The 57,671-nt window shown below is 67.4% G+C and carries 46 protein-coding genes and 1 pseudogene (1 of these 47 only partly in view); 10 read left to right on the forward strand and 37 right to left on the reverse strand.

What is annotated here, in order from left to right:
• Nucleotides 1–3 precede the first annotated feature (3 nt).
• Nucleotides 4–873 (forward strand): PD-(D/E)XK nuclease domain-containing protein, encoded by an 870-nt coding sequence (locus tag ACWDXS_RS06270; RefSeq protein ID WP_449962673.1) that lies wholly within the window; start codon nucleotides 4–6, stop codon nucleotides 871–873.
• Between the two features lie 837 nt (nucleotides 874–1,710).
• Here ACWDXS_RS06270 and ACWDXS_RS06275 read toward each other — a convergent pair.
• The 17 genes from ACWDXS_RS06275 to ACWDXS_RS06355 form a co-directional block, all read right to left on the reverse strand.
• Nucleotides 1,711–3,360: a transposase gene (locus tag ACWDXS_RS06275; RefSeq protein ID WP_449962676.1), complete on the reverse strand. Its 1,650-nt coding sequence runs from the start codon at nucleotides 3,358–3,360 to the stop codon at nucleotides 1,711–1,713.
• Nucleotides 3,361–3,792: 432 nt separating this feature from the next.
• Nucleotides 3,793–4,746 carry an ACP S-malonyltransferase gene (fabD, locus tag ACWDXS_RS06280; protein ID WP_449962679.1) on the reverse strand — a complete coding sequence of 318 codons (954 nt, stop codon included), beginning with the start codon at nucleotides 4,744–4,746 and terminating at the stop codon, nucleotides 3,793–3,795.
• A 31-nt stretch (nucleotides 4,747–4,777) separates the two neighbouring features.
• On the reverse strand, nucleotides 4,778–5,995 hold the full coding sequence (locus ACWDXS_RS06285; RefSeq protein WP_449962682.1) for an MFS transporter: 1,218 nt from the start codon (nucleotides 5,993–5,995) through the stop codon (nucleotides 4,778–4,780).
• The gene (locus tag ACWDXS_RS06290) at nucleotides 5,988–7,007 is read right to left on the reverse strand and encodes an LLM class flavin-dependent oxidoreductase (protein ID WP_449962684.1); all 1,020 of its coding nucleotides are present in this window, start codon (nucleotides 7,005–7,007) and stop codon (nucleotides 5,988–5,990) included. The genes ACWDXS_RS06285 and ACWDXS_RS06290 overlap by 8 nt, the downstream gene beginning before the upstream one ends.
• A gap of 14 nt (nucleotides 7,008–7,021) precedes the next feature.
• Nucleotides 7,022–7,231 (reverse strand): acyl-CoA carboxylase epsilon subunit, encoded by a 210-nt coding sequence (locus ACWDXS_RS06295; protein ID WP_449962687.1) that lies wholly within the window; start codon nucleotides 7,229–7,231, stop codon nucleotides 7,022–7,024.
• Nucleotides 7,228–8,799 (reverse strand): acyl-CoA carboxylase subunit beta, encoded by a 1,572-nt coding sequence (locus tag ACWDXS_RS06300; protein WP_449962689.1) that lies wholly within the window; start codon nucleotides 8,797–8,799, stop codon nucleotides 7,228–7,230. The genes ACWDXS_RS06295 and ACWDXS_RS06300 overlap by 4 nt, the downstream gene beginning before the upstream one ends.
• 35 nt (nucleotides 8,800–8,834) lie before the next feature.
• Entirely contained in the window at nucleotides 8,835–10,790 is a 1,956-nt protein-coding gene (locus tag ACWDXS_RS06305; protein WP_449962692.1) for an SDR family oxidoreductase, read from the reverse strand.
• Nucleotides 10,771–11,718 carry an aromatase/cyclase gene (locus ACWDXS_RS06310; RefSeq protein WP_378707783.1) on the reverse strand — a complete coding sequence of 316 codons (948 nt, stop codon included), beginning with the start codon at nucleotides 11,716–11,718 and terminating at the stop codon, nucleotides 10,771–10,773. Before ACWDXS_RS06310 ends, ACWDXS_RS06305 begins: the two co-directional genes overlap by 20 nt.
• A gap of 29 nt (nucleotides 11,719–11,747) precedes the next feature.
• Nucleotides 11,748–12,530 carry a 3-oxoacyl-ACP reductase FabG gene (fabG, locus tag ACWDXS_RS06315; RefSeq protein ID WP_056819521.1) on the reverse strand — a complete coding sequence of 261 codons (783 nt, stop codon included), beginning with the start codon at nucleotides 12,528–12,530 and terminating at the stop codon, nucleotides 11,748–11,750.
• Between the two features lie 33 nt (nucleotides 12,531–12,563).
• Nucleotides 12,564–12,827, reverse strand: coding sequence for an acyl carrier protein (locus tag ACWDXS_RS06320; RefSeq protein WP_056819520.1), 264 nt, complete (start codon nucleotides 12,825–12,827; stop codon nucleotides 12,564–12,566).
• A gap of 14 nt (nucleotides 12,828–12,841) precedes the next feature.
• Nucleotides 12,842–14,065 carry a ketosynthase chain-length factor gene (locus tag ACWDXS_RS06325; RefSeq protein ID WP_449962699.1) on the reverse strand — a complete coding sequence of 408 codons (1,224 nt, stop codon included), beginning with the start codon at nucleotides 14,063–14,065 and terminating at the stop codon, nucleotides 12,842–12,844.
• Nucleotides 14,062–15,339, reverse strand: coding sequence for a beta-ketoacyl-[acyl-carrier-protein] synthase family protein (locus tag ACWDXS_RS06330; protein ID WP_301907170.1), 1,278 nt, complete (start codon nucleotides 15,337–15,339; stop codon nucleotides 14,062–14,064). The genes ACWDXS_RS06325 and ACWDXS_RS06330 overlap by 4 nt, the downstream gene beginning before the upstream one ends.
• Nucleotides 15,336–15,662, reverse strand: a complete 327-nt coding sequence (locus ACWDXS_RS06335; protein WP_067445797.1) for a TcmI family type II polyketide cyclase — start codon at nucleotides 15,660–15,662, stop codon at nucleotides 15,336–15,338. Before ACWDXS_RS06335 ends, ACWDXS_RS06330 begins: the two co-directional genes overlap by 4 nt.
• 23 nt (nucleotides 15,663–15,685) lie before the next feature.
• On the reverse strand, nucleotides 15,686–17,140 hold the full coding sequence (locus tag ACWDXS_RS06340; protein WP_449962704.1) for an FAD-dependent monooxygenase: 1,455 nt from the start codon (nucleotides 17,138–17,140) through the stop codon (nucleotides 15,686–15,688).
• Between the two features lie 20 nt (nucleotides 17,141–17,160).
• On the reverse strand, nucleotides 17,161–18,909 hold the full coding sequence (locus ACWDXS_RS06345) for an acetyl/propionyl/methylcrotonyl-CoA carboxylase subunit alpha (protein ID WP_449962707.1): 1,749 nt from the start codon (nucleotides 18,907–18,909) through the stop codon (nucleotides 17,161–17,163).
• 29 nt (nucleotides 18,910–18,938) lie between these two features.
• Nucleotides 18,939–20,114 (reverse strand): acyl-CoA dehydrogenase family protein, encoded by a 1,176-nt coding sequence (locus tag ACWDXS_RS06350; RefSeq protein ID WP_378994815.1) that lies wholly within the window; start codon nucleotides 20,112–20,114, stop codon nucleotides 18,939–18,941.
• 285 nt (nucleotides 20,115–20,399) lie between these two features.
• Complete coding sequence (locus ACWDXS_RS06355; RefSeq protein WP_449962711.1) at nucleotides 20,400–21,752, reverse strand: helix-turn-helix transcriptional regulator; 1,353 nt, start codon at nucleotides 21,750–21,752, stop codon at nucleotides 20,400–20,402.
• 596 nt (nucleotides 21,753–22,348) lie between these two features.
• On the opposite strand from ACWDXS_RS06355, the gene ACWDXS_RS06360 reads away from it, so the two are divergent.
• Both ACWDXS_RS06360 and ACWDXS_RS06365 read left to right on the forward strand, forming a co-directional pair.
• A complete protein-coding gene (locus ACWDXS_RS06360; RefSeq protein ID WP_449962714.1) occupies nucleotides 22,349–23,227 on the forward strand; it encodes a sulfurtransferase in 879 nt (292 codons plus the stop codon).
• Nucleotides 23,228–23,271: 44 nt separating this feature from the next.
• Entirely contained in the window at nucleotides 23,272–23,943 is a 672-nt protein-coding gene (locus ACWDXS_RS06365; RefSeq protein WP_449962717.1) for a histidine phosphatase family protein, read from the forward strand.
• Between the two features lies 1 nt (nucleotide 23,944).
• Here ACWDXS_RS06365 and car read toward each other — a convergent pair whose 3' ends face one another.
• The 8 genes from car to ACWDXS_RS06405 are packed head-to-tail and all read right to left on the reverse strand — an operon-like array spanning nucleotide 23,945 to nucleotide 36,771.
• Entirely contained in the window at nucleotides 23,945–27,379 is a 3,435-nt protein-coding gene (gene car / locus ACWDXS_RS06370) for a carboxylic acid reductase (RefSeq protein ID WP_449962720.1), read from the reverse strand.
• Nucleotides 27,380–27,383: 4 nt separating this feature from the next.
• The gene (locus ACWDXS_RS06375; RefSeq protein WP_449962723.1) at nucleotides 27,384–28,139 is read right to left on the reverse strand and encodes an SDR family oxidoreductase; all 756 of its coding nucleotides are present in this window, start codon (nucleotides 28,137–28,139) and stop codon (nucleotides 27,384–27,386) included.
• Nucleotides 28,136–28,972 carry a TauD/TfdA family dioxygenase gene (locus ACWDXS_RS06380; protein WP_449962726.1) on the reverse strand — a complete coding sequence of 279 codons (837 nt, stop codon included), beginning with the start codon at nucleotides 28,970–28,972 and terminating at the stop codon, nucleotides 28,136–28,138. Before ACWDXS_RS06380 ends, ACWDXS_RS06375 begins: the two co-directional genes overlap by 4 nt.
• Nucleotides 28,956–30,254, reverse strand: a complete 1,299-nt coding sequence (locus tag ACWDXS_RS06385) for an aspartate aminotransferase family protein (RefSeq protein ID WP_449962729.1) — start codon at nucleotides 30,252–30,254, stop codon at nucleotides 28,956–28,958. The genes ACWDXS_RS06380 and ACWDXS_RS06385 overlap by 17 nt, the downstream gene beginning before the upstream one ends.
• Before the next feature lie 26 nt (nucleotides 30,255–30,280).
• Nucleotides 30,281–34,423 (reverse strand): AMP-binding protein, encoded by a 4,143-nt coding sequence (locus tag ACWDXS_RS06390; RefSeq protein WP_449962732.1) that lies wholly within the window; start codon nucleotides 34,421–34,423, stop codon nucleotides 30,281–30,283.
• Nucleotides 34,420–34,959: a DUF6309 family protein gene (locus ACWDXS_RS06395; RefSeq protein WP_379314364.1), complete on the reverse strand. Its 540-nt coding sequence runs from the start codon at nucleotides 34,957–34,959 to the stop codon at nucleotides 34,420–34,422. Before ACWDXS_RS06395 ends, ACWDXS_RS06390 begins: the two co-directional genes overlap by 4 nt.
• Before the next feature lie 12 nt (nucleotides 34,960–34,971).
• Complete coding sequence (locus ACWDXS_RS06400) at nucleotides 34,972–35,769, reverse strand: phytanoyl-CoA dioxygenase family protein (protein WP_449962736.1); 798 nt, start codon at nucleotides 35,767–35,769, stop codon at nucleotides 34,972–34,974.
• Nucleotides 35,770–35,799: 30 nt separating this feature from the next.
• Entirely contained in the window at nucleotides 35,800–36,771 is a 972-nt protein-coding gene (locus tag ACWDXS_RS06405) for an NAD-dependent epimerase/dehydratase family protein (protein WP_378994793.1), read from the reverse strand.
• A 421-nt stretch (nucleotides 36,772–37,192) separates the two neighbouring features.
• On the opposite strand from ACWDXS_RS06405, the gene ACWDXS_RS06410 reads away from it, so the two are divergent.
• Nucleotides 37,193–38,209, forward strand: a complete 1,017-nt coding sequence (locus ACWDXS_RS06410) for a zinc-dependent alcohol dehydrogenase family protein (RefSeq protein WP_449962740.1) — start codon at nucleotides 37,193–37,195, stop codon at nucleotides 38,207–38,209.
• Nucleotides 38,210–38,421: 212 nt separating this feature from the next.
• Here ACWDXS_RS06410 and ACWDXS_RS06415 read toward each other — a convergent pair whose 3' ends face one another.
• The 3 genes from ACWDXS_RS06415 to ACWDXS_RS06425 form a co-directional block, all read right to left on the reverse strand.
• Nucleotides 38,422–39,177, reverse strand: coding sequence for a MerR family transcriptional regulator (locus ACWDXS_RS06415; protein ID WP_449962743.1), 756 nt, complete (start codon nucleotides 39,175–39,177; stop codon nucleotides 38,422–38,424).
• Nucleotides 39,178–39,293: 116 nt separating this feature from the next.
• The gene (locus ACWDXS_RS06420; RefSeq protein ID WP_449962746.1) at nucleotides 39,294–39,836 is read right to left on the reverse strand and encodes an MOSC domain-containing protein; all 543 of its coding nucleotides are present in this window, start codon (nucleotides 39,834–39,836) and stop codon (nucleotides 39,294–39,296) included.
• Nucleotides 39,837–39,916: 80 nt separating this feature from the next.
• Nucleotides 39,917–41,239: a TerD family protein gene (locus tag ACWDXS_RS06425; protein ID WP_449962749.1), complete on the reverse strand. Its 1,323-nt coding sequence runs from the start codon at nucleotides 41,237–41,239 to the stop codon at nucleotides 39,917–39,919.
• A gap of 184 nt (nucleotides 41,240–41,423) precedes the next feature.
• Here ACWDXS_RS06425 and ACWDXS_RS06430 point away from each other — a divergent pair, with 184 nt between their 5' ends.
• Nucleotides 41,424–42,293: a glucosyl-3-phosphoglycerate synthase gene (locus ACWDXS_RS06430; RefSeq protein WP_449962752.1), complete on the forward strand. Its 870-nt coding sequence runs from the start codon at nucleotides 41,424–41,426 to the stop codon at nucleotides 42,291–42,293.
• Between the two features lie 42 nt (nucleotides 42,294–42,335).
• Here the strand turns inward: ACWDXS_RS06430 and ACWDXS_RS06435 are convergent, their stop codons facing one another.
• From ACWDXS_RS06435 to ACWDXS_RS06455, 5 genes are all read right to left on the reverse strand, one after another.
• Nucleotides 42,336–44,171: an ATP-binding cassette domain-containing protein gene (locus tag ACWDXS_RS06435; RefSeq protein WP_449962755.1), complete on the reverse strand. Its 1,836-nt coding sequence runs from the start codon at nucleotides 44,169–44,171 to the stop codon at nucleotides 42,336–42,338.
• A gap of 12 nt (nucleotides 44,172–44,183) precedes the next feature.
• Complete coding sequence (locus ACWDXS_RS06440) at nucleotides 44,184–45,353, reverse strand: type III polyketide synthase (protein WP_449962758.1); 1,170 nt, start codon at nucleotides 45,351–45,353, stop codon at nucleotides 44,184–44,186.
• 46 nt (nucleotides 45,354–45,399) lie between these two features.
• Entirely contained in the window at nucleotides 45,400–46,866 is a 1,467-nt protein-coding gene (locus ACWDXS_RS06445) for a fatty acid desaturase (RefSeq protein ID WP_449962761.1), read from the reverse strand.
• Between the two features lie 252 nt (nucleotides 46,867–47,118).
• The gene (locus ACWDXS_RS06450) at nucleotides 47,119–47,925 is read right to left on the reverse strand and encodes an LppX_LprAFG lipoprotein (RefSeq protein ID WP_378995946.1); all 807 of its coding nucleotides are present in this window, start codon (nucleotides 47,923–47,925) and stop codon (nucleotides 47,119–47,121) included.
• A gap of 169 nt (nucleotides 47,926–48,094) precedes the next feature.
• Nucleotides 48,095–49,003 (reverse strand): helix-turn-helix transcriptional regulator, encoded by a 909-nt coding sequence (locus tag ACWDXS_RS06455; RefSeq protein WP_449962765.1) that lies wholly within the window; start codon nucleotides 49,001–49,003, stop codon nucleotides 48,095–48,097.
• A gap of 177 nt (nucleotides 49,004–49,180) precedes the next feature.
• Between ACWDXS_RS06455 and ACWDXS_RS06460 the strand changes: the two genes are divergently transcribed.
• Complete coding sequence (locus ACWDXS_RS06460; protein WP_449962768.1) at nucleotides 49,181–49,936, forward strand: dienelactone hydrolase family protein; 756 nt, start codon at nucleotides 49,181–49,183, stop codon at nucleotides 49,934–49,936.
• A 76-nt stretch (nucleotides 49,937–50,012) separates the two neighbouring features.
• Here the strand turns inward: ACWDXS_RS06460 and ACWDXS_RS06465 are convergent, their stop codons facing one another.
• The 3 genes from ACWDXS_RS06465 to ACWDXS_RS06475 all read right to left on the reverse strand — a co-directional run bounded on the left by ACWDXS_RS06465 (nucleotide 50,013) and on the right by ACWDXS_RS06475 (nucleotide 53,221).
• Nucleotides 50,013–51,035: a MerR family transcriptional regulator gene (locus tag ACWDXS_RS06465; RefSeq protein ID WP_449962771.1), complete on the reverse strand. Its 1,023-nt coding sequence runs from the start codon at nucleotides 51,033–51,035 to the stop codon at nucleotides 50,013–50,015.
• Nucleotides 51,029–51,691, reverse strand: a complete 663-nt coding sequence (locus tag ACWDXS_RS06470) for a HEAT repeat domain-containing protein (RefSeq protein ID WP_449962774.1) — start codon at nucleotides 51,689–51,691, stop codon at nucleotides 51,029–51,031. Before ACWDXS_RS06470 ends, ACWDXS_RS06465 begins: the two co-directional genes overlap by 7 nt.
• A gap of 156 nt (nucleotides 51,692–51,847) precedes the next feature.
• Nucleotides 51,848–53,221 carry an FAD-dependent oxidoreductase gene (locus ACWDXS_RS06475; RefSeq protein ID WP_449962777.1) on the reverse strand — a complete coding sequence of 458 codons (1,374 nt, stop codon included), beginning with the start codon at nucleotides 53,219–53,221 and terminating at the stop codon, nucleotides 51,848–51,850.
• A 149-nt stretch (nucleotides 53,222–53,370) separates the two neighbouring features.
• Here ACWDXS_RS06475 and ACWDXS_RS06480 point away from each other — a divergent pair, with 149 nt between their 5' ends.
• Both ACWDXS_RS06480 and ACWDXS_RS06485 read left to right on the forward strand, forming a co-directional pair.
• Nucleotides 53,371–53,934 (forward strand): TetR/AcrR family transcriptional regulator, encoded by a 564-nt coding sequence (locus tag ACWDXS_RS06480; RefSeq protein ID WP_449962780.1) that lies wholly within the window; start codon nucleotides 53,371–53,373, stop codon nucleotides 53,932–53,934.
• A gap of 323 nt (nucleotides 53,935–54,257) precedes the next feature.
• A complete protein-coding gene (locus tag ACWDXS_RS06485; protein WP_449962783.1) occupies nucleotides 54,258–55,640 on the forward strand; it encodes a glutamate decarboxylase in 1,383 nt (460 codons plus the stop codon).
• A gap of 26 nt (nucleotides 55,641–55,666) precedes the next feature.
• Here the strand turns inward: ACWDXS_RS06485 and ACWDXS_RS06490 are convergent, their stop codons facing one another.
• Complete coding sequence (locus ACWDXS_RS06490; RefSeq protein ID WP_449962786.1) at nucleotides 55,667–56,890, reverse strand: cytochrome P450 family protein; 1,224 nt, start codon at nucleotides 56,888–56,890, stop codon at nucleotides 55,667–55,669.
• Nucleotides 56,891–57,063: 173 nt separating this feature from the next.
• On the opposite strand from ACWDXS_RS06490, the pseudogene ACWDXS_RS06495 reads away from it, so the two are divergent.
• Both ACWDXS_RS06495 and ACWDXS_RS06500 read left to right on the forward strand, forming a co-directional pair.
• A pseudogene (locus tag ACWDXS_RS06495) lies at nucleotides 57,064–57,411 on the forward strand (pyridoxamine 5'-phosphate oxidase family protein); the annotation flags it as partial.
• A 71-nt stretch (nucleotides 57,412–57,482) separates the two neighbouring features.
• On the forward strand, nucleotides 57,483–57,671 hold the 5' portion of the coding sequence (locus ACWDXS_RS06500; RefSeq protein ID WP_387445165.1) for a saccharopine dehydrogenase family protein. It continues 924 nt past the right edge of the window; the window shows 189 of its 1,113 coding nt (coding positions 1–189); it begins with the start codon at nucleotides 57,483–57,485; its stop codon lies beyond the right edge, outside the window.

The following is a 57,671-nucleotide window of genomic DNA, read 5'->3' on the forward strand; positions in this document are numbered from 1 at the left end:
GTCATGGCAACGCGGAACCTGGCAACCAGGCTTCAGGCACTGATAAACGAGGCAGCGAATCTCGAGGCATTGGCAGACAAGATTCAGGGTGCCGACGAGACAGTGGGTTTAGCAGCCGCCAATACGCTGACGACAGAATATCGAAATTGGTACAGCGCCGCCCTGAGCCTGGTCCCCGATGATTTGCGAGACCGATTCCGCGCAGAGTACGAAGGCAGCACATGGACTTCTAAAATCAAAGCGTTTCTAGATAAGCCCCGCGATCTGAGTCCATTCTACCAACCTGACCAAACCGTATCGGGCCTTAATTTCAGCTACTGGATGCATCCGACAAAGGATAAATTCATCGCTCCCTTCCGGCAGCAGGTTAATTATCTCAGTGAGACGCTTGCTCGTATCGGGTCTAATCCATCATCCGCGGTCGCCTTGGATTTTCTGGAAAACGCCACCAGGAAGCTTCCAGTCACCTTCACCCTCTTGACCGGCAGCCACCGAGGGCGGGCTGGCATCGGCGTGGATGACGAATACGACGTGCAGCATATCCTGCATGCGATTCTCGTATTACATTTCGAGGAAGTCGAACCCGAGGAACCCACGCCGAGAATGGCTGGCGCATCGTCACGACTCGACTTCTTGCTAAAACAAGAGCGGGTTGCAATAGAAACAAAGATGATCCGACCGGGATTGAGCAAGAATAAGCTTCGCAGCGAACTGGCTGACGATATTGTCTATTTTCGCGCGCACCCGCATGTCAACTCGCTCTTTATCTTCGTCTATGATCCACTACGTAAAATTACAAATCCGACCGGATTCGAAAACGACCTAAATTCCGACTCAGATGATTTCAAGATCCGCGTTGTGATTGCGTTCTAGACGACCAACGCTCCATGTAGCCCGCGGCGATGCGGGCAGGGAACAATATAGGCTGACCTGCGCAGATGTGTTGCTGAACGAATCCCTCGGTAGCGCTGCGCGCACGCGGCTATTTCGTCGTCGCCTGGTCAGCCGCGCAGACAGCCGAATCTGCTGCCAAACGCATCGACAGCCGACAAGGCATCGCCTCAGGCGCCTACGTGCGCAGCCAGGTGCTCCTCGCGCGACCCGAGTCCCTCAAGGCTGCTCTGGCTGCACCGTGCCCGCCGCCGCCCTGGTCGGACCCGACGCGGTTACCGCCCCCGAGATACGAACAGTCGGAATGCTCCACCTCCAAGCGTCTCTGGTCACCGCCACCATTGGTGGTAGCCCCCCACGAGCATCTTGCTCAGGCCGCCGAGTACGCGGCAAAGCTCGACCGCTCGTCCGTCAACGACCCCACCAATTCCAGTTCCCCCCGGTGCTCCTCCTCCTTTAGCTTCGCAGCAGTAGGTGTGCGTTCGCCCAAGCTGATCAGCTCTAAACGGTCCAATTGCGCGTCTCCGAGCCAACTTCTCGCCGCACCACCTACTACCCTCCGGCCCCATTTTGACCAGAGTCGTTCCCGGATCGCCCCGCTCCCATTTTCGATGGACCCGCCGCAAGCGGCGTCGAAAGGGTTGGGAGCGGAGCCTATCCATCCCTGAATGGTTAGCGGGCATCAGATCGAGTAGAAATCCGCGATGACCAGGCGTTTCCCGGTTGCCCATGTTTTGTGTGTCCTGCCGAGGACACGAACCTGCGACTTGTCCCCTCGCATCTGGAATACCCGGTGATAGCAATGAACGAGCCGACCGCTCAACGTCGGTTGTTGCGCCTCGCGGCTGACTGCTTTTTCCGCTGGGCCTTCCGTCGTTCGGCCGACTTATCCTGACTAGCAAGGGGCTTCAGGATGTGGCTGAACCGACGGCGGCCGTCACGCCTCCACCCTTCGAGTATGGAGGGCAGCATGTCCCGGGTGATCAGCCACTGCATCGCGGCGCGCGTGTACTTATCGGGATAATCGGTTGCCAACTCGCGAGTGGTCCGGTCCTCTAACGCCTGCACAGCAATGGTCGTATACGGGGAGACATTGTAACGGCCAAGACCCTGAACCTGGGCGACTCCGGCACAGAATCCCGCCCCTATATGCCACGCTGCGCCAGCCATGACAGCACCAGAGTCCTCGCCCTCGGGGTCCGTCGGACTACAAAGAAGATCGACAAGCTGGCGCTCGTGTTGATCGAGCTCCATCGGGCGTTCCGCCGCTAATGCTGCGGAGTACGCTGCCGCGGCATCTTCTCTGGTGCGCAAGACATATTGACGTACATAGCCGCCCATGTCGTAATGCAGCACAGCATCCGACTGGATGCCGGATGTTTTGCCGTAGACAGCCCTAGTTGCCTGGTACCCACTCAGTACGACAAGTTCAGATCGACGCTCGCCCTTACGCCCCTCACCTCGACTCAGCCGGGCATACGGCGAAGATACGAAGGGACAGATCTGTGCTGCATACAGTCCACATATCTCGTGAACCGGAGCTTCGGATGTAGTGACGTCCTCATCTGTCTCCTCGAACATCACCTGCCAACGCAGCTCGTCATGGAAGGGAAGCGCACAGACAGCGCAGAGATCGAATGTTGCCAAGGCGATTTTGCGCTTTTCGGAAACGGCACCGAAGTCGGGTGGCGGCTCCTGTCCAATTGTCGCGATGATCGGGTACCCGCGGGCATCGGCACGAAGGTGGTTGCACCGTGACGGGCGGGGCACGCTAGCGGGCCCTCGATCGGCTATGTCAGACATGCTCAACTTCCTACTGTACGGGTCGTGCGCGTCAACACTCTGGATGTAGCCATTGAAAACAGTAGCAGCGCAGGATGATCCGTGGTCGCGAAAGCTCACGCGCCGCTCGTTTGTCAACAACCGGTGTAGGTGGACTGTCTCCCAGCCTTCTCGCAAATTGGCGAGGCGTGTGGATGCCCCCGCCTCTCCCAATCGCAATTCGTGTCGACGACTTCGCTCCGGCCAGACCAGATACAAGTAGACCCGGCGCGTTATCGGGCGCCGGACCAGACGGACTCGGGCGGTCGCGATCCTTCCCAAGTCGGTGACCAATCTGCGGTACTGATAGCCACCTGCCGCGGTGTCCTGCTCCTGCTGCAGTTCCGCGCGTGACGTTCCCGGAACGATCCGGAGCAGTCCCGCGGAAGCGGTTTGTCGCGCCAGTGAGCCATGGCGTCCTACCCAATCGGCTCGACGACGCGGAGCTTGGGCCGAAGCGAGAGAGATGGCCATGCGGAACCGAAGACTTCCTGGAGTCAGCACGTACACCACCGCGGTGGACACCGCCCGTTCATCGGTCGGGGCAGTACCGCCACCCTGACGGCGTGGTGAAAACTCGGGCAGCAGCGGCTGGACTAACGCCCACAACTCATCGGGCACCAGCCGCAACGACAACTTGTCGGTCACGACCGAACATCATGCACCACACTCGGATACGGTCAGCCGACGGCTACGACAAGCGACGTGAGACGTCCTCTAAACAGGGAAATAATGGGCACAGTCGAGCAATTTCGGGAACCTGCGAAAACGCTGTGCCGAATTCATGACCTGTCAAGCCGATACTTATCGGCCGCCATAGCGCGGCCAACGGCTCCGGCGAGAGCACTCCGCCCGCTCTCCCCGCTCCAGCCAACCTCAACTGACCGACAGCGACCCGATGGCACGGCAACCTACGGCGTCGACCACTTTCGCTACGTCTGGCCCGCAGAGTGCGATCTGATTGCTCAGTTGGCCGGGTTATCGGGGCGGCGCACCGCGGACTGGCTCGTTACTCCGTTCACCGACGAACAGCGAGAACCATGTGTCGGTCTGGCGTAAGCCGCCGGACCGACCCATCGGCTAGCCCTGCTCTTCGGGTTTCGATATCGCCGTCGAGCTGACGTCCGGGGCAATGCGGCGGGAGAATCCGGTCAGTACCTGGCCAGGTCCCAGTTCGACCAGTTCGTCGTAGCCGTCGGCAGCGGCCCGTTGGACGGTCTCCACCCAGCGGACCGGGGCCAGCAGTTGGCCGCGCAGCAGGGCGCGGATCTCGGTGGGGTCGGTGACGTAGTCGGCCGTGACCGCGCTGAGCACCGGAACGACCGGCGGGCTGAGAGTGTAGCGGTCGAGTTCGGCGCCGAACTCGGCGGCGATGTCGGCCATCAGGGGCGAATGAAAGGCTCCGGCGACCTTGAGCCGCACCACTTTCGCCGCGCCGGCGGACCGGGCCAGGTCCTCGAGGTCGGCTACGGCGGTGGCGGCGCCGGAGACCACGGTCTGGGTCGGCTGGTTGTAGTTGGCCACGCCGACGACGCCCGAGGTGACGCGGGCGCACAGCGCGTCGACCTGCTCGGCGGGCAGGCCGATGACGGCGCTCATCGCGCCGTCGTAGCGGCGCGAGACCTCGGCCATGAGCTCGCCGCGGCGGCGGACCAGGTGCAGGACGGTGTCCTCGTCGAACACTCCGGCGACGGCCAAGGCGGTGAACTCCCCCAGGCTGTGACCGGCGACCGCCGCGGGCGGCAGTCCCCGCTGTGTACGGACCGCGCTGAGGGCCAGGCTGGTGGCGACGATCGCGGGCTGGGCCACGTCGGTGGCCCGCAACTGTTCGGCGGTACCGTCGACGCACAGCTGGGTCAGTGGGATGCCGAGAATGTCGTCGGCGCGGCGGAAGACCTCCTCGGCCACCGGGTAGTCGGTGATCCACGCGGCCATGCCGGGCCGCTGGGAGCCCTGCCCGGGGAACAGTGCCAGGGTCCTGGGGCCCGTCGCCAGCTGGTCGGGCTGTTCTCGGATGAAGACGTCGGCGGTCATGAGTGGTACCTCCTCGAGGTGAGTGTGGCTGTTATGGAACAGCTTTCGCGGGTGCGGGTGTCGCGGATGCGCGCAGTTCGCTACTCGCGGCGAGGACCGCGAGCAGCCCAGCAACCGCGATCACCGCCGCCGCGGGACGGTAGGCATCGAAGGCCACCGCCACTGCGACGGTGATCGGCAGAACGAACGCCGCACCGAACTGGACACCGGTTTGATACAGCGGCACCGCGATCGGGCGGAGTTCGGCGGGCACGGTGGCGGTCGACTGCATGTTCAGCGCGGCGAACGACAGGACGAACCCGGCTTCGATCAGCAGCAGCACCGGCAGCGCGTCGGTCACGTAGTCGTGGATCTCGGGTCGGGCGAACAGCAGCAGGTGCCCGGCCAGCGTCGCCACCGCGCCGGCGAGGATCAGCCGCGCGGTGCCGTACCGCTCCACGAACCGTCCCGCGAACGGAACCGACAGTGCCAGTGGCAGACTCGCGGGCAGCAGAGCGACCGCGATCTGCCACGGCGCCCATCCGAGCGACTGGTGCAGTTGCACCGCGATCACCACCAGCAGTGCGAGGTAGCCGCCGTTGAGGGCTCCTGCTCCGAGGGCGGACCGCAGTAGGGCACCATTGCGCAACAACAATTTCGACAGCCGCGGCGGGGCGGCCACCGGTGGGTCGGGGATCACCCGCCACGCGGCGACAAGCAGGGCGAGCGCGATCGGCGCGGGGAACACGAACAGCAGGTGCCAGTTCAGCGCGGTGAGCCAACCCGACAGCAGTAGACCGGTGGTGAATCCGGCCGCGCCGAAGACCGCGTACACCGAGATCGCGCGGCGCTGCTGGGCACCGGCCGGGAACTCCGCGGCGATCACCGCCAGCCCGGCGGGTGCGGTCAGCGCGGCGGCGGCGCCCTTCACCACGCGGGTCGCGACGAGCAGAGCCAGGTCGTCGGTGAGCCCGCCGATCACCGAGGCGACGGCGAACAGCGCCATGGCGACGAGATAGACCTGCCTGCGCCCGAACCGGGCGGCCAACGCGGGCCCGGCGAGGAGCAGCGCGGCGAACCCCGCCGCGAAACCGCTGAGCAGCCATTGGGTTTGCCCGATCGACCGGTTCAGTTCGGTGGTGAGCACGCCGAGTGCGGGCACCAGGATGGAGCCTTCGATGGCGTCGAGGATCATGTTGCCCGACAGCACCAGCAGCAGTATCCAGCGGCGCCGATCCCAGGTCGGCGCCGCTGGTCGCACGTCAGCCATGGCCGTTGCGCGCCGAGATCGGGCCGCCGGTGGTGACCTGGAACTGCTTGTCCAGCAACGGTGGCAGCTGTTCACTCACCAGCTCGATGTGGCGGGTGACCAGGTCGTCGGGCATGCCGGCGATGCTCGCCCAGAAGATCAGGTGCCGCACCGGCAGCCCCGCCACCCGTTCGTGGATCCGCACGGCGGCCTGTTCGGGGGTGAGGATCTCGAGCAGGCCGAATGATCCGTCCTCGGGACGTTGGCGCAGCTGATCGAGTTCGAGGGCGGGCGGCACCGGCGCGTCGGTGCCCTCCACCGACAGCTGCCGGTAGGAGTTCATCTGGTGCGCGAGGTGTGGTGCGACCCGGGCCCACGCGGCCTCGGGATCGTCGGCCAGCAGGATCGGCAGCAGATCCGAGACCCGCGCGGACTCGGGATCGTGTCCGCCCTCGATGAGTCCCTCGCGGTACAGCGGGAACAGCTGGTGCGAGATGTGCAGGAATCCGATGCCGAGGCGCCCGGCGAGGCGGGCGCCGCGCGGACCGTAGAACCCGCCCCACAGCGGCACGGGATCCTGGATCGGCCCCGGCGTGATCCCGCCGGTGGCCCACAACCGCTGGATCTCGGCGATGTTGTCGCCGGTGCGAGCGAACCGGCGGTTGAAATCGGTGTCGAAGAGCTGGTATTCGGGCAGGCGGTAGCCGGCGCCGAGACCGAGTTCGAGCCGACCACCGCTGATCAGATCGACCAATGCCGCCTCCTCGGCGAGCTGGGCAGGCTTGCGCAGGGCGGGCAGCACCACGGCGGTGCCGATGCGCACCCGCTTGGTTCTGGCGGCCGCCGCGGCGGCGAAGGTGAGCGGCTGCGGGAGATAGCCGTCCTCGAACAGGTGGTGCTCGGTGAACCAGACTCCGCCCGCGCCGCGCAGGTCGGCCTCCTCACAGAACTCGAGGGTGCGGGCGTAGTGGTCGGCCCACGGGCGCTGCCACTGTGCGGGGTTGCGCAGGTCGAAGAGCAGTCCGACGTCCATGGTGGCTCCGTTCGTCAGCGGGTGGATCCGGTCCACGCGCGGGGGTCGGTGAAGGCGGGTCGGCGTTCCAGACGTCGCCAGCGAGCGACGGGCCTGGTCGGGTTCGGCGCCGCGGCGGCGGTCCGTCGCCGGGCGAGCAGCAGCACGAGCAGCGCGCCGAGTTCGTCCGGGTCGGCGCTGCCCTTCTCGACGCGAAGGAAGGGCACCGGGTCCTCGGCGCTCATTGCGGCGGATTCCCGTGCTTGCGGCGGGGCAGATCGGTGTCCTTGCCCGCCAGCATGGCGAAGGCGCGGATCAGCACGCCACGGGTGTCGCGCGGATCGATCACGTCGTCGATGAGTCCGCGCTCGGCGGCGTAGTAGGGATGCACGAGTTCCTCGCGGTACTCGGCGATCTTGCGGTCTCTGGTGGCCGCGGGATCCTCCGACGCGGCGATCTCGCGCCGGAACACCACGTCGGCCGCGGCCTCGGCGCCCATGACGGCGATCTCGTTGGTCGGCCAGGCCAGCGCGAGATCGGTGCCGATCGACAGCGAGTCCATCACGATGTAGGCGCCGCCGTAGGACTTGCGCAGTACCAACGAGATTCGCGGCACCGTCGCGTTGCAGTAGGCGTAGAGCAGTTTCGCGCCGCGCCGGATGATGCCCGCGTGTTCCTGTCCGACGCCGGGCAGGAACCCCGGCACGTCGACCAGGGTCAGCAACGGAATGTTGAAGGCGTCGCAGAACTGAACGAACCGCGCGCCCTTCTCACTCGCGTCGATGTCGAGTACCCCGGCCAGGCTCATCGGTTGGCTGGCCACCACCCCGACCACGTGGCCGTCGAGCCGGGCCAGCGCGCACACCAGGTTGGTCGCCCAGGTGGCCTGTACTTCGAAATAGTCGCCGTCGTCGACGATTTCGGCCAGCACCTCGCGAATGTCGTAGGGGCGGTTGCCGTCCAGCGGCACCAGGTCGGTCAGTGCCGTGGTCTGCCGGTCGGCGGGGTCGGCGGTGAACGCCACCGGCGGGAGCTCCCGATTGTTGGCGGGCAGCATCGACAGCAGCGCGCGAACATCGGACAGGCACGACGGCTCGTCGTCGTAGACGAAATGGGCAACCCCCGAGACCGAGGCGTGGATGTCGGCGCCGCCGAGTTCGTCGTGGGTCACCACCTCGCCGGTCACGGTGCGCACCACATCGGGGCCGGTGATGAACATCTGCGCGATATCGCGCACCACGAAGACGAAGTCGGTGAGCGCGGGCGAGTACGCCGCCCCGCCGGCGCACGGCCCGAGCATGACACTGATCTGCGGGATCACTCCCGAGGCTCTGGTGTTGCGGCGGAAGATCCCGCCGTAGCCCGCCAGTGCCGTCACGCCCTCCTGGATGCGGGCGCCCGCACCGTCGTTGAGCGAGACCAGCGGAGCGCCCGCCGTGACGGCCATGTCCATGATCTTGTGGATCTTCTGGGCGTGTGCCTCGCCGAGTGCGCCGCCGAAGATCCGGAAGTCGCTGGCGTAGACGAAGACCGTGCGCGTGTCGACGGTTCCCCACCCGGTGATCACGCCGTCGGTGTGGGGTCTGCGCGCCTCCAGTCCGAAGCCGGTGGCCCGGTGTCTGCGCAGCGGCTCCACTTCGACGAACGAACCGGGGTCGAGGAGCAGGTCGATGCGTTCGCGGGCGGTGAGTTTGCCCTTGGCGTGCTGGCGTTGCGTGGCCGCCGGGTCGGGGCCGACACGTGCGGCGCGCTTGAGCGCGTCGAGTTCGTCGAGCCGTTGGGTGTACCCGGTGGGTTCTTGCACTGTCGTCATCGGATCTCCTGATGTGGTCGGCGGCGGCCGTGCTGTCAGCCGAGTAGCGTCCCGCCGGTGGCGTCGATGAACGCGCCGGTGATCCAGCGGGCTTCGTCGGTGGCGAGGAAGGTGACGACATCGGCCACGTCGACCGCCTCGCCGACGCGCTTGAACGCCGAGAACTGCGCCATCTGCTCGACTGCCTCCGGGATGTCGAACACGGCGCTGCCGTTGTTGGTGATGCCGGGCGCGACGCTGTTGACGGTGATCCCGCGCGGTGCCAGGTGTCGGGCGAAGTGCAGCGTGATCTGTTCCACCGCGCCCTTGGTCATCGAGTAGGCCACCTGGTCGGGGCTGGCGAATCGGGTGAGTCCGGAGGAGATGTTGATGATGCGCCCGCCTTCGGGCAGCAGGCCGAGAGCGCGCTGCACGATGAAGAACGGCGCGCGCACATTGACCGCGAACAGCCGGTCGAAGTCCTCGGGTGTCACGTCCTCGGGGGCGACGCCGGCCGGGGTGGTGACACCGGCGTTGTTGACCAGGATATCGAGCGTGGTCTGCCCCGTCCGTTCCTTGAGTCCCTGTTCGAGACCGAGGAACAGCTCGTGCACGCCGCCTGTCGTGCCGAGCTCGGCCCGCACGGGAAACGCACGGCCGCCGTCGTTCTCGATGACCTCGACGGTCTCGCGGGCCGCGGCCTCGTTGTCCGCGTAGTGCACGGCCACGAGCGCGCCCTTGGCCGCGAGCTGGCGGGCGGTCGCGCGGCCGATGCCGCGGCTGGATCCGGTGACCAGGGCGGTCTTGTTCGTCAGGCTCATCGATGTCTCCTTGGAATCGGGTGGTGCGGGCGCCGGGTCGCCGGGACCGGGCAGGCCGCTGATCATGCGGGCGAGATGGGATCGGACATCGCCGAGCCGCAGGAGCTCGGCGAACAGCTGCCGGGCGGGTTCGACCTCCGGTCCGCCCAGCAGCAGCAAGGTCTGGGCGCGGATATTGGTCAGGGTGCGGGCGCCGACGGCGTGGCGGGTGCGGTGATAGCCGTCGAGTTCGGCCTCGCCTGCGGTGCCGGTGATCGCGGCGATCAACCGGCCCGACAGGTCGGCCGCGTCCTGCAGGCCGAGATTGAGGGCTTGGCCGCCCACCGGCATCTGCCGATGGGCCGCGTCACCGGCGAGCAGGACCCGGCCGCGCCGGTACCGGGTGACCTGCAGGCTGGTGTCGTCGAACGCGTTGCGCCACAACGGTGTTCCGTGTCCGATCGACTCGCCGGTCACCCGTTCCCAGGCATCGGCGATCTCGGCGAACTCCGGTTCCCCGCCCCCGGCGCGGGGTGCGGCGCCGTAGACGTGCACCATCACCCTGGTGCTGCCGTCGGGCCAGCGCGAGGACACCGCGAGCCCGTGCGGGAGTCGTTCGAATCGACGGGCCGGGATATCTATTCCGGCCACGTCGGCTCGCAGCATCTCCCGCCCGGCCTCGAGACCCGCCAGTTCGAAGCCGGCCAGCTCGCGCACGGTGCCGCGTTCCCCATCGCAACCGACGAGGTAGGCGCCACGGTGGGTATGCCGTTCGCCGTCCGGGGTGACGGTGTCGATCAGCACAGCGCCCGCCTGCGCGGTCAGGGTGGTGACTCGGTGCCCACGCCGGAGCACCGCGCCCGCCTCAAGTGCTCGTTCCCCCAGCACAGCCTCCAGCCGGACCTGCGGGCACTTCCACTGGCCCGAGAACCGATGCGCCGGATCGGCTTCGGTCAGATCCAGGCGCAGTCCGCCGAAGTGTCCCGGCCCGCCGTCGGGCAGCGGCCCGAGCCGATCGAGCACGCCCCGCTCGGCGAGCACGTCCATGGTGCGGGCGTGCAGGGTGGAGGCCCGCGATTCGGTGGTGGGGGTGATCCGCTGTTCCACCACCGTCACGCGGACGCCCGCGCCGGCCAGATCGCCCGCGAGCAGCAACCCGACCGGCCCCGCGCCGACGATCAGGACGTCGGTGTCATCGACGGGCTTCGGCATAGTTCTTGGCGTGGTTCAGCGTGGCCCGGCTGTTGCCCCCGAGCGCCTCGCGCAGGAAGGTCCGCGCCTCGGGCACCCCGGCGTCGGGGCCGAGGATCTCGGTGATCCGTGTCGCCTCGATGATCACCGTGTGCTGCGAGGACGCGGTGGTCGTGCCGTCGGGGTTGGTCCGGAACTCCCAGTAGCCGGTGTGCAGGGCCATCAGAGCGGGCAGGGTGGTCTGCTTGTAGGCGATCCGGTGCTGCGGGAAGCAGACCCGGACCGACTCGGTGGTGTGACTCGATCCGTCCTTGGTCAGGGTGTCCATGCGCAGCACCTGCACCCCGGGGGTGTTCTCGGTCAGCTGCACCGAGGCCACGTGCGGGAGACGCTCGGTCCACAGGTTCGCCTCGTTCACGAAGTCGTAGACATCGCTTGCCGCACCGGCGATCTCGACCGAGTCGACGAACGACAGGGTCAGATCGGCGGTGCGCACCACCGACTCCACCGCGGCCTTGAGACCGGGCAGTTCCGCACGACTGTTGTCGTCGACCGCCTTCTCGATCCACGCCAGCCCGTCCGGATCGTCGTCGATGGCTCGGTAGGAGTGCAGCAGCCGCAGCTCGGTCCCGCCGTCCTCGCGCGGTTCGATGATCCAGGTGCCGCTCATCTGGGCCACCGGGGGCGCGGACACCTCCTGCCAGAAGGTGATCCGCAACTGCTCGGGATCGAGCACGCGGCGCGAGATCCAGGTCTTGGGTTCACCGTTGGCGGTCGCCCAGATCTGGATGCGTTCCTCGTTGCCCTCGTGTTCGAGGCGGGTCACATACACCGAGGGCGGGAACAGCCGGGGCCAGTTCTCCACCTCGGCCAGAAGGCGGTACACCTCGGTCGGCGGGGCCGCCACGGTGATCGTGTGCTCGACCTCGCGGGTGGTCTGCGTCGTCATGGGAGTCTCCTGGTGCTCGTCGGCCGGAATCAGAAGTTGCCGAGTCCGCCGCAGACATTGAGCGCCTGCGCGGTGATGGAGGCGGCCAGATCGGACGCCAGGTAGCCGACCAGGCCGGCCACCTCTTCGGGGGTGGAGTAACGGCCGAGCGGGATCTTGGCCTGGAACTTGGTGAGGATCGCGTCCTCGGTGGTGTCGTAGGCCGCGGCGTAGCCGGACCGAACCCGTTGCGCCATCGGCGTTTCCACGTAGCCGGGGCACACGGCGTTGACCGTGATCCCAGTCGGGGCCAGCTCGTTGCCGAGCGCCTTGGTGAACCCGACGACGCCGTGCTTGGACGCCGAGTACGGCGCCCCGAGCACCACGCCCTGCTTGCCCGCCGTCGAGGCGATGTTGATGATGCGGCCGCGCTGCTTTTCTCGCATGCCGCCGGTGGTGAGCACCTCGCGGCTGGCCAGGAACACGCTGTTGAGGTTGGTCGCGATCACGTCGGACCACAGTTCCTCGGTGAGGTCGGCGGTGACGCCGCCGCCGGAGCGGCCCGCGTTGTTGACCAACACGTCCACCGGGCCGTACCGGTCGACCGCGGCCCGTACGAATGCCGAGATGTCCTCGGCCGCACGGACATCGGCGGTGGTGCCGTCCACGTCGAAGCCCTCGCCCCGCAATTGCGCGACGGTGTCGGCGACGGCTTCCTTGTTGCGTGCGCACAGGAACACCCGGTGTCCCTGCCCGGCCAGTTGACGGACCGAGGCGAGGCCGATGCCGCTGGTGGCGCCGGTGACCAGAGCCACCTTGTCGTCGTTGGTCATATCTGTTCTCCTGTCGGGCAATCGGTTTCGCGCTCAGCTGGGCTGGGGCGCTTCGAGCAGCTGTTCGTTGACCAGGTCGACCAGCGCGCGCGGCGTGGTCACGGCGACGACGGCGTCGTCGTCGAGGGTGACGCCGAATTCGCGTTTGATCCGGCCGGTGGTCTCGAGCAGCGCCAGCGACTCGTAGCCGAGGTCTTCGAACTCGATGTCGGCGAATTCGCCGTCGAGGCCGGGGCTGTCGCCGCTGCCTTCTCGTAGGATGCGGCGCAGATCGTCGAGTGTGAACGATGTCGACACGGGCTTTCCTTTCCTCAGGGGCGAAGGTGTTCGGGGCCGCGAACGACCATGGCGGAGTTGAACCCACCCGCACCGCGGGCGAGCACGAGCGCGGTCCGCACGGGTGCGGGCCTGACCTCGGTGACCAGGTCGAGCTGGTAGTCCGCGGCGAGATCGGTACCGATGGTCGGCGGGATCACCCCGTCGCGGATGGACAGGAACGCGGCGGCCAGGTCCAGCGGTGCCGCGCCCGAATAGAGCCGTCCGGTCATGGTTTTCGGTGCTGTCACCGGCACGCCACGCGCACCGAACACCGCGACCAGGGCGTCGACCTCGATCCGGTCGAGTTCGGCGATGCCTGCGGCATCGGCGAACACGACGTCGATCTCGGCGGGAGTCACCCCCGCGTCGCCGAGGGCGAGTTCGATCGCCCTGCGCAGCCCCGGCTCGCCCGGACCGTCGGGGCGCGGGTCGACGGTGGCCGCGTGCCCGGCGATCTCGCCGTAGATCTGGGGCGCATCGCGTTGTCTGGCGTGCTCGGCGTCCTCGAGGACCAGCAGCGCGCCGCCCTCACCCGGGACGTAGCCGTCCGCCTGCGCGTCGAACGGCAGGTAGGCGCGGTCCGGGTCGGTGACGGTGCTCAGTCCGCCGCCCGCCAGCTGTGCCACCCACCCCCACGGGCAGATCGAGGCGTCGATCGCGCCCGTCACCACCAGCGTGGTGCCGCGCCGAATCTGTCTGCGCGCCTGGGCGACCGCGTCCAGCCCACCGGCCTGGTCGCTGACCACCACGCTGCTCGGACCGCGCAGCCCGTTGCGGATGGAGATCTGTCCGCTGTTGACCGCGTAGAACCAGGCGAAGGACTGATAGGCGCTCACGTACTCGCCGCCCTTGCTCCACAGTGCGCGCAGTTCGTTCTGCCCGAACTCGAAGCCACCCGAACTGCTGGCGGTGATCACGCCCGCGGCGTAATCGGGCAGCTCGTCGGGTCGCACGCCGGCGTCGGCGAAGGCCCAGTCCGCGCTCACCAGAGCCAGCCGCGTCATCCGGTCGGTCTGCGGCAACAGCCGGCCCGGCAGGTGCTCCTCGGCCTCGAATCCGGTGATCTCCCCGGCCAATTGCGCGGGATAGGACGCGGGGTCGAACCGGGTGACCCGGCGGATCCCGGTGCGCCCGGCCAGCGTGGTGCGCCAGTACTCTTCCAACCCGAGACCGGTCGGCGCGGCGACGCCGAGCCCGGTCACCACCGCGGCGCTCATCGTCGGCTCCGGAAAGGATCGGCGAGCACGACCGCGCTCTGGAACCCACCGAACCCGCTGCCCACCGACAGCACCACGTCGACCTTGTGGTCGCGCGCGGTCAACGGCACATAGTCCAGATCGCATTCGGGGTCGGGATTGTGCAGGTTGGCCGTGGGCGGCACCACGTTGTTGACCAGCGCCAGCACCGACGCCGCGATCTCGATCGACCCGATCGCGCCGAGCGAATGCCCGACCATCGACTTGATCGAGCTCATCGGCGTGCGGTAGGCGTGATCGCCGAGAACGCGCTTGACCGCGGCGGTCTCGTGCCGGTCGTTCTGTTTGGTGCCGGAACCGTGCGCGTTGATGTAGTCGATCTCGGTGCCGTCGATCCGCGCCTGGCCGAGTGCGGTGCGGATCGCCTCGGCCATCTCCTTGCCGTCCGGGCGCAGACCGGTCATGTGGAAGGCATTGGAACGGGTGGCGTGTCCGGCCAGCTCGGCGTAGATCGTCGCGCCGCGTTTGCGCGCGCTCTCCAGTTCCTCGAGCACGAACACCGCCGCGCCCTCGCCGAGGACGAAGCCGTTGCGGCTGGCGTCGAAGGGCCGCGAGGCGTGCGCGGGATCGTCGTTGCGCGGGGTGGTGGCCTTGATCGCGTCGAAGCAGGCCACCGTGATCGGGCTGATCGGGGCGTCGGTAGCGCCCGCGATCATCACGTCCGCGCCACCTTCGCGCAGCACTTCCGCGGCGTAGCCGACCGCGTCCAGACCGGAAGTGCACCCGGTGGACACCACGGTCGACGGTCCTTGCGCACCGACCGCCCAAGCTACTTCGGTCGCGAACGAACTCGGGACGAAGTAGTTGTAGAGGTGCGGCACCGCGTAGTTGTGATCGACCAGTTCCAGCCGCCCACCATCACTGACGGTGCGGTACTCCTCATCGAGGCCCATCGTGGCGCCCACCGCGCTGCCGATGGTGACACCGGTCCGGAACGGGTCGATATCGTCGAACTCGAGCCCGCTGTCGGCGACCGCCTCGCGGGCACTGACCACCGCCAGCTGCGCCGCCCGGTCCATCCGCCGGATCTCCTGCGGGGTCAGGCCGTGTAATTCGGGATCGAAGTCGATCTCGGCGGCCACCTGGGACCGGAACGGCGCCGGATCGAACAGCGAGATCCGTCCGGTCGCGGTGCGGCCGTTGGAGATCAGGTCCCAGAAGCTCTTCGTTCCCACCCCGCCGGGGGCGGACACCCCGACGCCGGTGATCACCACGCGACGTTCGGGCGCGCTCATCGCGCGTTCCAGTCGTAGAAGCGGTGCGCCATCGCGTCCGCCGGCGAGCGCCAGGTCTTCGGGTCGTAGGCCTCGATGAACGGCTTGAGATCCTGACTGATCCGCACGAAGCGGTCGTCGGTCTTGGCGTCCTCGATCCGTTCGCCGCCGTTGTCCTCGTCGAAGTCCTGCAGGTGGAAGTACAGGCCGCGGTAGTGGAAGAGCTGGCGGCGGCGCGTGCCCATCCGGTGCGGCAGCTCGGTGGTGTCGAATTCCCGGAACAGTCCGGCGACATCGCCCGCGGACGCGAGGTCCATGCGGGCCACGATCAGTGTGCTGAACATTGACTTCCCCTTCTCTCGGATGTTCATCGGGCCGGCCCGAACCAGCGGTCCAGGACGGTCGGCAGGTCGTTGTGCGTGCCGGGGGCGACCCAGGCCACATGGCCGTCGGGCCGCACCAGCAGCGCGGTGGTGCGCGCGTCGGTGTCGATGGGTTCGGTGGCGGTCGCGGTGACCACGTCGATGCGGTCGGTCCACGGCTGGGCCCGGTGGCGCAGCGCCGGGTTGTCGGTGAGGTCGAGCAGAACGCCCCGGCCCGGCCGCAGCAGGGCGGCGGTGTCGGTGGCGTGCGCGCCGCGCACAAGCCGCCGCCGTGGCAGCCGGGCGCCCAGCAGCGGGTGGGACCCGCCGCCCACGTCGTAGCGGATGTCGAGTCCGGTCACCCTGGCCGCGAGGTGCCGTTCCACCTCCGGATAGGCGACGAGTTCGCGCAGCACCTCACGCAGTGGCCCGACCTCCTCGCCGCCGAGGATGAACAGGCTCTGCGCCTTGGTGTTGGCCAGCAGCCGCTGCCCGACCGGGTGACGTTCCCCGTGGTAGGTGTCGAGCAGGGTGGCCGGTGCCCTGCCGCGGCTCACCGCGGCGAGCTTCCAGCCGAGGTTCACCGCGTCCTGGATGCCGGTGTTCATGCCCTGCCCGCCCGCGGGCAGATGGACGTGCGCCGCGTCGCCCGCGAGCAGCACCCGCCCCCGCCGGTACTCGGTGACCAGACGCGCGGCGTCACCGAAGGCGCTCACCCAGACCGGTTCCGCGTGCGAGATGTCGACATCGGTCAGCCGCTTCCACACGTCGGCGACCTCGGCGAAATCCGGTGGGCCGGTGCGACGCCGGGGTGCGGCGCCGCGTTCGCCGACGATGATCCGGTAGGCGCCGCCGGGCAGCGGGGCGCTCATCACCATGCCGCCGGATACCTGCTGGCCGATCATCCGCGGCGCGATCTCCACCCCGCGGACATCGGCGAGCAGCAGTTCGGTGGTGGCCGGGGTGCCGGGGAAGTCGAACCCGCCGGCCTTGCGCACCACACTGCGGCCACCGTCGGCGCCGACGAGATAGCCGGCGCGCAACGGCGCGTGCTCCGCGAAGTGCACGGTGACGCCGTCGGCGTCGCTGTCGAGCCCGACGACTTCGTGTCCGCGCCGGATGTCGGCGCCCAGCTCGCGCGCCCAGCCCTCCAACACCGCTTCGGTCGTCGACTGGGGCACCACGCGTGGCGCTTCCAGCGGTGCGCCGAGGACCGTGAGGTCGAGCGGAATCCCACCGAAATGCCCCGCCGAGCCGGTCTCCACCGCGCCGAAGCGGCCGAGCAGTCCACGCTGGTCGAGCACTTCGGTGGTGCGCAGGGTCAACCCGATGCCACGCGATTCCCCGGTGCGAGCGGGCAGCCGGTCGACGACGATCACGTCGACGCCCGCCAGCCGCAGTTCCCCGGCCAGTGTCAGCCCGGTCGGTCCCGCGCCTGCCACGATGACGGCAGCGTCCATGGTTACCTCCTGAATTCCGTTCATGCCGCATGACTTCCGGAGTCGTCGAGTCGGCACACAGTGGTGCCGGAGCTCACCGTCGTGCCGACGGTGGCGGTCAGTTCGCGCACGATGCCCGCCCGGTGCGCGGTGAGCGGCTGTTCCATCTTCATGGCCTCGAGAACTGCGACGAGGTCGCCGGAGTCGACCCATTGCCCTTCTGTCACAGCGATTTTCACGACAGTGCCCTGCATCGGCGCGACCAGCGCATCGGAAGCGGAAGCGCCGCGTCCACCGCGTGCGGTGCGAGCGCTGCGGCGTGGTGCCGCGATGCCGATGCGGTCGGGGGCGGGCAGCGAGACCTCGAGCCGTCGGCCGCTGATCTCCACGACCACCGTTTCCCGCTGGGGTTCGACTGTCGTCTCCCCCGCGATGTCCTGCGCGGCGATGCGATTGTCGAAGTCGGTCTCGATCCAGCGGGTGTGCACCGTGAACGGCGCGCCGGTGAAGGCCGGGTCGTCGAGCACCGCGCGGTGGAACGGCAGCGTCGTCGCGACGCCGTCCACGGTGAGCTCGGCGAGGACCCGGCGCGACCGCGCCAGCGCTTGATCGCGGTCGGCACCGGTGACGATCACCTTGGCCAGCAACGAGTCCCAGGCCGGGCCGATCACCGATCCCTGCTCCACACCGGTGTCGACCCGCACTCCCGGACCCGAGGGCGCGGCGAACTTCGTCACCGTGCCGGGCGCGGGCAGGAAGCCACGCCCCGGGTCCTCGGCGTTGATGCGGAACTCCAGCGCGTGCCCGCGCGCGGGCGGGTCGTCGTAGCCGAGGGGTTCACCGCGGGCGATCCGGAACATCTCCCGGACCAGGTCGATCCCGGTCACTTCCTCGCTCACGGGATGTTCGACCTGCAGCCGGGTGTTCACCTCCAGAAACGACAGCGTCCCGTCTCGCCCGATCAGGAATTCGCAGGTGCCCGCGCCCACGTACCCCGCCTGGGACAGGATCGCCTTCGACGCCCGGTACAGCTCGTCGCGTTGGGCGTCGGTGAGAAACGGTGCGGGCGCCTCCTCCACCAGCTTCTGGTGGCGGCGCTGTAACGAGCAGTCCCTGGTCGACACCACCACCACGTGCCCGAAAGCATCGGCGAGGCATTGGGTTTCCACGTGACGCGGCTGCTCGAGGTAGCGCTCCACGAAGCACTCCCCGCGCCCGAAGGCGGCTGTGGCCTCGCGCACGGCCGCGTCGAACAGTTCGGCGATCTCGGCGCGCTCGCGCACCACCCGTAACCCGCGACCTCCGCCACCGTGGGCGGCTTTGATCGCGATCGGCAGTCCGTGCCGGTCGGCGAAGTCGACCGCCTCGGCCGCGCCGGCGATCGGGTCCCGTGTGCCCGGCACGAGTGGCGCGCCGACCGCCTCGGCGATGCGCCGGGCCGACACCTTGTCGCCGAGCGCACGGATCGCCGCGGGCGGCGGGCCGATCCAGGTGAGACCGGCGTCGAGCACCGCCTGCGCGAAATCGGCGTCCTCGGAAAGGAATCCGTAGCCGGGGTGAACCGCGTCCGCACCGGCGGCGGCTGCCGCGCGCAGCAGTTTCGCGGCGTCGAGGTAACTCGTCGCCGGGGTGTCCCCGCCCAGCGCGTACGCCTCGTCGGCCAGCCGCACATGGGGCGCGTCCCGGTCGGGTTCGGCGTAGACCGCGACCGCGGCCAATCCTTCGTCGCGGCACGCGCGCACGACGCGGACCGCGATCTCGCCCCGATTGGCGATGAGTACCTTGCGCATGGTCGCTGCTCCCTGTCGCTTCGTCACGGTCACAGGTAGACGGTGTTGGGCGGCAGGCCGACCAGCGAACGGCCGTACAGCTCGATGTTCACGCTGGGCGTGATCATCGCGTGCAGCGAGGTCGCGTGGATATCACGCTGCAACCGCGCGATCGGCACGTCCCGCTGGATCGAGGAACCGCCACTGGCTTGGGCCAGGATCTCCACCGCCTGCTTGGCCTGGTGGGCCACCCAGCCGATCTGCACCCGCGACCAGACCCGTTCCTGTTCGGTCCACGCCTCGTTCGCCGCAGCCTTCGCATCGATCACGTCGGCGTAGGTCCGTGCCCGCGCCTCGGCGTCCTCGATCAGCAAGGCCGCCTCGCCCACCTGCAAATGGGTGACCGGGGCGTCGAGCTGGCTGGCGTAATCGGTGTAGGTGATAGGCCGACCGGGCAGCCGTTCGACGAACGCCGCCAGCGCCGCCCGCGCCGCGCCGACCAGCTGACCGGTCTGGATCGCGGTGACCGGCACCAGCACCGGCGCCGCGTACTGCGGCTTGAGCACGTTCACCGCCGACTTGGACCGATTCTGGTAGAAGTCCTCGCCGGTGATCACCCGGTGCTCGGGCACGAACACGTTCTCGGCGATTGTCGAGACGCTGCCGGAGCCTTCCAGCCCGGAGGTGTACCAGTCGTCGACGATGCGCAGATCAGCCGTGGGCACCAGGGCGAAGATCGGCACCGGCTCGGCGCCGGGCTCGGTCGGCAGTGCCACGGTGACCTTCCAGTGTGCGTGCAGCACACCGCTGTTGAAGCGCCACGTGCCGTTCAGTACCCACCCGCCGTCGACCTTCGTCGCGGTACCGGTGGGCGCGGTGGTGCCCGAGATCCGCACGTTCGGTGTCGCGAAGACCTCGTCGAGTGCGGCGTCGGGCCACAGTGCCGACATCCAGGTGAGCGAGGCGTAGATCGACAGGCAGAACGCCACCGAGGTGTTGCCACGGGCGACCTCGGCGAGCACGTCCACGAAATCCCGGGTGTTGGATTCGTAGCCGCCGTACTGCGCGGGAACCTGCATGTTCAGCAGCGAGGATTCCTCGATCGCGTCGATGACATCGTCGGGCAGGCGGCGGTTCTCGTCGATCCAGCGAGCCCGCGAACGCAATAGCGGCGCCAGCTTCGTGGCACGCTCGACGAGTTCCTCACGGGACGGGTTGGTAGACATGGTCGATTCCTCTCGCCGAATATCGTGAATACCGAAGCGGTATCGAAGAAGTTCGAGAATTATTCGGCGACAACGCTGCTCACCGATCACCGAAAATCTCGCACAGAATTCGGCGACGATTCAAGAGCTGCGGAACGACTCTACGGTCGACCCGTAGGTTCTCCCCGGGGAAACCACAGGATCATCACCAGGGCAACGCCTTCGGAACCGAGGGCACACGCACAAAAGACGGCAGTCGTGTGGAACACGACTGCCGTCCGAGTAATTCGACTACCGGAAACTACCTCACGCGCACTCCCGCGCATTCATTACCCCGGCCAGTTGACGCCGACCCGCGATACCGAGTTTCCGGTACACATTGGACAGGTGGAACTCGACGGTGCGCACCGTCAGGAACAACTGCTCGGCGATTTCCTTGTTGCTGAGCCCCCGCACCGCGAGGCCGGCGATCTTACGCTCCTGTCTGGTCAAGCCGGTCTCGCGATGCTGCGTGTCCAAGGCGCCGAGGACCGAGCCCGCGCGCTGCAGTACGGGGCCGCTACCGGCGGCGGCCGCGAGCTCGGTGGCCGCCGTGACAGCCCACCGCGATCGCTCCACGTCACCCTCGACCGCGTGCAACTGCCCCAGATCACACAGTGCGCCCATCAGCTCGTAGCGTGCTTCAGCGAGTTCGAGCAGCTCTACGGCACGTTCGAGCGCGCCCACCGACCGACTGTCGCGCCGCGCCATGCCGACCGCGTGCAGGGCCCGTCCCACCGCCCCCGGTGAACCCCAGCGCCGGGCTGCGGCCAGCTCGTCGTCGGCCAGTGCCGCCGCGAGATCGCAGCGGCCGAGCGCGGCCGCCACCAGCGCGGCGCGGGAACGCCACGGAACGATCGCCGGATTGGCCACATTCAGTGCGGTCAACACCTTTCCGCAGGCCAGGTAGTCCGCCAGGCTGCGCTCGAGGTCGCCTTCGGCGCGATGCAGCGCACCTCGGGCGGCGAGCACGTGCGCGTGGTCGGGCATCGCGTCCACCGCGCTCATCCGGTCCTCGAACAGACACCGGGCACTGCTCAGCTCGCCGACCTGGACCAGTGCCTCGACGAGCCAAGCCAGCGCCATGCCGCGCAGCGCGGGTGACACACCGCGGCGCAGCAGCGGTTCCATCGCCGCGATCGCCGCGGCGGGGCGACCGGACTGCGCGTCGATCCTGGCGCGAATGAGCGTCAGCGCTTCGAAGAGGCGGAACGAGATCTCGCCGCGTCCGTCGGACAGCAGCCGGGTGCAGTACGCCGCGGCCTCGGCACATCGGTCCGCGTAGACCAGGGCCAGCAGAGCCAGCCACAGACATCCCGGATCGGGCTCGTCGGATTCGGCATCGAGCACGACTTCCGACCGCCGGACGATGGTCTCCCGGTCCAGAACTCCGCAGTGCACGAAAAGCATGTTCTGCACGCCGCCGCACAGGGTCTCGGCATCGCCGAAACGGAGGCGGGCCTCGGCGCGACCGACGCCGGACAGATAGTCGACCTTGTCGGTGAGCCGGGAGTCTCGGCGTTCACACCACGTCGATTCCGCGTGACCACATCGCACCGGCTCGACGCACCCCGAGTTTCGGGGTGTTTTGATCGACAACACCTTCTGACGTTCCGACATAACATTCATTACGCTCGGGGCCGACAGGCCTTCCGAACGGGACACAGGATGATCGGTCATGAAGTCTCCCTGGTGCAGCGAGCCGAGCTTCCACGACCATGCCGTCGAAGGCCGCGAAAATCCCCCCGGTTGTCAAAGTACCAGCGACACAGCGCAATTCGGAGTGATGTTCAACATATGAATACGATGATCTTATCTCTTGCAGATCACATCGTGAATTATCGACTCACACACGCTATTACCCGAACAAGATCGAGCATTGCCATGACACCGAATGTGATGGTAATCGTACGCGCAATGGGATGGATGCCACCGAGAGGCCTTGGCGCAGACCTCGAACCGGGGCACGCCCACGGCCCGGCGCGACTGGAGCCGGGCGAGTAGCCTCCTCGTCTCGTCGAACAGTCCCGATGTTCAACGGTAACGGGATAGTTCATCCATGTCATCTCGAAAGACCAGGCAACTGTATCCATGAGTTCAACTTGATGGCCCGAGAGGACACGGGTTTCACTCACGCAGATCGGTGGTCTGGTGCGAGCCCGGCGGTGCTCGCTAGATTCGGAATCCAGTGCCCACCAGTGCAATCGGAGGTCCCCATGGGGCAGACCGTCCATCACACGGTGTCCGTCTCCTGGCTCCGTGACCATCGGGGCGAGCCCGACCTGCTGGTCGTGGACGCGAGCACCGACTTCACTGTGCTCGACGACGCGACATTCACCCTGGAGTCGGGGCGCACCGCGTACGCGGCAGCCCATGTCCCGGGCGCGGTGTTCGCCGACCTACTCACCGACTTCGCCGATCCGGCGTCCGATCAACCGTGCACCGCACCGGAATCGGAGCGCTTCGCCGCGGCCGCAGGCGCGATCGGCATCGGCGACGGGGTACGCGTCGTCGTCTACGACCAGCACGACGGAATCTGGGCCACTCGCTTCTGGTGGCACTTGCGTTTGGAGGGTTTCGACGACGTCGCGGTCCTCGACGGCGGCCTTCCCGCATGGCGGGCGGCGGGCGCCGAGGTTTCGGACTCCCCGGTGACACCCACACCGGCCACCTTCACCGCCCGCCGCCGCCCTGGCCTCATCCGATCCACCAACGAGGTCGAGGCGGCGACAGCCGATGACAAGTTCCTGCTCGTGGGCGTCCTGGACGCCGCGACCTATCGTGGCGAGACAGACGTTTTCGCCCGACCCGGCCACATCCCTGGAAGCATCAACCTGCCGATCGACCAGATCCGCGACCCGGAGACCGGCGCACTACGCCCCCTCGAGGAACTGCGGGCCTTGTTCGCTGCCGCGGGTCTGCTCGATCCAGCGATCACACCCGTGACCTACTGCGGCGGAGGCGTCGCGGCAACGGGGGTCGCCCACGCGTTGGCACTGGTCGGGCGCGACGATGTCGCTGTCTACGACGGATCCCTGACCGCATGGACCGCCGACCCCACGCTACCTCTGGTCGTCGGCGAGCAGCCTGGTTGACCCAACAGCTCCGGTCGGCACCCCGTGTGCCGGAACATGGAGGCATGGACCACGGCGGACAGAATTCGACGGGAAAGCTGGTCATGGTGCGCCATGGCGAGTCGCACGGCAATGTCGGCAAGCGGCTCGAAACTCGTGTTCCCGGACCATCTCTCACCGAACGCGGCACCGCACAGGCCGCACGATTCGGAGCTGCCGTCGCCGGTTCGCCGCGACTGTTCTGCTCGGCTGCGCTGCGGGCCCGCCAGACCGCCGAGCAGATCGAGTCGGTCATCGGAGGTCCGGTGATTGTGCTGGACGGTGTGCACGAGGTGCAGGCCGGCAACTTCGAGGGAGTCGACACCGACGTCGCGCACCAGGCATTCCACCAGACCTATCAACGGTGGCACAGTGGGGAACTCGACCTGGCGGTTCCCGGCGGCGAAGCGGGCAACGATGTGCTCGACCGGTTCCTGCCGGTGCTCGAGGATCTGCGCACTCGGTACCTGACGCCGGGTGCGGGCACTGATGTGGTGCTGGTCAGTCACGGTATGGCGATGCGGCTGGCGGCCGGCGCGATCGGCGGTGTGCCCACGGCGTTCGCCGCGAGCACACGCCTCGACTTCACCCAGACGATCGAGCTGACGCCGCGCTACGGTCCGGCAGCGCAGTTCCTCGGCTGGGGATGTACGCGGTGGGGACACCACGTCCCACCGTTCGGCGACATCGCTACGTAGCTCAGACGCTGTCCCCCAGCAGGTTCAGCGCCCGGAAGTCGGCGAGATACTTGCCGATGAGAGCGCGATCGAGATGCGGGACGGCCAGGCCGACGGCGCGCAGTGCTTCCTGAAACTGCTTGGTGGGCAGTGCTGTTCGTGGCTCGGCAGGTTGCCGATAGGCCGGCAGCAGCGGGAGCACCGAGCGACGGCGGAGCGGTTCGGGCAAACGGGTCAGTGCCGCTTCGAACCGGCCGAGCCACTCCGGGTAGCTGTCGATCCGCCGCACGGGCAGACCTGCCTCGATCAGCCAGTCCACCAGCCGGTCCAGCGAAACGCCGTCGTCGTGGGGATTGGCGACATGGAAGACCCGGTGATCCGGTCGGGGATCACCCCCGAGCGCCGTGATCGCCGCCGCGGTGAAGTCGACCGGAAGCCCGTCGTAGTGATCGTGGACAGGCCCGCCGCGGACGAACGACCGCGGCGCGACCCCGGTGGCACCCAGGCTCACCAGCAGCCGGGTGAAGGCATCCGCGACATTGAGCTGACCGGTGTAGCGGCGGTGTGCCAAGGCCATGTTCGAGCGGAACACCGTCACCGGGAGTCCGCAGCGGTCATGGGCTGTGCGCAGCAGTATCTCCCCCGCCCACTTTCCTGCCTCGTAGCCGTTGGCGTAGCTGTCGTCGATGCGGCGACCGGGTGCGGCGACCCGGATGTCAGCGTCCTCGTCGAGCGCCGAGGAGTCGGCGACCGCGATCGTGGACAGGAAGTCGACCGACTTCACGCGGGTGGTCGACGCCAGCCGGATGATCTCGGCGGTCCCCACCACATTCGCGTCGAACAGATGCCGGTACGGGAGAACATGATTGACGTGCGCTGCTGCGTGCACGACATGGTCGACCCGCGCAGCCAGCCGCTCCCAAGCCGCACGGCCCACGCCGAGAGCGGGTTGCGCGATATCGCCGACAACGATCTCGAGATGCCGGGCCGCCAGCGCCCGGAACTCCGCACGCAGATCGACGTCGCTGTCGAAGACGTCGTCGAGCCTGCATCGCGCCGCCGCCGGGTCCGCACCACGCACCAGACAGATCAGCGTGCCACCGATATCGGCCAACCGGCGCAGCCATTCCAGACACAGGAAGCGCCCGATATAGCCGGTCGCACCGGTCAGCAGGACGGTGCCGGCGACCTCGGCGACCGAAGGTAGCGCGTGCGCCCTCGCGACCGTCGCGGGGTCGAGGAACGCCTCCAGCGTCAAGTCCTCGGCACGCACCTGGACAGTGTCGTCCCCGTGGACGGCAGCGAAGCTCGGGCGCGCGAACTCCGGCTGTCGTTGTCGCCGAACGTATTCCGCGATCGCGGCGAAGTCCGTGCCCGGACCGGTGAGCAGCCCGGCGGGCAACTCCACGTCGAGCAGTTCGCTCAGCAGGCTCGAATACGTCACGACAGCCAGCGAATCACCGCCCAGATCGGTAAAACTCGCGCCGACGGGCAGATCCTTCTCGGCACCGCCGACGACCGCCCTGGCAGCCCGCACGACGACATCGAGCAACGGAAGCTCGGCCGCGCGCGCCCGCAGTTCACGCAGTTCGGCCGCCCGGTCGTCGGCGTGATCACGATAGATCCCCTCCAACCTCGCCTCGTAGCGCTCCCGCACCTTCGGGCGAAGCAGCTTACCCAGGCCGGACAGCAGACCGTTGTCGGCGGTGAAAGGTGCTGTTTCGACCAGGAAGTCGCGCGGGATCTCGTGGGCGGCCAGCCCCGTCTCCGACGCAACCTCGCGCAGGGCCGCCGTGAGCGCCGAGTCCAGTGACCCTGCGGCCAGTGCTTCGTCGGTCGGCACGATCACCGCGAGCAGGTAGGCGCGCTCGCTGGAGCCGTAGACGAAGATTTGCCGGATCAGCGGGCTGGTCCCATAGACGGCCTCCAGCCGGGCTACCGTCACGAACTCGCCGTTGGACAGCTTGAGCACGTTGTTGCGCCGGTCGAGATAGACGAGGTGGTCGGGTGCGATCTCGGTCATGACATCGCCGGTGCGGTAGTAGCCCTCCGCGTCGAAGATCGCCGCGGACAGCTCGGGCCGGCGGTAGTAACCCGGGATCGCGGTGGATGCGCGCACCAGCAGTTCACCGCGCGGATGTGGCCGGTCGGTGGTGAAGTAGCCCAGCTCGGGCACGTCGAGCAGCTTGTAGTCGGTCACCGGCGGACGCTGGATGCGATGGTCGAGCAGGATGTCGAGTGCTTCGGTGGCGCCGTACCCGTCGTGCAGTGCGAAGCCGAGCAGTGCCTCGGCGAACAGTTTCGCGTCGGCGGCCATCGGGGCGCTACCGAAGATGGCGTACACCGCGCGTCCGCCGAGCACCTCGCGGCGCAGGGTGTCGAGGGCGGCCTCGCGCGCGAGGTCCGGGTCCGCGCCCGCTGCTCGGCGCCGGTCCACGTCGTCCCGGAACCGGTGCAGCAGCAGCTCACAGACCCTCGGCGCGAAAGCGATCTCCGTGGGCCGCACCAGCGCGAGGTCGTCGAGCAGAGTCGAACGATCGGGACGCCCCGTGAAATAGGTGGTGCCGCCACGACCGAACGTGCCGTAGAGCGAAAGCCGCGCCGCCACATGGCTCATCGGCATATACGCCAGGGTGAGGGCGGGCACCGGACTGGCATTGAGCCACATCCTCGTGACCAGCCGCTGGGTGTAGATCGCGCCTTTGGGCGTTCCGGTGCTGCCCGAGGTGTAGATGAGCAGGCTCATCGAGTCGGCGTCATCGGCGAACAACGGAGCCGGCGGCTCGGCACGGCCGTCGCTGACGATCTCGTCGAGCGTGCGCACGGCGACAAAGGGCAGTCGGCGTCGAGCGTCGGCGAGAATGCGGGCGTGCTCGTCGTCTCCGAGGTTCACATCGAAGATGATCAGAGCCCGTGGAAACCACTGTGCCGGAATGCTTCCCACTGCCCGGTCGAGGAACTCCACTCCTACCGCGAGGACGCGCGGCGCGGTCTCGGTCAGGATCGTTGCCAGTTCGCCACCGGATGCGTTGGCCTGCAGCGGAACTGCCACGGCACCCAGATGCACGCACGCGAGATCGAGCGTCGCGTAGTCGCCACCGGTGACCCCGAGGATCGCCACGAAGTCACCGGGTCGCAACCCGAAGCCCCACCAGGACGCCGCGACCGCACCGACGCGATCCCACAGCTCACGATAGGTGATGGTGTGGAACTCCGACCGCAATCGTGTTGTTCGACAGCCTGTCTCACTGTCGACAACGAGTTCGGTGACCCGCTGCCCGACGGCGGGCCGATCACCGTAGCCGGTCATCACCGTCTCGGCGAGATGAGCCAACGGCAGTGCGGGTTGTCGAAGCTTCGCCGAGAGTTCTGGGTCGCGCAGCGCGGCCCTGGCCTGCGCGTCGCCCTCGCACAGGATCTCGATCCGGCGTTCCAGCGGAATGCCCGCACTGCGCATGGTCTCAGCCCCTGCCCACGAACGGCATCGTCGTCGGGAAGACGCCGAGAAATTGGATATTCGTGTCCAGCGGCATCGAGGCCATCAGCACCAGCGCCTCGGTGAACCGCTCGGCCGGGATGGTCTGTTCGACCGCCAGTGTGCCGTCGGCCTGCCGCGCCGCCGGTTGCCCACTGCCGTCGGGCGGCGTCACATTGCCGACATCTATTTGCCCGCAGGCGATTCCGTGCGCGCGCCCATCCAGTGACAGCGCCCGGGTCAGGCCGAGCAGCGCGTGTTTGGCCGTCGTGTAGGCGATGGCATTGGGTCTGGGCGCGTGCGCGGACGGCGCGCCCATATTGATGATCCGGCCACCACCGGGCGACTGGGCACGCATCACGCGGAAGGCCTGCTGCGCGCACAGGAACGCCCCGGTGACGAGAGTGTCGAGTGCGCGATTCCAGTCCTCGACTCGGATGTCCTCGATGGGACAGCGCGGTACCGCCGCCCCGGCGTTGTTGAACAGCAGATCCAGGCGGCCGAAATACCGCTGTACTCCGGTGAACAGGTCGGCGACCGCGGTGGGATCGGTGATGTCGGCGGGTGCCACCAGGACTCGGCTCGCGGGGACGTTCGCGAGGTCGGCGGTCTCCTTCAGCAGCGTTTCGCGACGGCCGGTCAGCGCCACCGCCCAGCCCTGCTCGAGCAGCGCGAGGGCCGCCGCGCGGCCCAGCCCACTACCCCCACCGGTGACCAGGGCGATGCGATCTTCGGTGCTCATCGGTTCTCCTTGTCCACCCACAGCCGCAGCACGCGGCGCGCTTTCGGTCCCGGTTGGTCGACGTAGGGCGATCGACCGTGCAGTGCCCGGCTGTTGCGGATGATCAGCAGATCGCCCGCGGCCAGCATCAGATCGAAGCCGACGCCGGGGCGGTGCAGCACCTCGTCGAGTACGTCGAGCGCGGCGAGCCGGGGTGCGTCGGCGGGGTCGTCCGCATTCAGCGAGGCACGCACGGTTCGGGTCTGGTAGTAGCAGCCGATGGTGCCGTCGGGCTGGGTGAACAGGATGGGCGACACCACGATCTGCGGTCCGGCACGGCCGGTGCGGTCGTAGGTCCAGTCACCACGCAGCAGCGAAAGGGTCTCGCGGTCTTCGGCTTCCAGGATGTCGTTGACCCGGCGGGCGTTGGCGAGCCGAGTGAATCCCTGCCCGTCCGCCGCCGGTTGCAGACACACCAGGACCAGCAGATCGCAGGTGTCGCAATGGAATCCGAGTGCGGTGGCGCCGTCTCCCTCGCGATCTCGCAGGACCTGGCGCAGGTCCCCCGCGCCGTTCTGCGGAACGACCACGCCGATCCCGTCGAGCACGAACAGCAGCGTGCGGGTGATGTCGTCTTCCGAGGCGGCGGGATCGACGAAGTCGGCGACGTGGGCGAACCCCACCCGTTCGACAGCGCCGTCGACGAAGGCGTGCACGGCGGTCCGCACCTTGCCCGCGTCGTCATCGGTCGCGGCGAGGGTGTCGCGGTCGTCGCCGGGCAGTCGCAGCGACCACACCGCGGGGTCGCGAGCGATCTCGGCTGCGTCCCAGCTGATCTCAACGGATTTCGACATGGTTGGTCCCGTTCCTTTCTGCGCCGTCACCGGTCGCGAGGCCGACGGCCTTCGACCACAGCGCGACCGCGGTGTCGATCTGGTCGGCCGTCACCACCAGCGCCGGGATCATCCGGACGACATTTCCGTAGGGTCCACAGGTCAGCAGCAACAGCCCCAGCGCCGCGGCGGCCTGCTGCGCGCGTTTGGCGGTGTCGGGATCCGGTGTGCCCTCGGGCGTGCAGAACTCGATGCCGATCATCAGGCCGAGCCCACGGACGTCCGCGATACCGGGAACGGCCAGCGCGTCGGCGCGAATCGCGGCGAGCAGTCGTTCACCCTGGACCGCGGCGTTCTCGACCAGCTGCTCGTCCCGGATCACCGCCAAGGTCGCCAGGGCGGCCGCGCAGGCCACGGCATTGCCGCCATAGGTTCCGCCCTGCGAGGACGGCCAGGCCCGGCGCATCAGCTCGGTGGACGCGGCGATGGCCGAGAGCGGGAACCCGCTCGCCAAACCCTTGGCGGTGACCAGGATGTCGGCGCGCGCATCCGGTTCGTGCTGATGCGCCCAGAATTTCCCGGTGCGGCCGAACCCGGTCTGCACCTCGTCGAGGATCAGCAGCATGCCGTGGCGATCGGCCCGTTCACGCAGTCCGGCGAGGAATCCCGGCGGTGCGGGCACATAACCCCCCTCGCCGAGCACGGGTTCGACGAGCAACGCGGCGGTCTCGGCGGGCGCGGTCACGGTGGCCAGAACATGATCGAGACCGTGCAGCGCGTGGTCGACGGCGGCCTCCTCGCTCAGGCCGAGCCGGAACGCCGCCGGGAACGGTGCCACCGCCACACCGGGCATCAGCGGCCCGATACCGGCCCGATATCGGGTCGAGGCGGTGGTCAGGGCGGCCGCCCCCATCGTGCGGCCGTGGAAGGACCCGTCGAACACGACGACGTTGGGTCTGCCCGTGGCGTGCCGGGCCAGGCGTACCGCGGCCTCGATCGCCTCACTGCCGGAGTTGCTGTAGAACAGCGAATCCAGACCGGGCGGCAGCACCGAGCCGAGCTGCGCGGTCAGTTCGAGCAGCGGCTCGTGCAGGACCGTCGTGTACTGGCCGTGGATCAAGCGAGCGACCTGCTGTTGCGCGGCCTCCACGACGCGGGGATGGCAGTGGCCGGTGCTGGTCACCCCGACACCGGCGGTGAAATCGAGATACTGCTCGCCTGCCGCGTCGAACAGATACATGCCCGCACCGCGGCATGCGGTGACGGAAGTGGCCTGGGCGAGAACCGGGGAAAGCTCGGACATTCGACCTCCTATCGATGGGATGTGGGTCAGGCGGTGCGGTCGGCGGTCGCGACGGCCGGGAAGTACCCGGCCTCGGCCCCCCACGCCAGCGCGGTCGACCACCATCGCGGGGTGGGCGCGGCGAAATGGATGCCGAGTCGGTTGAGCGCGGCGACGGTCCAGGAACTATCGATCCGCACATTGCGGTCCGCGTCGTGGTGCGACCACGCCATGGCCTGCCGCACCGCGGCCGAATGCGACCGCTCGACCCGGGCGAGTGCGGCCGTGAACGCGGTGTCGTCGGTGAGCACGACCGGGTAGCCGGCCGCGGCGCTCCAGGCCACGAGCTCGTCGTGGGCCACCAGATGCGGGGTTTCGACGTGATAGACCCCGGGCGCGCAGGCGGGTCGGCCTGCCAGTGTGGCGATCGCCGCGGCGACGGTGTCGACATAGGAGAACCCGAAACTCACCGCGGGCCGACGTGGCGCGGCACCGGCGAGCAGGTAGCCGCGGATCATCTGGTAGACGCGGTTGTCCCCGATATTGCGTTGGAACGCCCCGGTCCGGCTGTCGGCCGCGATGTGCCCGCTGCGATGGATATAGCACTGCCGACCCTGGGCAGCCCACCGTCGCACGGTCAGTTCGGCCCCGAATTTGGCCCGTTCGTAGGGCGTTCGGAAGTACTGGCCGATCCGCAGGTCGGCTTCGCTGAATCGTCGCGCGGTGCCTTCGACACCGCCGGCGACGCCGAGGGTCGACAGGTGGTGGAACCGGGCGTCGGGTGCGTGCGCGTCGATCCAGGCAAGGAGTCCGGACACCGCGGCGTGGTTGGTTCGTTCGAGTTCGGCGGGTGCGGCGACCAGTCGGGTGTCTGCCGCGGCGTGGATGATCACCTGTGCCCGGCCCGCCGCGCGGGTCGCGTCGACCGACATCCCGAGGTCGGTCCGGGTGATGTCACCGGCGAGCACCCGGATACCCCGCACGTGGCGCAGCCGCTGCCGGGCCTCGATGTCGCGCTCCCCGCGCACCAGACACGTCACCTGCGCGTTGCGTGCGAGCAGCGCCGAGAGCAGATGCCCGCCCAGGTAGCCGGTCGCGCCGGTGACCAGCACTCGGGGCGCCTCCTCGACCACCCGCACCCCGGCCCGCGGTGCGCGCGCGCCCGCGAGCAGAACCTGCCCCGACGTCGACAGTGCCGATGTCGTGGCGGGGGCCGCGACCGTGCCCGCGTACTCGGCGACGGCACCGGCGAAACGGGTCATGATCTGGCGCGCCCGGTCGTCGGAGTCCGGGGACCCCGGGTGTACCAGGTCGGTGACGAGGCGGCCCTCGACGATGCGAGCTGTGAGCTTGAGCCGGTAGAGCAGGTCGCAGTGGGGATTGCGCGCGGTACCCGCCTGTTCCGGCGCGACCGACCAATCCAGGGTCTGCTTGTCCGGCAATTCGAACGTGCCGAGAAAATTGAACCCGATGTCGGGGCGCGCACCCACGGTGTCCATCGGCTGCTCGGGCGTGCCCGCGAGGAGGCGCTCGATCTCCGCGGCGGAGTGGGTGGGCTCCGACGGCGAACGTCGTTCCAGCAGTATCCATTTGGCGGCGGTGAACCAGCCGACCGTATCGAGGTACTCACCGCCGCCGTCACCGGCGTCACGGCCGTGGGTCTCCACCTCGACCGCGAGCGACTGCTCCTCACCGCGCTGCACCGCCGCGGCGAATGCCGACAGCAGCAGGGCTTCGAGCCCTTGCGCACCGCCGTACTCGCGAACGAGCGCGGCCGTCGCGGTCCGGTCCAACGTCCACACCAGGCTCGCCGGTCGTGGCGCCGGCCCGATCGTGCGAGCCGGGCGCCGCACCACCGCGGCCACGGAGCCGCCACGATCGGCCGCCCAACGGTAGTAGTCACCGGTACCTGGCAGGTCGAACTGCTTGCCGTGCAATGCCGTTCGATACGCGTAGGCGAGATCGTCGAGCAGGATGTGCCAGGAGAACCCGTCGACGGCCAGGTGGTGGACCACGATGGCGAGGCGATCGTCGTGGTCGTCACCGCCGTCGAACAGGTGCACGCGCAGGAGCCGCCCCGCCGCCGGATCCAGGCCGAGGTGCAAGTCGGTGCAGGTACCCTCGACGAACTCCGCGATCCCCGCGGCCGATCGCGGCAGCCGGGAGAACGAGACCGTCGCCACCTCGTCGACGTCGCGACAGGCGCCCGGTCCGGTGGGCCCGATCTCGGTACGCAGCACAGCATGTCGCTCGGCAAGATCGGTCACTGCACGCGACAGGACACCGGCGTCTACAGCGTGACCGCAGCGCAGCACCACCGACTGATTCCACTGCCGGTGATCACCGACCGGCTGTGCGAACATCCACCGCTGGGCAGGCCCGAGCCGGCGACCGGGCTGCTGTCCCCCGCCGGCCTTCGACGCGCCGGCGTCGATCGGTCGTGCGACCGCCGCCAGCCGCCGCGGAGTCGCATGCTGGTAGAAGTCGTCGAAAGTCACGCGCTGACCACGCCGGTAGAGGTAGGCGATCGTGCGCATGGCCAGAATCGAATCGCCACCGAGGTCGATGATGTCGGCCTCGGGATCGACCGACTGCACTCCCAGCGCACCTGCCCACAATGCGGCGATGCTGTGTGCGAGGCCGCCCGCCGGATCGTCGCCTCGACGAGTCGAGCCGGCGGCACCGCCCGCACGGGAGTCGAGCAGTGCGGTCACCATCACGCCGACGCGGGGGCGATCCAGCTTGCCCGTGGACCCCAGCGGCAGTTCCGGCAGCACGAAGATCGGCTGTGGCACCGCGTAACCCGGCAGCACTTCGTGCAAGTAGGCACGCAGTGCCGCCAGTGTCGCGGCATCGTCGGTGCGCGGCGTCAGCCGAACAGCCGCACGGAGCCGAGGGCCCACGGCCGTCGACTGGACGACCACGGCTGCCCGCTCGACGCCGGGCACGCACTCGGCGGCTCGTTCGACCTCGGCGGGATCGACCCGGAACCCCCGAACTTTCACCTGACGGTCGACGCGGCGCACGAACACGAGTGCTCCGTCCGCGCGCCGCCGACAGATGTCGCCGGTGCGGTAGACCCGGTCGTCGTCGCGCGGTACGAACTTTCTCGCGGTGTCGCCCGGTGACCCGAAATAGCCTGCGGTGACCCCCCTTCCGCCGATGTACAGCTCACCCTCCGATCCGTCGGGGACCGGCTCGCCCCGGTCGTCGAGCAAGCGCAGCGTCGTTGTCGCGCCGATGGCCGTTCCGATGGGAACGACCTCCTCCTCTGGCAGTTCGGCCGCCGTGGTCGCAACGAAGCACGTCGCGCCGACGGTCGTCTCGGTGGGACCGTAGTGATTGACCACCCGGTGCGCGATACCGCGGGTGAGCAAGCTCGCGGCGAAGGTGCGGGAGAGCGGTTCGCCGCCGAGCAGCACCGCGTCCAAAGGCTCACGGTCCGCGTCCTGTTCGAGTGCGCCCAGGTGAGACGGCGTCGTCTTCAGTACCGAGATACCCGCCCGGCGCACCGCGGGCCAGAAGGCCGCTGGGTCGCGGGTGTCGCGATCGGCGACGACGTGCACCGAACCAGCGCTGGCCAGTGCGAGCAACCACGCCGTGTGGCCGAGATCGGCCGCCAATGTCGTGACATGTCCGACGCACGGCGCGTTGCCGGCATCGAAACCCAGCCGTTCGCACAGTGCCCGCGCATAGTGAGTCGCGTTGCCGTGTGTGACCGCAACCGCCTTCGGCTCGCCCGAGGACCCGGACGTGAACGAGAGATAGGCGAGGTCACCGGCATCGACGTGGCACGCACCGCCCCGTGCGTCGCTCTCGATCGCCTCGACCGGATCGATGACGACCGATCCGTAGTCGGTGACCGTCGCCGACACCGCACAGCGTGCCCCGACAGCGTCGAGTCGGCGACGCAATTGACCTGCACTCCACGAGGATTCGACCGGAACCGCGACCGCGCCGCGGCACCACACCCCGAACATCAGCGCGCATTGCCGGGCGTCTCGTTCGCCGAGAACAGCGACACGATCGCCCCGCCCGACCCCCGCCGCGCGCAGTCGGTCCGCGGTCACCTCGGCTATTCGCTCGACCTCGCGATAGGTGAACACGCGGTCGGCATCGGCCAGTGCGGGTCGCTGTGGGTGTTCGCGCGCGTTACGCCGCAACAGGTCGATCAGCGTGTCCGCGTTCATCGCCGCACACCTTCGCCGCGCAGCTCACCGGCCACGACACCGTCGATCAGATCCCCCTCGGGAAGCCTGCCCGCGAGTTCCCACGCGATCATGCGGTGCAGCCCGTCGAGGTGGAACAGTCCTTCCTCGGCCCGCAGATCGGCATAGTCGCTGTGCCCGGCCGGAGCGGCGCTGAGAAACACGGTGGTGAACGGCGCTTCGGTCAGGGCGGTGATCAGCCCCGTGCACACCGGGTTGGCGGCGGCCAGATCGGCCCGTTCGGTGCGCAGTCGCGCGGCCGCCTGTTCGACCGTCAGCCCGGTGCGCGGCACCAGTTCCCGGTCGCCGCCCTCGCTGAGATGCCAGGGCAGGGTCACCGCGGCCAGATCAGCCCGCGACAACAGCACCCGGGTCCAGGTGCCCGACAATTCATCACCCCGGCGAAGATTGTCCTCCCCTTCGCGGAACCGCACGCCCTCTTCGGCCCCGTGCGCGCAATGCTCATCCCGGTAGATCGCCAATACCTCGGCGAGATCGCTGTCTCCGACGATTCTCATGATCGGGCGCCCCTATCCTTGTGCGATATCGTCTCGGAAATGCTTGTCGGCGAACAACTCCGGCGAAAGCCCGGTGCCGAGGCCCAGCTCACGCGCACGTGCCAACATATGGCGCCAATACGGTTTCACCGGCCGCCAGCGCGCCGCGCCGGTCTGGCAATAGGACGCGTCGACGAAGTAGCGATGCCGGTCCGACGTCGTCGTCGACAGTCGTCGCGCGTGCAGTAACGCCGAATGCAAGAGCACCGTCGAACCCGGTGGTAGCGAATCGATCACCACTTCACCATCGAGATGGTCGGTGCCGACATGCGCCATCGCCGACTTTTCGCGCGACTGATGATGCGACCCCGGCAGAATCACCAGCGCGGCCATGGTGTCATCGAGTCCGGTGAGGTAATGCAGCGTGTGCACCATCGCCAGGGTGGAATCGGCCAGATCGTTGGGTTCGTAGTCGTGGTGCCACGATTTCGCCGCGATCGTCGCGTCATGGCGGTCACTGTGCAGATGGTGGTAGACGAAATCGGGTCCGAGCAGCTGGGACAGGATCGCCATCAGCGGCCGATACGTCAGGATTTCCCCGTGCGCGGGCAATTCCAGCTCCATCACCGGCGGTATTCCGTAAGTCGCGGGATCGCGGCAACTGTCGATGGACCGCGCACGTAATCCCTGGTCCACCCAGCGGTCCACTTCCGGCAACAGCCGTGCGCGCAGTTCGCCCGGAATCAGTCCCGGCACGATCAGATAGCCCGATTCGGCGAATTGTCTCGCCGCGAGAATTCCGGTGTGATCATCATCGAGAACAGGCCGCATCAGCCCGCCCCTCCCTTCGACAACAAGCGATTACACGGTGGGAACCAGAGACGCTTGCGCGTCCCGCAGCCAATTCAGGGTGCGTTCGATGCCATTCGGCAGGGCGGTGGTCGCCTCGAGGATTCGCTCGGCGCGGGCGCGGGCGACATCGAGGCAGCTGCGGCGCACTTCACCGTCGCGAGCGGCGGCATAATGCGGCAGCCACGCGGTCGGTTGCAGGCCGGCGGCGGTGCGAATCGCATCGACCAGTCCGTTGACGGTGATCTCGACCCCGGTTCCCACGTTGTATTCACCGAAACTGTGCTGACCACATTGCGCGGCAGCGATATTGGCTTCGACCACGTCGTCGACGTAGACGAAATCCCGGGTCTGCATTCCGTCGCCGTAGATGATCGGCGGACGACGATCCAGCGCGGCCGCGCAGAAACGCAGCACGACACCGGCATCACCGTCGAGTGATTGCCGCGGACCGTAGACATTGCTGTATCGCAAGGCCACGACATCGATATTCGTGGTGTCAGCGAACCAGCGCCCGTATCGTTCGCCCGCCCATTTCGCCAACCCATAGGCCGACGGTGGATCGGGCGCGGTCGCCTCGGGTGTCGGGTAGTGCGCGGACTCGCCGTAGATCGCACCGCCGGTCGAACTCAACACCACGCGCCGCACCCCGGCGGCCACTGCGGCGGCCAGCACACTGACCACACCGACCACGTTCTGCTCGGCGTCTGTCACCGGATCCGCGATCGAATAATGGACGCTGACCTGCGCGGCGAGATGGAACACCACATCCGGATGAAACCGCTGCATGATCTCACGGACGGTATCCGCCGATCGGACGTCCGCACTGACCAAGTCCGCGCCGCGGTGCAACGCCGACTCGAGATTTCGAACGTTGCCGTGGCTGAGGTCGTCCACCACGAGCACTTCGGCGCCGCGTGCCACGAGCGCATCTGTCACATGCGAACCGACAAATCCGGCACCTCCGGTCACCAACGCACGCATCACTCAGGCCCCCTGAGAAGAAGTGGTCGAGAACCATCACGAGTGGATGGCTCGAGTTGTGAACGATGTTGTCCTACAAAATATTTCGGAACATCTCGAACCCGACGGTCCAGTCACCGTAACACGCTGTTATCCAATGATGTTGCAACTCAACAGGTTTCAATATTGCGTTCGCAGTGCGAGTCATGATGTGACGCCGGGTCGAGTATCGGACACAGCCGAGGAGGTGCCGGCGGCGAGGTGCCCGGCCGGCAGATGCGCTGCGGAATCAGGGGATCACCTGGCGCGGGCGCCCCGAACGGGACATAAGCGACTCAGCTCTCGTTCCCGTCTTGCTTTGCACCACACTGTGTTTGGATCGAAACAATCGCATTACGCACTGCAGGTGGGTAATCGGTCGATCAACGGCAGGAGCGATCTCATGCGCGGCACCGTCATCCACGCCCCCGGCGACATCCGCGTCGAACAGCTGCCCGACCCCCGGATCGAGGCACCGACCGATGCGATCATCCGCACCGTCGCGACCTGCGTGTGCGGGACGGACCTGTGGGTCTACCGCGGCATCGAGGCCGTCCACGAACCGCAACCGATGGGACACGAGTACATCGGTGTCATCGAAGAGGTCGGTGCCGAGGTGCGCACGCTCCGGCCCGGCCAATTCGTCGTCGGCTCGTTCGCCACCTCCGACAACACCTGCCCGAACTGCCGCCACGGCTACCAATCCCGCTGTGTGCACCGCGCATTCCTGAGCACCTGCCAGGCCGAATACATCCGTATCCCGAATGCCGCGGGCACCCTCGTCGCGCTCGACGAGACCCCCGATCGCCGTCATCTCCCCAGCCTGCTCGCCCTCTCCGATGTGATGGGCACCGGCTGGTACGCCGCCATCGCCGCCGAAGTACACCCAGGGGCGACCGCAGCTGTGGTCGGCGACGGCGCGGTCGGGCTGTGCGCCGTCCTCGCCGCACGGGAACTGGGCGCCGAACGGATCATCGCGATGAGCAGGCATCCCGCACGACAAAAGCTCGCACTGGCGTTCGGCGCCACCGATATCGTCACCGAACGCGGCACGGAGGGCGTCGCGGTAATGCTGGAGCTCACCGGCGGTATCGGCGCGGACTCGGTGATGGAATGCGTCGGCACCGGCGAGTCGGTGACCCAGGCTCTGCGCTCGACCCGCGCGGGCGGGAATCTGGGCGTCGTCGGTATCCCCCATGCTGTCGAACTCGACAGTGCCGAGATCCTCGCGTCCGCGGTGGGTGTGCGCGGCGGCGCGGCCCCCGTGCGCCGGTTCCTTCCCGATCTCATCGACCGCGTCCGCACCGGCCGCATCGACCCCGGCCGAGTCTTCGACCTCGTGCTCCCCCTGGACCGGATCGCCGAGGGCTACCGCGCGATGAACGAACGCCGAGCCGTCAAAGCCCTTCTACTACCGTAGTTTTAGGCGCGTCGGATTTCGCACGACCTGCAGCTCACCGCCGCGGCCAGGGTCGCCATTGTGAGTCCCGGCAACGCCGCGACAGGCTCCAGCGCGTAGTCGCGCGCTGCCTTTCGGCGACCGATATTGCAGTGGGGCGCGGGAAGCATTCCCGAGCCCCACTGGTCGCCGTTGCTCGAGCGCCCTCGAATCAGTGGCCTTTGCCGAATCTGCTACTCGCGTGCGGCGTTCGCGGTCGTGATGAACTCGATCTGCGCGGGTGAGGGTCCGCAGAACTCGCTCTCGATCCGGTCGGACTCCTCGGCCTGCATCCGGTACATGCTCTCGCGCAGGCCTTCGTCGCCGCCGTGGAAGCCCTCCAAGAGCCTCATCCACCGAGCCGCCATTTCCTGCGCCTCGGGTGAGGTCGGGTCCGTGCCCGCCGCGATCGCCGCGTCGACCTGGGGGATCAGCACGGCCCAGTCCGCTTCGGCTTGCTGAATGCGCTGTTCACCGAGTTCCTCCCGGCGCAGCGCGAGCTGGGTCAACTGCTCTTCGGTGAAGTATTGCTTGATGGTGTCGTCGACCATGACGGTCCTCCTGATCAATTCCAGGAAGTGATCCGTGGATGCGTCCGACCGGCTTTGCACCGTGGCGGTCAGTGCCGCGACCAAGGCATGCAGATCCCGGGTCGCGGCCAGTTGCGCGGCCAGATAGTCGCGGTGAGCGGCCAGTACCTGCGTCATCGCCACGGAGCCCTCGAGCAGATCCGCGATCTGGTCGAGCCCCAGACCCAGTTGCCGCAGGGCCAGCACTTGATACAGCCGCTCGACATCGCTCGCGGTGTAGAGCCGGTGACCGGTGCCGGACCGTTGCGCCGGGTGTACCAACCCGATCCGGTCGTAGTGATGCAACATCCGCACCGTCAGTCCGGCCTCGGCCGCGAGCTCACCGACTTTCCACACACGCTCGGTTCCGCGCTGGTCCATCCGCTTCATCCCACTTCCACCGGCGCCCTGTGCGCCGGTGTCGTCGACGGTAGAACCTGACCTTACGTCAGGTGCAAGCCCGAATACGCCCGCCGAATCCAGAGTTCAGCACGTCGCTAGACCCGATCCAGTGGCTTCCACGGCTGCGGCGGAAGTTCGGCAACGATGTTGTCGCCGGGGCGGACCTCGCCACCGGTGACGACCACGCCCATGATTCCGGCCTTGCGCACAAGGGTGCCTGCCGCATCGTGGTGGACGAGCTGCTTCAACAGCCCGTCTTGGAACCTGTCGATCTGGACGCACGGGTTGCGTAGGCCGGTAATCTCCACGACCGCGGCGGAACCGATCCGCAGCAGCGTCCCCACCGGAAGTGCGAGTAGATCCAGGCCGCTGGTGGTGATGTTCTCGCCGAGATCGCCGGGGAACACTGCGAATCCGTGTTCGGCGACCTCGGTGAACAGTTCCTCGCGCATGAGGTGAACCTGCCGCAGGTTCGGCTGGGTCGGGTCCTGCGCGACCCGAGAGCGGTGTTTGACCGTTGTTCCGGCGTGGACATCGCCCTCCACACCGAGTCCTGTCAGGAGCCGAATGCTCGGTCTGGTCGGCTTGCTGAACGAGTACTCACCGTTGCTGTTCACCGCGATCACTGTGCCGCTCATCGTGTTTCGTGCCCCTCGTCGTTCGAAACGTCACGGCGAGCGTAACCCGGCACAACGCTGTCTCTCCGGCGTTTTTCGACTCAGCGAGGGGTCGGGCACTGGCCTTCGTAGCGGCTCAAGCCGAGACCGTTGGCCTTCTTGCTTCGGCCTACGGGACCGTTCTTGGCGGAGCGGACCCAGGTGCCGTCGGTGTCGAGGACGGGCATGCGTTCGCTGAAGGCTCGGCTGTAGTGGATGGTGCCGTCGACGGTGAGGATGCCGTCGCGCACGTCGATATGGGCGACGGTGGCCCAGAAGGAGCTCTTGCCGTTGCCGATGATGACGATGATCTGGTCAGCATCCTTGTCGGGGAGGCCGTCGGGGCCGGGACGGCCGTAGCGGACGCGGACGCGGGGGTTGCCGAATTTGTCGATGGCGCCCGCACCGTTGTCCACGGATTGGTAGACGTTGAGCAGCAGATCACCGTTCTCGGTGGGGCGGACGGTGACCTGTTCGGTGGCGGGGAGATTGTCGGCCCCGGGGCCGCGGGTGTCGCCCTGGTGATGGATGAACGGCCACTGCGTGATGTCGCCCTGGTGGCCCTTCTCCCCGCTGAGGACCACGTAGTCGCCGGTGATCTCGTTGCGGCAGAAGAAGTACACGTCCAGGTCGCCCGTGCCGAACTCGGTGACACGACCGTTCGCGTCGTATTTCGCACCACGGCCGTCCCACTCGAGACCGACGGTCAGGACGTAGCCCGGATCACCCTTGCGCAGGTCGATCGTGGCGCGGCGATCCGGCGACTCCTTGGTCAGCACGACATCGACTTTGCGCAGATCGACCGAGGGCGCCAGGGGTGCAACACTCTGGGGTGCAGGCGCTTCGGCCACGTGCGAGGAGACGTCGGCCGGTTCTTCGTCGACGACGATGCCGTGATCGGTCGCGAACGCCGCCAGCCCCGCGCTGTATCCCTGACCGATCGCGTCGAGACGCCACCCACTCCCCCGCCGATACAGCGCGACGGCTTGCAACACCGTCTCCGAATCCAGCCCCGGCGGCACGAAACTCACCGATTGACTGGAACCGACGGCGCAGACCCGTAGCCCGGCGACCGCGCCGAACCGAATCCCCTGCGCCTCGGTGCTGCCGGTGATCACCACCCGATGGATCTCGGCGGGCACTGCCGAGAGATCGACCGCGACAACAGCATCGGATTCCAGCCGAACGCCCGACGCCGCCGGATTGTTGAAGAACACGAAGTCGGCATCGGAACGCACCTTGCCGTCGGCGGTCAACAGCACCGCCGCGATGTCCACCGCCCCGGCCGGGCTGTCGAGATCCAGGCGCACCGTGTACCGCCCGTCGACGAGATCGGTCTTGGACCCTTTGGACACCTCGACCATCGTTGCCGCACTCCCACTCATGATTTCTGCCCCTCCACCGGTCGGCTGAGCCCCACGGTACCCGCCGGGCCTGCCATCGGGCCTGCGTTCAGTGACCGGCACGGACCTGTAGGTACGTCCAAGCACGGGCGGAAAACCGTTGGGTTCGGTCACAGATCGAGACGCAGCGGTAGCGGGAGTGGTGAGTGTGTCGTTGACTGGCTGGATGGACGTCCGTGAACTGATCGACCGCAAGGCGGGTCGTCGGGTCTCGGTGGTGGTGCCCGCGCTGGATGACGAGGACACCGTCGCCGGGGTGGTCGCTTCGGTGACGCCGCTGCTCGGTGGGCTGGTCGACGAGTTGATAGTGCTCGATGCGGGGTCCGCTGATCGCACCATCGCGCGGGCGCGCGCGGCCGGGGCCGAGGTCTTCACGCGGGAGGAGGCGTTGCCGGGGGTGGCGGTGCGGCCGGGCAAGGGCGAGGTGCTGTGGCGGTCGATGGCGGTGTGTACCGGTGACCTGATCGTTTTCCTGGACGCGGATCTCGTCGACCCCGATCCGATGTTCGCGCCCACCTTGCTCGCACCGTTGCTCGCCGACCCCCACATCGCGCTGGTGAAGGGCTTCTATCGCAGGCCGACGACCGATGATGCTGACGGCGGTGGCCGGGTCACACAGCTCGTGGCGCGTCCGCTGCTCACCGCGCTCGCACCCGCGCTGGCCGAGATCATCCAGCCACTCGGCGGCGAATGTGGCGCCACGCGTGCGTTTCTCGGGCAGATCTCCATCGCCGGCGGGTACGGCGCGGAGATCGGGATCCTGCTCGATTGCTGGCAGCGGCGCGGTGTGTCTGCCATCGCCCAGGTCGACCTCGGGATCCGCGTGCATCGTCATCGGCCGACGCACGAACTGGCGGTGATGAGCCGCCAGGTCGTGGCGACTCTGCTCGACCGACTCGGCATCCGGGATTCCGGGATCGGCCTGGTGCAGTTCCTGCCCGGGGAAACCGGGTGGCGGCGAACACCTTCCGAGGTCAGCCTGGCCGACCGGCCACCGATGTCGCGCCACATCGCCGAGTACCGCGACATCGCCTGACACACGAGAACGCCGGCCCCGCGAGGGACCGGCGTTCACGCCTCACACAGCGACGAGACCGAAGTCGAGCTTCACCAATTGGTCGGCGCAATCGAAGTACCGGTCGTCATGGGTGATCACGATGACCGTCTTACCGCGGCGCTTCAGATCGGTGAGGATCTCGTGGTAGAACACATCGCGGAACCGAGGCTCCTGATCGGCGGCCCATTCGTCGAAGACATAGATCTGGCGGTCTTCGAGCAGGGCGGTGAGCAGGGCCAACCGCTTGCGCTGCCCCTGCGACAGGTCGACGGTCGACAACCGCCCGTCCTGCACCGTCACCTTGTGCGCGATCTGCAACTCGTCGAGATAACGCTGGACTTCGGCGTCGATACCGGGGCGGTCGAAACCCAGGTAATCCTCGAACAGATGGAAATCGGTGAACACCGCCGACGAATTCTGCCGGTACCACTCGATGTTGTCGTGGTCGATCCTCTCCCCGTTGAGCGACAACGACCCCGAGCGTGGCACATACAGACCGGTGATGAGCTTGGCCAGCGTCGACTTCCCGCTGCCGTTGCCACCGACGATGAACGTGATCTGGCCCGGTTCGAAAACCAGGTCGATCGGGCCGAGACGGAAACCGGCGTCCTCGGACTCGTCGCGCCCGGGCGGCGGAGCCAGCGGGCGCACATCCACGCCACCGTGGTCGACCCAGTTCTTGCCGTTGACATCCACCTGACCGCCGCCCGGATGCGCGCCGGGGTGAGCGGGATGCGGATGCGGCGGCCTGCCGTCGGCCTCGCGCGGCGGCATCCCCGGACGCGGTGGATGCCCACCCGGCCCGTGCGATCCCGGCGGCGGTGGCACCTGCGAGGGCGCCTCCGAACGATAGATGTAGCTGACGTTGGTCAGTTCCAGCTTGGCCTCCCCTGCCGCTGGACGCTCCGAATACGGCAGCGACTCCTCGTCGTGCAGCGTGGTCATCGACAGGTTCATCGCCCGGATCTTGGCCAGCGCCACATCACCACGCAGCAGATCGGGGATGCGGTGCATGAAGTTCTGCATCGGCATCGCCAGGAACGTGGTGACCAGCACGTAGCCGACCATCGTCTCGCGCGGCAGATCCAGTGCGGCCGCGATGACGAACAGGATCAGCGCCATCGTGCCCAGCTGCAACGCCTGGCCGAAGCCTTGGGCGTAGGAGAACTTCGAGCCCGCGTCGGTGTTCTGATCGCGCAGCGTGCCCGCCGAACCGAGCAGGTGCCGGTCCATGAAGTCACGGCGACGACCACGGTGCAGCTTCAGTTCCTTGATGCCGAGGGTGACGGCCTGGAACGATCGCAGCAACGCGTCCTCGTTCTCCCGAGCTTCCCGGTAGATACCGCGGACGCGCTTGAGAACCAGTTCGACACACGCGATGCCGACCAATGTGCCGCCGACCGTGACCGCGAAAATCGGTCCCGAAACCACGGCGAGGAACACGAAGCAGCCGACGATGGTCGCCACATCCACGCAGATCGAGGGAATGGCGGTGACGGCCTGCGACAGCGAACGCACGTCCTCGGTGAGCGTCGCCATCAGGCGGTGCATGCCGAGCCGTTCGAGGTGTTCCAGTGGGGCGGAGACGATTCCGGAGCTCAGGTCGCTGCGCAACCGGTAGATCGCGTCCTGGGAGAGCCGGATCAGCAGAACCTGCGACAGCACACCGCTGACGAGGATCACCAGACCCGTGCCACCGAAGCGCAGCAGCAGGTTGTCCGGCTGCGGGCGCGGCGAGACGACCGCGTTGATCAGCGTCACCAGGTAGGTGTTGGCGGCGCCGCAGATCAGGCCCGCGGCGACGACGGCCGCGATCCTGGCCGGCGACAGCGCGGCGAGAAAACGGAGCAGATGCATAACCTTCGGCTCTCAGCTTCGGATGACATCGAACACGATGCCCTCGAGGGTGACACCGGGTGCGAACGAGAACGCCACACCGGTAGAGATCGGTGTCGCTGTCTGTGCGTCGCGGATCATCCGCTCCAACACGAAGATCAGCGAGACACTGAGCATGTTGCCGTGCTCGGCGAGCACCGCCCAGCTCGGCGCCGCCAGCTCGGCGGGAATGCCGAGCGAATGCGCCGACTCCTCGATGATGCGGGGGCCACCGGGGTGGATCGCCCACAACTCGATATCGGACTTGCCGAGTCCGTTGCGCGCCAGCACTTCCGACACCACCGGGTCGACACCGCGGTAGATGTAGTCGGGCAGGCTGGTCGCCAGTTCGCAGGTGATGCCCGCGTCCTTCACGCCGAGCACGATGCCGTCCTCGGCGTCGTCGAACAGGTGGCTGAAGCTGTCGCGGATCACGACGCTGCCTGCCGCGAGCGGCTTGTGCACCTGGTTGGCGCCGATCACCACCGCCCCGCAGCCGTCACCGAACAGGCTGTGGGTGATCACGTCGTTGACGTCATCGTCGAAAACGGCGTTGACCGAACTCAATTCGATGCACAGCACCATCGCCTTCTTGTCCGGATGGGCCCGGACATAGTCGACGGCGGCGCGGATGCCGTTCATGGCCGCGGCGCAACCCATGAAATTGATGACCATCCGGCCGACCTTCGGCGACAGACCCAGCTGCTTGACCACCGCGACGTCGACGCCGGGAGCGATGAAGCCGGTGCTGGTCACGAAGATCAACTGGCCGATATCCTCGGCCGGGTCCTCCAGCCCCGCGACGGCGCGCTGGGCGACGTCGACGGCGAGCGGCACGGCGTGTTCGAAGAACAGGTTCATCCGCTCCCGGATGGTGCCGGGCTTGCGGCTGAACTCGAGGAACTCGGGGTCGAGTGGGTCGATGGCGAGGTGGCGGGTGTCGATCCTGGTCTTGGCGTAGATCCGCGGAATGCGCTGGCGCTGAGCGGGATCGGAGAACAGTTCGGCGACCCGGCCCGCGTTCACGGACTGCTCGACGACCAGCGAGGGCGAACCGGTGGCGACCGCTTCGATCACGCCGACGGTCGTCGGCGGCGTGGGTGGTAGCAGGTCGTGCCCGCGCTCGACGTCGGGCGTGCGGAGCAGGTCAAAGGAAACAGACACGGGCACAAATCCTTTCGAGACAGATCAGAGGTGGCAACGGGCCGGGTCAGACGGTTCCGATGCCGGAGAAGCCCTGCGCGGTGTAGACGACACAGGTCTTCAGCGCTGATGGTGCGCAGTGTTCGCGCACGAAACCCCACCGGTTCTCCTCGGCCTCACGGGAGGGCGCGAGCAGATAGGTCCGGCACAGCTTGGGGAAACGATCTCCGAAGAAGCTCTTGGCGGGCAGCCACTCCACACCGAACTTCGCGGCCTCCTCACGCACCACGTTCTCCGACGCGATGTTGGCGAAACCACTGCGCTGGAACGGAAGTACGTGATGAGCACGGTGCGAGCTCAAGCCCGCCGAGAGGAAGCAGTCGACGTACTTGTTACCGACCACGGTCAGGTCGTAGGCCTGCTCGAGCTGGTTCACCGCCCAGTCCTCGGTCTCGGTGTGCAGTTCCTCGGTCGGGATCTCGAAGTCGTGGCTGGCCACCACCATGAAGGTGCTGATCCACAGCGTGATCACGAACTGCAGGCCCCAGGCGAGCAGGTCGCCCGCGATGGCGAAGGCCACGAACTCGGCCACCAGCAGGAACCGCATCCCGAACGAGCCGATGAAGTGCGGCAGCGCGCCACGCCAGCTGCCGTACATGTCCTTGATGCCCACCTTGCGGGTGAGCCGGCAGACATCGAGGAGGCGAATGATCATGCCCGTCAGCAGATGTCCGAACTTGTGCACGGTGTGCACCGGCACCCGGTACAGGCGCGGGATCTGCATCATCATCGTGAAGACGTTCTTCTTGATGTCGACTTCACTCTGGGTGTGCGGGTGGTGCAGTAGCGCGTGCCCGTCGGCGGTGACGAAAGACAGTGCGACATAGTTCATGTCGAAGGCGTTGACCGCGTACTTGTTCAAGCCCTTCTGCGCGCGGTGGATCGCGTAGTGACCGAACCCGGCCAGTGAGCTGCGCAGCAGCACCATCGCGATCACGAAGGCGGGCAACGGCATCCAGCTCGTGTCGTAGAGGCGCAGCGCCTGCACGGCGATGTAGGCGAAGATCAGCACGCCGACGACGATGTTGAACGCGCGGTCCATCCGCTGCAGCCGGGCCGCCAGCTCGGGTTCCTTGAGCCGGGCCTTCACCTGGTGCAGCAGATCGGCCTTGTTGTCGAACTTGTACTTCGGGGTGTCGTCCCAGCTGTTGAAGCCGTCCTTGAACAGGAAGTCGGGGGCGTTGTTCTTCGGATGGATGTCCTCGGGCGTGGCATCGCGACCGAGACTGTAACGCTCGATCATCCGCGCGATTTTTTCCGGATCACGGTGGTAGGAACCGATGATCGAGGTGATATCGCGATTTTTCGTGCGGCCGATGAAGAATTCACCGCCTGGATGCTTGGAGATCCAGTCACTCAGGTCGTAGGCTCTGCCGTTATAAACCCATACGTTGTTGACGGGAGGCCGACCCCCCGGGCCGGGCGGTGGCGGGAGCTCGCGCTCCGCTTCATCAGGTCGATCATCGATCGTCATTAGTTCTTCCTCCGTGTCCGATCGGCGTCCGATGCGTGTTGCCTGCCGACCAGCGTCCCGACACGTATAGTCCTTGTGGCGCCTTGCATCTCGCTGAACATTCTCTTATTGGATGCGTACTCGTGCGTTCGTGATTCGTTTACCGCAGGCGACACCCAGACGACACACCGGCCCGGGGCTGCGGAGGGCACTGCGTGCCAGGCTCCGCTGACCCCGGACCGGTGTGGGTTGATCCGGTATTACCGGCGAATATCAGCCGGCGGGCTTGATGATGTTGACGGGCTTGGCCCAGTTCGACAGGCCGACGGTGACCTCACCCTGATCCTTCTTCACCACGGCGCGAACAAGATTCGGGCCGTCGCCGGTGGACGCGGCGTCCGAGGGCTTGGTCGAATCGGAGGCGGGCGGGGCGGTGTCCTGGATCCACACGGTGATCGGCATGGTGCCCGCGTTCTGACCGATGCGCGGCACGATCGGGTCGATCACAGCGGCGTCGATGGTGCCGGAGACCTTGACGGTGTTGATGCCGTCGATCACCTCACGGCCCTCGGTCTTCGCGTTCTGGATATTGGCGATCACATTCGCGATGCCCTTGTCCTTGTCCAGGATGACGCCCGGATCGTAGACCTTCTCCGCCGGGCCCGACGGCACGTAGCGGCCACCGGCCTGGGTGTACAGGACCTTGTCCACCACAAGGAACTTCGCCTCGGTGAACGAGGCTTCGGGGGTGAGCTTGACCTTCGCGTCACCCATCGCCGCGCCCGAGCCCTGGGTCTCGTTGGTGACATCGGCCGACACGGTTTCCACCGGCAGGTCGGGCAGGTTCTTGACGTTGATCTTCAGGTGCACGTTGTGCAGGGTCTGCGTGGTCTTCGCCGACTCCTTCACGATCTGTGCGCCCTCGGGCAGCTGGCCGGTGGGCGCCGGGCCCGCCGTGGTGGCCGAATCGTCTTTGGTGCAGCCGGATACGAGGGCCGCGCAGACCGCCGCCGCCGCGACGACCGAAGTGATGCCGGAACGTCGCGCGAAGCGCCGACGCGAGGTGGGGTTCGGTGTCATGTGGATCAAGTTTCATCCCCTGGAGATGGTCGCATATCGGTATAGGGCAGCCGAAGACCATCGTTCATCTCGTGCTCCCCCGTCGGCGATAGTACCTGAGGAATTCAGTTTGCGAGTTGTGTCTTCGCGCTATCGATTTCGGATATCTGAGTCCCGGCGTGATCCGCCATCACCCCAGGTCAGCCGACCGGTGGAATCGACGCCGATGATCTTCGCCGGGCCGCCGCCGCTCGTCGTCCGACATCGCCAGCAGCACGGAGAGCTTCGCGGCCTCGGCGTCGTCGACCGGGGTGAAGATCTGGATCCACTCGCCGTCGGTGGCGGGCAGACTCATGATCGTCAAATGCATCGCGAGGTCACCCACGGCGAGATGCTGGATCACCTTGACCAGGTTCACCGGCACCGCCACGTCGTTGCGAGCCCACATTCTGGCGAACTCGGCGCTGGAAGTACACAGCTCGTCGATCAACTCCTGCCAGGCCGGATCGTCGAGGTGACGGACCGACACACCGCGCAGGTAGGCAACCATGCGACGCAGATCATCGATGTTGTGCCGATAGGGATTGCAGCACTCCGGTGTCAAGAACACCGTGCGCAGCACATTGGCGTCGGGGCGGGCGAGGCCGGGAAACAACACGCGATAGGCGTCATTGTGCGCCAGGACGTCGTATCGGGAATCGAGAAGCACCGCGGGCAAGGGTGCGAGCTGGTCCAGGATCATCGGCAACCCGGGCGGCATCGCCGACTCCACCGCCGCAGCGGGCACCGACGGCACATCCGCGAGGCGATAGAGATGCACTTTCTCGGCGTGATCCAAGCCGAGAGTGCGCGCCACCGCGTCGAGCACCTGAACACTGGCGTTGATCGGTCTGCCCTGCTCCAGCCACGTGTACCAGGTGACGCCGATTCCCGACAGCTGCGCGACTTCTTCGCGCCGCAGACCCGGCGTTCGCCGCCGCGGGCCCGGTGGCAGACCCACATCCGCGGGGGTGATCTTGGCGCGACGGGACTTCAGGAACGCACCGAGCTGGGCTCGACGCTCGGTGCTCACCGAGCGCAGGTCGACCGCTTCACTCATCCCATCATCGTGGTCCATGCCGATCCTGGTATCCAGGTGGTGCTGGTACCCGGATCCGCTTGCGCTGCGTCGAATTCAGTGCGTGCGCAAATGCCGGTCCCGGCCGGTTCGAGCGCCGGATCACCGCTGCGCGATCAGTAGATTGTGGTCAACTCGACGCGCTCAGGAGGTTCCGCTGTGGCGGTACACACGCTCACCCTCGCCGTGGCCACGGCCGACGGCAAGGCCGATTCCTTCCTCGCCTACCCCGACGACAACGCGCCCCACCCCGCGGTGCTGGTGTTCTCCGACGCGTTCGGGCTGCGGCCGGTGGTGCGCCGTGACGCCGAACGCCTCGCCGCCCACGGCTTCACGGTGCTCGTTCCGAATCTGTTCTACCGCCACGGTTGCGCACCGGTGGTCGACCTTCCCGATGTCATCGGGGCCGACCGTCGCGGTGAGATCTTCGGTGTCCTGCGCCCGCTGCTGACCGCGTTGACACCCGAGCTCGTCGTCGCCGACGCCGCCGCGTATCTGTCGTGGCTGGCGGATTCCCCGCTGACCACGGGCAATCCGGTGGGCCTGTCCGGCTATTGCATGGGCGTGCGCCACGCACTACACACCGCCGCCGCCTACCCCGACCGAGTGGCCGCGGTGGCCGGCTTTCACGGCGGCCGGCTGGCCACCGAAGACTCCACCAGCCCGCACGCCGTAGTCGACCGAATCACCGCCGAGGTGTATCTCGCGCACGCCGACGCCGACCCCGGCCTCCCGCCGGAACAGATCGAACAGCTCGACGCCGCCTTCAGCGCCGCAGGCACCATCTTCCGCACCGAGGTGTATCCCGGTGCCGGCCACGGCTTCACCCAATCCGACACCGATGTCTACGACGCCGGGGCCGATGCCCGGCACTGGACCGAACTGACCGGCTTGTTCACCCGCGTTCTGCGCTGAACCTGCTCGGTAAGGCGGCCCGCGGGTTCGGCGACAACGGTGGTCAGCGGGCCCACGAACAGCCACCCGGCTGTGATCAGCAATCCGGACTCGTCGCTCGCGCAGCGACCATGTCGGTGAAGGCGGTGGCGACGAGGGCGACGGAGTGATCGGTGTCCGCGCTCAGTGCCCGCAGGGTCGCCAGCGCGCGGGTGCCGGGCAGCTCCACCAGCGCTTGGACGATCCGGATACGGATGCCGGCGTCGTCTTCGTGTGCGGTCAGCGCGGCGGTCAGCGCGCCCAGTATTCGATCCGCGGATGCCGGGTCCTGCGACAGCGCGCCGAGCACTTCGCCGGCGTCGACATCGTTGGTGCCCGCGATCACCATGGCCACCAGGATCGGTTCGGCCGCTCTGATCCCGCGAGTGCCGGCGGCCAGGGCCGCGGGAGCGCGGACGGTCGGGTTCGGGTCGTCGAGTGCGGCGGTGAGCAGCGCGGTCGCGGCGTCGCCCGGGATTTCCGCCACGGCCAGCACCGCCCGGCGCCGGACCTCGGCATCGGCGGCGGCCAGCCCGGGCGCGAGCCCGACCAGTCCGTCCTCGCCTGCCCGCGACAGCGCCCAGCGCAGGGCACCTGCCATGTTGGGTTCGGCCTCGGTGAGCACGGCCGCGGCCAGCATCTCGGTCGGCACCGGCACGTTGTCGGCCGGGTTCAGCACTGCCTGCAGGCGGCGGTGAGGGTCGGTCGAGCCGAGTGTGCGCATGAGTTCGACAATGCGTAGCGCGTCGTGCCAGTCACCGGGCTCGGCGTTTTCGACAGCGCGCAGACGTTCGAGTAGTTCGCGCTCGCGCGCCAGCCGTTCCTCGGTGCGTGCGATCAGCTCGCTCACCAAGGTCTGCGGCGTGAACGATCGGTCTGCGAGTACGCGAGCGATCTCGCGCAGCGACAGCCCGAGGGAACGCAGGCTCTCCACGTGGAAGATGCCGCGGATGTCGGCGTCGGAGTACTGACGGTAGCCGCCGACGGTGCGCCCGGTGGGCCGCACCAGTCCGAGCGAGTCGTAGTGGCGCAGCATTCGGGTGCTGACTCCCGAACGCCGCGCCACCTCGCCGATCAGCACGGTGCGCCGTCGAGCGCCGCGACTCTTTTCGCCGCGTCGATGTCGGGATCGAAGGCCGCGTCCGGGTCGCGCAGCAGCCGCTCGGTGGCCTGTGCGTGACCTCGCACGTGCGGGTCGGTACTGCCGGCCGCCCGGTGGAGCACCGTGGTGATCACCTCACCCAGGGTGGCCAGCGCCCGGCTCAGGCTGCGCCGAACATCTCGATCACCGCGCCCGAATTGGGTGGCCAGTTCGGTGGCCAGCGCCGCGCGCTCGGCATCGGGCACGAGAACAACCGCGGCTCGCCACGCGCTGCGGGCCACGTCGTCGTCGGGATCGCGCAGCAGCGCGGGGGTGATCGCCGGCCAGACTGCCGGATCGCCGATCTTGGACAGGGTGTGCAGCGCTTGGCTGCGGGCCTGGGCACCCCCGGATTCCAGCTCGGCGCGCAGCCGCGGCACGGTCAGCTCGCCGGGGAGCCTGGTCAGTGCCCAGGTGAGCATGTCGCGGACGAAGAAGTCCGGCTCCACGGCGCAGCGGTCGATCAGGACTCCGAGCAGCGCCGGGCGTGCCTGTGTGCCCGCGGCCAGGGCAGCCCGCAGCCGGATCGACGCAGTCTCCGCACTCAGTGCGGCAAGCAGCCGCGGGTCTACCGAGTGTGCTGGTGTCGAGTTCATGGGAACCACCTCCTGCCTCCAGTGAAGACGTTGTCACTGTGTCAGGGTCAAGCGCTCGATCGTGTCATGATGCTCAGCCGTGTCGCGGGGCCCCGATCCGTTGGATTCGACTGCCGAACGTGACTCGGTGGACGAATTGATCCTCGGCGCCCTCGCTCAGGTGTGGCTGTGCGACGAAAGTGCTGTGCCGACAAGGTTTTCCAGTGCCGCGCGGGCGTTGGCGACGGCGATGCGGGCGGCGATGACGGGCGAGAGCAGTGCGCGGGGTTTGTCGACGAGTCCCATCACCCGGTACAGGGTTGTCGCGACCGCGGTGTCACGCTCGGCGGCGATCAGCACCGGCTCGAGCGCCGCCACGGCGGCTCGGACCGGCAACGAGACACCGGCACTGACGTGTGGCATGGCGCCGTCGGCGATCACGGTGAGTTGCCAGGCATTGTCGATTTCCGGCGTGACCGCCGTGTAGAACCTGGTGGCAAGATTCTTTCCACCCCGCGCGAGGCACTCACGCAGCACGGCCATCTGGATCGCGGCGACAGTCATGCCCTGCCCGTAGACGGGGCTGAAGCTGCACAGACTGTCACCGACCGCGAGTAGTCCCTCGGGAAAGCGATCGAGCCGCTCGTAGCGTCGGCGCAGGTTGGCCTTGTAGCGGAAGGTCGAGATATCGCCGATGATTTCACCGTTCTTGATGGCATCGAGCACGTCGGGCGGGGCGATGGCTGCGGCGAAGTCGAGGAATCCTTCCTGGTCCCTGGGCGGCTCCTCGCCGTCGTGGCCGATCAGCGTCAGGATGTGCCGGTTGCCCTCGACGGCGAACAGGGCGAGGGCACGCGGGGGTAGATCGCGTACCCCGATCGTGACCAGCTTGTCGTGAGGCAATGCGTTCGGCGGCAGCTGGATGAAGGCGCTGCGGTAGATGATGTCGATCGCGGTGCCTTCTTCGGCTGGGCGGTCGTAGCCGAGCTTGTCGAGCCATGAGGGGACGACGCCGGCTCGACCCATCGATGCCACGACCAGGTCCGCGTCGATGGTTTCACGCGCCCCGTCCGAACGGTCCACGATCGCGACCCCGGATATCCGCGTTCCATCGGCGCTGACAACGAGCGACCCGGCATCACACCTGTCGCGAATGGTGACGTTGGGCAGCGCCGCGACCCGCGTGCGAAGGTGCTGCTCGAGGTGTGGGCGACTTGCCTGAAAGGCCCTGTGCCCGGTCGATACTCGTTTGAGGGTCCGACCGGCCATGGTGAAGCGGACTTCACGGAGCGCGTCGCATTCGACCACACCGCTTGTTCGCATGTCCTGCCCGAACCCTGGGAACAATTCCTCGAGGATGTCCTTACCCCGCGGCAGCAGCCCGTGCACATGACGCCCCTGCGGGACACCTTTTCGCGCCTCGGAGTCCGGGAGCAGGGCATCCCGCTCGATCACCGTCACGGTCGAGTAGGCCTCGCTGAGCACCCGAGCGGCCAGTAGCCCGCCGATGCCCGCGCCCAACACGACCGCGTGATCGCCGATTCTCCGCATGCCAAACCTCCGAACGTCGTTGTTCCGAGTCCTGTTCATGGATCGAGTCAGGGATCCACGACTGAGACTGAATGCCAATATAGTCTCAGTACTGACGTGGCCACAACCGAGCGTGCCATCCCGGATCGGGAACAGGAAGAATGACCGGCATGACCAACGCGACGCAGTCGTCCTCCGTGCTCGTGGACACGGCCTTGGCGATGATGGCCGAGACCGGCCTGGATGATCTGACGCTGACCGCGGTCGCTCGCCGGGCGGGCGTCTCACGCGCGACCGCCTACCGTGAGTTCGGAGACAAGAACGGTCTCATCACGGCCGTCAGCAAAATCGAAGTTGCCCGCATGATGAGCGCCGCCTACCTGGAGATAGACATCTTCACGCCGGTACGGCAGCTGGCGAAAGAGGCAGTGGTCTTTGCGATCCCCTACCTGCGCCGACACCCGGTGATCTCCCGACTGCGCGACCAGGAACCAGGATGGCTGCTCAATGTCGCGATCGAGCACGAGGGGTCGAAGCTCAACCTGATCGAAACCGTCGGCGCCTTCGTCGCACCACTGCTGGCGGCCCGCGACGACAGCGCAGCACTGGTGGTCACACCGGCACAGGCGGCGGAGATCGCCGTCCGCACCGTGCTCTCGCATGTGCTGATCCAGCGCAGCAGCCTCACCGACGAACAGGTCGGCGACACGGTAGCCCGCGCTATCAGCCGCTAGCAGATCCGAGGCTGCAACGGATCATGCTATCCGTATCAGTGATCGCCGGATCCGTGTACGTCGTCGGCCATGCCGATTCCGGTCTCAACATGGTGCTGGTGCCGGACAGCGACAGGCCCCGTCCTCGGTGAGATTCACCCGTTACGGGGGATACGGACCCATCGACGGCAGCTCTACCGTCGAAACCATGACCACCACCTCACAGGTCGTCATCAGTGAGCGGGCCGCCGACGACATCGGCTCGCTCGGCGCCGACTTCTCGCACACGCGTCCCGACTCATGTCCGAACTGCTGTTGGCAGAACTGAAATCGAAGGGATAACCATGTCGCGCAGGCGCACTCACGTTCCTCAGGTCTCCCCGGCATACACCGGGCGGCTGTCGATGGCGCCGGTACCCGCGCTGCGGATGCCCGAGGAATCGATGGATCCTGATGTCGCCTATCGATTCATCCACGACGAACTGATGCTCGACGGGAGCAGCAGGCTGAATCTGGCCACCTTCGTCTCGACGTGGATGGATCCACAGGCCGAGAAGCTGATGGCGGAGACGTTCGACAAGAACATGATCGACAAGGATGAATACCCCGCGACCGCGGCGATCGAGCAACGGTGTGTGTGCATGGTCGCCGACCTGTTCCATGCGGAGGGCCTGCGCGACGACGACCCGTCCAGTGCCACCGGGGTATCGACGATCGGATCCAGCGAGGCGGTGATGCTGGCCGGGCTGGCGATGAAGTGGCTGTGGCGCGAGAAGGTCGGCGACGGGTGGAAAGGCCGCACACCGAACATGGTGATGGGGTCCAACGTGCAGGTGGTGTGGGAGAAGTTCTGCCGCTATTTCGACGTCGAGCCGCGGTATCTGCCGATGGAGAAGGGCCGCTACGTCATTACACCCGAGCAGGTGCTGGCCAACGTCGACGAGGACACCATCGGCGTGGTGGCCATCTTGGGCACGACATTCACCGGCGAACTCGAACCGATCAGCGACATCTGCGCGGCGCTCGACAAGCTCGCTGCCGATACAGGACTGGACATCCCCGTGCACGTCGACGCGGCCAGCGGCGGCTTCGTGGTGCCCTTCCTGCATCCCGATCTGGTGTGGGATTTCCGGCTGCCGCGCGTGGTGTCGATCAACGTCAGTGGCCACAAATACGGGCTGACGTATCCCGGCATCGGGTTCGTGGTGTGGCGCGGCCCCGAGTACCTGCCCGACGACCTGGTTTTCCGGGTCAACTACCTGGGCGGCGACATGCCCACTTTCACCCTGAACTTCTCCCGGCCCGGCAATCAGGTCATCGGCCAGTACTACAACTTCCTCAGGCTCGGCCGATTCGGCTACAGCCTGGTCATGCAATCTCTCTCGCAAACCGCGCGCTGGCTCGGCGACCAGCTGCGCGCGAGCGGACACTTCGAGGTGATCACCGACGGCTCGGCGATCCCGGTGATCAGCTTCCGGCTGTCGGGCGACCCGGAATACACCGAGTTCGACGTCTCGCACGCGCTGCGCTCCTACGGCTGGCAGGTGCCCGCGTACACCATGCCGGACAACGCCACCGATATCGCGGTGCTGCGCGTCGTGGTGCGGGAGGGGTTCTCGGCGGACATGGCCAGGGCGTTGAGCGAGGACATCACCGCCGCGCTCGGGCACCTCGAGACGCTCAAACCCAATGGATACTTCGACCGGCTGAAGCCGTTCGCCCACTAACCCGTCCGCGAATCACCCCGGTGCGCTCACGTCGCGTGGAGATACACCGGAACACTGGCGTGCCCGTTGGAGATGAAACTCGGCACCGGCGTCAGTTCGGTCCGGGTCGTGGCCAGGCTCATCCGAGGGAACCGATCGAACAGCGCAGGCAACGCAACGGCCGCTTCGAGACGGGCCAGTGACGCGCCGATGCAGTGGTGTGCGCCGTGGCCGAAGGCGAGGTGCTGATCGCGGGTGGCACGGGTGGGATCGAACTCGGCGGTGCTGGCGCCGTGCACTTTCGGGTCGCGGCCTGCGCCTGCGTAGGAGGCCAAGATGGCCTCGCCCTTGCCGATTCGGTACTTCCCGGCGATGTCGATGTCCTCGACCGCGTATCGGAGGGGCAGGTGTGCCACCGGTGCCTGGAAGCGCAGCGTCTCCTCGACCACGTCTGCCCACGACACCTGCCCTGCGGCCACCGCGGCGCGCTGCTCAGGATGGGTGAGCAGGGCGACGATCGCTTGGTCGAGCAGATTGACCGTGGTCTCGTGACCGGCATTGATGATCAGCATCAGGGTGTCGGCGAGTTCCTTCTCCGACAGCGCGGAGTCGTCCTCGTCGCGCGTGGCGATCAGCGCGCTGGTGACGTCGTCACCAGGATGCGCACGACGGTAGGCGACGAGTTCGCCGACCAGTCCATACATTTCGAGGTAGTTGGCCTGTGCCTGCTCGGCGGTGAACGAGCCGTCGAAGAAGCCGTCCACGCACTTGTGCAGCGCAGGCCCCAGCCCTTCGGGCACACCGACCAGTTCGGTGATGACCCGGATCGGAACCGGATAGGCGAAGCCGCTTCGCAGATCGACCGGTTCACCGGCCGGGGCGGCTGCCAGCGCGTCGAGCAGGTTCTCGGTGATCTCGGCGATCCGCGGACGCAGCGCGGTACTGCGGCGATGACTGAAAGCTGGGGACACCAGCCGGCGCAGCCTGCGGTGATCGGCGCCGTAGGCGGTGAACATGTTGTCGACCGCTACCCACGGCAGCAACGGCCACGCCTCGGTGATCTCGCCGTTGATGAACGACATCCAGTGCTGCCTGGGGTCCTTCGACACCCGAGGATCGGCGAGCAGACTCCGCAGCACTGCCTGATCGGTGACCGACCAGGCGGGCACGCCACCGGGCAGTTCGACCAGCGCCACCGGGCCACGTTGCTGAATGCGTGCCGACTCACCTTGGATGTCGGCACCGGTCGTATCCAGCACGATCGGTTCCATGAAAATCTCCTCCACCAGGGTCTACGCCCGTAATCGACAGCGCCGCAGCCAGTTTCACCCGACCGATTACGAACTTACCCCTCGGCTGAGCGGTCCAGGGGACGAATAGGGGCACCTACGGCGGACGTTGATCGGTAGCCTCGTCATCGCGCGGGACCGGCTGAGGGCGCGGCGGACCCACACCGCCCCAGCCCCGGCCGGTGTGGTTCGAGGTCACCTCCGAGGGCGCGATCCAATTGTTCACGGCCCCGGATTCGGTGAAGATCTCGCGATTGCGAAGCGACCCCCGCGCCTCGATCGTCGTCTCTGCCCCGGTGGGTGAACGCGAGCGCTGGGTTTCCGTCGCCGGCCACACCACCGTCTCGCCGGATGGAGCTCACGACCTGCTCGCCCGCCTGGCCGCTCGCTACTGGGACCTCGATGACGAACGCCGAGCCGACGACCTCGCCGAGATGCAGGCCGCCGACTGGCTGCGCGTCACCATCGAGCCAGAAGCCGTGAGCCGATACACGATGATGTGACGGCCGTTTCCCGTCGGGGCGATGATCCACCGGTAGCGTTGGCAAGTGGCCAACCATGAGGAGACGCGGCGATGCCGAAAATTGTACTGTTCGGGGCAACCGGCTACACCGGACGCCTGACGGCCGAAGCCCTCACCGCACGCGGCGCATCGCCCGTGCTGGCGGGACGCAACGGGGCGGCCCTCGAGAAGCTCGGCGCCGAACTCGGCGGCTGCCGGACCGCCGTCGCCGACGTCACCGACCCCGCGTCGGTCCGGGCC

It is taken from the genome of Nocardia sp. NPDC003183 (assembly GCF_053590715.1).

Bases quoted from the DNA above. Each gene is read 5' to 3' on its own strand.
- ACWDXS_RS06360 (WP_449962714.1), top strand. From the start codon at position 22,349: ATGGGGCAGACCGTCCATCACACGGTGTCCGTCTCCTGGCTCCGTGAC.
- ACWDXS_RS06300 (WP_449962689.1), bottom strand. From the start codon at position 8,799: ATGACGACAGTGCAAGAACCCACCGGGTACACCCAACGGCTCGACGAA.
- ACWDXS_RS06430 (WP_449962752.1), top strand. From the start codon at position 41,424: ATGGACGTCCGTGAACTGATCGACCGCAAGGCGGGTCGTCGGGTCTCG.
- ACWDXS_RS06455 (WP_449962765.1), bottom strand. From the start codon at position 49,003: ATGAGTGAAGCGGTCGACCTGCGCTCGGTGAGCACCGAGCGTCGAGCC.
- ACWDXS_RS06375 (WP_449962723.1), bottom strand. From the start codon at position 28,139: ATGAGCACCGAAGATCGCATCGCCCTGGTCACCGGTGGGGGTAGTGGG.
- ACWDXS_RS06285 (WP_449962682.1), bottom strand. From the start codon at position 5,995: ATGGCTGACGTGCGACCAGCGGCGCCGACCTGGGATCGGCGCCGCTGG.
- ACWDXS_RS06325 (WP_449962699.1), bottom strand. From the start codon at position 14,065: ATGAGCGCCGCGGTGGTGACCGGGCTCGGCGTCGCCGCGCCGACCGGT.
- ACWDXS_RS06310 (WP_378707783.1), bottom strand. From the start codon at position 11,718: ATGACGACGCAGACCACCCGCGAGGTCGAGCACACGATCACCGTGGCG.
- ACWDXS_RS06470 (WP_449962774.1), bottom strand. From the start codon at position 51,691: ATGAACTCGACACCAGCACACTCGGTAGACCCGCGGCTGCTTGCCGCA.
- ACWDXS_RS06425 (WP_449962749.1), bottom strand. From the start codon at position 41,239: ATGAGTGGGAGTGCGGCAACGATGGTCGAGGTGTCCAAAGGGTCCAAG.
- ACWDXS_RS06410 (WP_449962740.1), top strand. From the start codon at position 37,193: ATGCGCGGCACCGTCATCCACGCCCCCGGCGACATCCGCGTCGAACAG.
- ACWDXS_RS06420 (WP_449962746.1), bottom strand. From the start codon at position 39,836: ATGAGCGGCACAGTGATCGCGGTGAACAGCAACGGTGAGTACTCGTTC.
- ACWDXS_RS06345 (WP_449962707.1), bottom strand. From the start codon at position 18,909: ATGCGCAAGGTACTCATCGCCAATCGGGGCGAGATCGCGGTCCGCGTC.
- ACWDXS_RS06450 (WP_378995946.1), bottom strand. From the start codon at position 47,925: ATGACACCGAACCCCACCTCGCGTCGGCGCTTCGCGCGACGTTCCGGC.
- ACWDXS_RS06380 (WP_449962726.1), bottom strand. From the start codon at position 28,972: ATGTCGAAATCCGTTGAGATCAGCTGGGACGCAGCCGAGATCGCTCGC.
- ACWDXS_RS06270 (WP_449962673.1), top strand. From the start codon at position 4: ATGGCAACGCGGAACCTGGCAACCAGGCTTCAGGCACTGATAAACGAG.
- ACWDXS_RS06490 (WP_449962786.1), bottom strand. From the start codon at position 56,890: ATGGAACCGATCGTGCTGGATACGACCGGTGCCGACATCCAAGGTGAG.
- ACWDXS_RS06480 (WP_449962780.1), top strand. From the start codon at position 53,371: ATGACCAACGCGACGCAGTCGTCCTCCGTGCTCGTGGACACGGCCTTG.
- ACWDXS_RS06385 (WP_449962729.1), bottom strand. From the start codon at position 30,254: ATGTCCGAGCTTTCCCCGGTTCTCGCCCAGGCCACTTCCGTCACCGCA.
- ACWDXS_RS06335 (WP_067445797.1), bottom strand. From the start codon at position 15,662: ATGTTCAGCACACTGATCGTGGCCCGCATGGACCTCGCGTCCGCGGGC.
- ACWDXS_RS06435 (WP_449962755.1), bottom strand. From the start codon at position 44,171: ATGCATCTGCTCCGTTTTCTCGCCGCGCTGTCGCCGGCCAGGATCGCG.
- ACWDXS_RS06355 (WP_449962711.1), bottom strand. From the start codon at position 21,752: ATGTCGGAACGTCAGAAGGTGTTGTCGATCAAAACACCCCGAAACTCG.
- ACWDXS_RS06445 (WP_449962761.1), bottom strand. From the start codon at position 46,866: ATGACGATCGATGATCGACCTGATGAAGCGGAGCGCGAGCTCCCGCCA.
- ACWDXS_RS06340 (WP_449962704.1), bottom strand. From the start codon at position 17,140: ATGGACGCTGCCGTCATCGTGGCAGGCGCGGGACCGACCGGGCTGACA.
- ACWDXS_RS06290 (WP_449962684.1), bottom strand. From the start codon at position 7,007: ATGGACGTCGGACTGCTCTTCGACCTGCGCAACCCCGCACAGTGGCAG.
- ACWDXS_RS06305 (WP_449962692.1), bottom strand. From the start codon at position 10,790: ATGCCGAAGCCCGTCGATGACACCGACGTCCTGATCGTCGGCGCGGGG.
- ACWDXS_RS06295 (WP_449962687.1), bottom strand. From the start codon at position 7,231: ATGAGCGCCGAGGACCCGGTGCCCTTCCTTCGCGTCGAGAAGGGCAGC.
- ACWDXS_RS06330 (WP_301907170.1), bottom strand. From the start codon at position 15,339: ATGAGCGCGCCCGAACGTCGCGTGGTGATCACCGGCGTCGGGGTGTCC.
- ACWDXS_RS06350 (WP_378994815.1), bottom strand. From the start codon at position 20,114: ATGTCTACCAACCCGTCCCGTGAGGAACTCGTCGAGCGTGCCACGAAG.
- ACWDXS_RS06390 (WP_449962732.1), bottom strand. From the start codon at position 34,423: ATGAACGCGGACACGCTGATCGACCTGTTGCGGCGTAACGCGCGCGAA.
- ACWDXS_RS06475 (WP_449962777.1), bottom strand. From the start codon at position 53,221: ATGCGGAGAATCGGCGATCACGCGGTCGTGTTGGGCGCGGGCATCGGC.
- ACWDXS_RS06405 (WP_378994793.1), bottom strand. From the start codon at position 36,771: ATGCGTGCGTTGGTGACCGGAGGTGCCGGATTTGTCGGTTCGCATGTG.
- ACWDXS_RS06365 (WP_449962717.1), top strand. From the start codon at position 23,272: ATGGACCACGGCGGACAGAATTCGACGGGAAAGCTGGTCATGGTGCGC.
- ACWDXS_RS06485 (WP_449962783.1), top strand. From the start codon at position 54,258: ATGTCGCGCAGGCGCACTCACGTTCCTCAGGTCTCCCCGGCATACACC.
- ACWDXS_RS06400 (WP_449962736.1), bottom strand. From the start codon at position 35,769: ATGCGGCCTGTTCTCGATGATGATCACACCGGAATTCTCGCGGCGAGA.
- ACWDXS_RS06415 (WP_449962743.1), bottom strand. From the start codon at position 39,177: ATGGACCAGCGCGGAACCGAGCGTGTGTGGAAAGTCGGTGAGCTCGCG.
- car (WP_449962720.1), bottom strand. From the start codon at position 27,379: ATGCGCAGTGCGGGCATTCCGCTGGAACGCCGGATCGAGATCCTGTGC.
- fabG (WP_056819521.1), bottom strand. From the start codon at position 12,530: ATGACCAACGACGACAAGGTGGCTCTGGTCACCGGCGCCACCAGCGGC.
- ACWDXS_RS06395 (WP_379314364.1), bottom strand. From the start codon at position 34,959: ATGAGAATCGTCGGAGACAGCGATCTCGCCGAGGTATTGGCGATCTAC.
- fabD (WP_449962679.1), bottom strand. From the start codon at position 4,746: ATGACCGCCGACGTCTTCATCCGAGAACAGCCCGACCAGCTGGCGACG.